Source organism: Natronorubrum halalkaliphilum (assembly GCF_009834785.1).
Lineage (GTDB): Archaea > Halobacteriota > Halobacteria > Halobacteriales > Natrialbaceae > Natronorubrum > Natronorubrum halalkaliphilum.
The window spans coordinates 137555-194901 of the sequence record NZ_WUYX01000027.1 but is presented as its reverse complement, the minus strand read 5'-3'; the positions used below and the strand labels follow the sequence as shown (position 1 = coordinate 194901).

Here is a 57347-nt window from a genome sequence, read left to right as displayed (position 1 = left end):
TCGTGAGCGGCGGGATGGCATCCACCCCCCTCGTCACCGGACTCGCACTTGTGACGGCCTCAGACCTGCTTACGTTCCTTACTAATCAGTGGGTGATGGCGACACTCGTCGTCATTCTCGCGTGGTACGGTTCGAAATTCGTCACTAACCGAATCCGTCCCCGACTCGAAGATCGGCTCAGAGCTTCGACGACGAACCTCGTGTTGGTCGCGTTCCGGGTCGCCGTCGTGTTTTATGCGTTCGTTCCGTTTGCCGGATTACTCGGCTTTCGCCCCCAGAACGTCCTCCTCTCGTTTACGGTTCTGTCACTGATTTTAGGGGCAGTTCTCGCTCCGGTGGGTCGGAGCTATATTAGCGGACTGTTCATCGTGTACAACCGACCGTACGAGGTGGGCGACATGATCGAACTCGTCGACCGCGATGAACGCGGCTACGTCGAGGATATCACGCTCGGCTATACAAAGGTCTCGACGCTCGAGAACGCATTTCTGGTCATCCCGAATGAGACCATGCGCGAACGTGACATCCGCAACCTCTCGGCGGGCGACGAGCGTATTCGAGCATCGATCTCCGTCGACGTGAAATACGAAGACGACCTCGACGAAGCGTGTTCACTCCTCGAAGACGCCGTTCGATCAGTCGAAGGGGTCATCAGTGACGGGAAACCGATACACGTCGGCCGATCACGGCTTCCCGCCGAACCCAGAGCCCTCGTCGATGAGTTCGCCGACCATGGCGTTCGCATTACGCTCAAGTACTGGGTGAAAGAACCGTATCTTCCAGCCGCGGCTCGCTCAGCCGTCCAGCGCACCGCATGGAGAGCCTTCAAAGATGCTGATGTCGAAATCGCGTACCCGCATACACACGTCGTGTTCGATGAGACGAGCGGCCAAGCGAGCATCGAACTCGACTCACGCGACGGCGAACAACCCGCTGATCGTGGCAAATCGGCGGAGATGGACTCTCGGTGGGAGTGAACTGGTCGGGGTCAAGTAGTTCGAGAGACCGGCGGCGTCTCGTCATCAAGCGAAACCATGGGTTTCGCGGACCTCGCGAAACGAAACTTCACTCAGTCACGGAAATCTTTGCTTTCCGGACGACCCCGAGGCACTCGGCCTCTTTTTCTGCCGATCAGAGTGAACCCCTATTCCGGTTGCCTGATGGAAGTATCCTCGTTACGTACGCAGGCGTAGTTCCAGTGGTTGCGATACCAAAACCGATTTCCAGTGACTACGATGCTGAACTGATCGGTTCAGTTACAGCTCTTCCCGAATAAGCAACCACTCCAGAGGAAGGACTACGGCCTCCCCCGTTCAGCGAGCGCTCGTCTCCGCTTCGTCCTCACACAGCCACTCGTGAATGATCGCCTCGAGTCCCGCCCGCGTCACCTCGGCGACATCGTCGCGCTCGAGTGTCACCTGATAGATTCGGGCGCCGTTGATGCTGACCAGAAGCAACATCGCGACCTGTTCGGGGTCGACATCGCGGAAGACGCCTGTTTCGATCCCATCCTCGACGATGGCGACGACCATCGCGACGACGGTTTCGTAGTTGCGGCTCCACTGGCGTCGAAACTCCGCGTTGTGCGGTGCCTCTGACCGAATCTCGAGCATGGCGGTCGTCAGCTCCCAGTGGTCGAAGGTGGTTCGCTCTGGCGGGCCGAACAGCAGCGTGTCGATCAGCGTCTCGAGGCGCTCGACGGGATCGTCACCCTCGACGGCGATGTGCTGTTCGAACGCATCCAGCAGGTACTCGAGAAACGCGACGAGGAGGGCCTCTTTGGTGTCGTAGTGGTAGTGGATAACGCCTTTCGTCTTATCGAACTCGTCGGCGATGGCCTGCATCGTCAGGTTCGCGTAGCCGTGAGTACACAGTGCCCGGTAGGTGGCCTGCATGATCGCCTCTTCGGTGTCGACTGGCCCGTCGCCGTTTGCCCCCATCTCACTTCTTCCGTCGCAAAATGATCAAAAAAGGGTTTGGGTATCGGCTGGATACCGGTAGTCGACAGCGGAACGACCGCTCGATACGGGTTTGGAAGAGTCGCTGGAGTACGGAGTCCGTGGTCCGTGGTCTGTGGTTCGTGGCCCGGGGTTCAGAGCCCGGAATCCCGAGTCTTCACCTTACAGTTCGGGGTGTTCGTCGTCGACGATCTCGAGCACCGCTTCGGGCGACTCGATCCGATAGGAGACCGCCGGCCCGTCTTCGGCGCCGAAGGCGACGCCCCGGAGGCCCACGTCGGCGGCTCCTTTCACGTCGTGGTCGTAACGATCGCCGATCATCAGGGATCGCTCGGGCGATGCGTCGGCCTTCTCGAGCGCCGTTTCGAACATCGCAGGGTCAGGTTTGGTTCGCCCGACCTCCTCGGAGGTCGTGATCGAGTCGAAGTGTTTGCGAACGCCGAAGCGCTCGAGCATCCGTTTTCCCGCCTCGTCGTCGACGTCGCTGAGGACGCCAACGTGGACGTCCCGCTGAGCGAGTACCTCGATCGTCTCGACGGCACCTAGAACGGGTTCGATCGACGACTCGACGTGGTCGTCGAAGGTGGGTTGCCACCGCTCGCGGGGCAGGTCTTCGCCGACGAGGACCTCGACGCCCGTCGCGTACGCCTCGCGGGCCGATTGGAACTCGGTCCCCTCGCGTTCGCGAAAGCGGTTTCCGACGGCCGTCCGCCACGTGTCGACGGCGTCTTCGACGTCCTGCTCGAGATCGTGCTCCTCGACGAGGTCCGCGACGAACGCGGCGTGGGCTCCCTGAACGGACTCGAGGTCGAGGATGACGCCGCCGATATCCCAGAAGACGGCGTCCCACGGTGTGCGTTTGGCGTCGTCGCCGCCGATATTCGCCTTCTTGTCGTCATTTCGACTGGCACCAGAGTCGCCATCGCCATCGCTTCCGTCCTCGCCCCCGCTCACCGGTCGGCCCTCCGAACGTTCGATCGATCGACCTCGTCGATACTCGCACAGCCCGAGAGGCCAACCGTCAGATCGACGTCGGCGAGCAGGTTCTCGAGGACGGACCGGACGCCGTCCTCGCCGCCGATGCCGAGTCCGAGCGCGTACGGCCGCCCGAGTAACACCGCGTCGGCCCCCAGCGCGACCGCTCGGAAGACGTCGCTCCCGCGGCGAATGCCGCTGTCGAAGAGGACTGGAACGTCATCGTCGCCGGCGTTATCGGTGGCGTCCTCGACCGCATCGACCACGTCCGGCAGCGCGTCGAGCGCCGGAATCGCGCCGTCGACCTGCCGGCCGCCGTGGTTCGAGACGATTACGCCGTCGACGCCACGGTTGATTGCCTCGCGAGCGTCGTCCGGATGCAAGACGCCCTTGACGAGGATCGGCAGGTCCGTCTGTTCGTCCAGCCACTCGAGATCGTCCCAGGTGAGCGACGCGTCGCCGAAGCACTCGCTCCAAGATTCGATCGATGCCTCGGGGTCAGCCCACGGGTCGTCGCCCTCGAGGCGGTCGCAGAAGGCAGGGTCCTCGAAGTAGTTTTTCAGACCCTGGCCCTGCAGGAACGGGAGGTAGCCCAGTTCGATGTCGCGCTCGCGCCAGCCCATCTTCGGCGTGTCCAGCGTGACGACGATGGCCTCGTAGCCCGCGGTCTCGGCCCGTTCGATGAAGCTGGCCGCAACGTCTCGATCAGCACTCCAGTACAGCTGGAACCAGCCGGGACTGTCGCCGAGTTCTGTCGCGACCTCCTCGAAGGTGTGCGAGGAGACGGAGCTCAGAATCATCGGAATCTCGAGGTCGCTCGCCGCGCGGGCGACGGCGAGCTCGGCGTCGTTGTGGAGAATCCCCTGGACGCCGATCGGCGCGAGCATGACTGGCGCGGGGTACTCGGTTCCGAAGAGTTCGATGGAGAGGTCGCGACTCGAGACGTTTCGCATCATTCGCGGGACGATCTGCCACGTATCGAACGCTCGGTCGTTGGCTTCGACCGTCGATTCCGAGCCCGCACCGCCTGCGACGTAGGCGAAGGCCTCGTCGCTGAGTTCCTCGCGAGCGCGTTCGACGAGATCCTCGTAGGCGACGGGAAACTCGGGCGGTTCGCCCTCGAGCATGCCGCTGCGGTAGACCTCCTGTTGCCGTTCCGGTCCGTACTGGGGGGTATCCTGTGGAGTATCGTCTGTCATAGCTGATCGATAGCGGCCTGCGGACTCCCGATATAAGCCCAGCCCGCTGCTGTCTGCGTATCTGTGTCACTAATTCGCACTCACTTAACGCTACGGTCTGTGGTGTCTATGCCCAACTTTATTAACAATCTCTGCATATTGGCGATTGGATCTAACAATGGTAACGAGCCAGCTTCCAGTCGTCGGTGATCGCCGATGAGTACCGAACAGTTCAGCGTCGACGGCGAGACCGCCATCATTACCGGCTCCTCGAGCGGAATCGGTCGCGGCATCGCGGAACGGTTCGCCGCCGACGGTGTCGACGTCGTCGTCTGTTCGCGCGAGCAGGAGAACGTCGACCCCGTCGCCGAGGAGATCAACGAAAGCGACAGTCCCGGCCGAGCGCTGGCGATCGAGTGCGACGTGACGGATCGAGACGCCGTCGACGCGCTCGTCGAGGCGACCGTCGAGGAGTTCGGCGGACTGGACGTCCTGGTCAACAACGCCGGCGCGTCGTTCATGGCCGGCTTCGATGACGTTTCGGAGAACGGCTGGAAGACCATCGTCGACATCAACGTCCACGGCACCTACCACTGCACGCACGCCGCCAGCGAGCACCTCAAGGACGGCGGCGGCTCCGTGATCAACTTCGCGAGCGTCGCCGGCCAGCGCGGATCGCCGCTGATGAGCCCCTACGGAGCGTCCAAGGCGGCCGTCATCAACCTCACGACGACGCTATCCTACGAGTGGGCCGAGGACGATGTCCGCGTCAACTGCATCGCCCCAGGCTTCGTCGCGACGCCGGGCGTCGAGAGCCAGATGGGCGTCTCGGCGGACAACATCGACCGCGAGGAGGTCGCCCGCCGGATCGGTACCGTCGAGGAAATCGCCGACGTCACACAGTTCCTCGCGAGTCCCGCGTCGTCCTACGTCGTCGGCGAGACGATCACCGCACAGGGCGTCCCGCAGATCAGCGAAGACCACGACGTGTAGGCTCGGATCGTTTCGAACCGCCGTCGTCAAGCCGTACCGTGTCGGTCCGTGCGTTTCAAGGACCGAAGTGAACGCGAGTAATCACGCCGCCGGTTCCCATACACCCAAAAGGATACGTTTCCTCTATGAACAACGATGACAGAGCGAGATGTCCACCTTCCCGTCGCCGCACAGCCGACGGTCGACTCGATCGTCGACTACACCCAGCGGGCAGAGGAGGGCGGCTACGACTGCGCCTGGCTCCCCGAAACGTGGGGCCGGGACGGCGTGACCGTGCTGACGACGATGGCCGAACGAACCGACTCGATCGACGTCGGCTCGAGTATCCTCAACACGTACTCGCGCTCGCCGGCCCTGTTAGGACAGACGGCGGCGACGCTGCAGGAGGTCTCCGACGGTCGGTTCCGACTCGGCCTCGGTCCGAGCGGCCCCGTCGTCATCGAAAACTGGCACGGAATGGAGTACGGAAACCCGCTCAAACGAACCCGCGAAACCGTCGATATCGTCCGGCAGGTGCTGGCGGGCGAGACCGTCGACTACGACGGCGACGAGTTCGATCTCAACGGATTCCGCCTTCGCTGTGAGGCTCCCGATCCGAGCCCACCTATCGAAGTTACGGGAATGGGGCCCAAAGCCGTCGAACTCGCCGGCCGGTTCGCCGACGGCTGGCACGGCATCATGCTCACCCCCGACGGGATGGAAGCCCGTCTCGAGGACATCGAACGCGGTGCCGAACTCGGTGATCGAGACCCCGACGACGTCCAGGTCACGACCGGCGTCACCTGCTGTGCGCTCGACGACGCCGACCGCGCCCGCGAACTCACCCGCCAACACATCGGCTTCTACATCGGCGGCATGGGCACGTTCTACCGCGACGCACTCGAGCGGCAGGGCTACGACGAAGCCTCGGAAATTCACGACGCCTGGCAGGACGGCGATCGCGAGCATGCACTCGAACTGGTCGACGAGAACATCCTCGACGACCTCTGTGCGTTCGGAACGCCCGACGAAACGCGCGCGCAACTCGAGCGCTACGAGGCCGTCGACGACCTCGACGCCATCGCCGTGAGTTTCCCCCGCGGAGCCGACGAGGATGAGGTTCGACAGACGATGGACGCGGTGGCACCCGAGAACGCGTAAGATTTGGGGGCGTGGCCGGCCCGCCGGCCTGCAAAGCTTTTCTGCGAGTCCTCGCTCCGGGTGCGACCGGTGCGTCGTCCGCTCGAGTCGACCCCGACAGCTACAAACCGCAGATCCTCCCAGTTCGTACCATGCCCGGCAAGGTGAGTCCGGACGAGTTGCTCGCACACGTGTTCGGCCGGACGGGAACGGCTGCCGACGACGAGACAGTTTTGCAAGGACCGGCAAACGGGGAGGACGCCGCCGCGATCGCCCCGTTCGGCGGCGACGAGACGTTTGTCGTCAGCTCCGATCCGATCTCGCTGGCGGCCGAGGGAGTCGGCAGGCTGGCCGTCCCCGTCGCCTGCAACGACGTCGCCGCCTCCGGCGCGGATCCGCGCTGGCTGACGGTCGTCATCATGCTCCCCGACAGGGACACGTCTCTAGAGAAAATTACCAGCGACCTCGATGCGGCCGCTCGCGACATCGGCGCATCGATCGTCGGCGGCCACTCGGAGTACGTCGATCAACTCGAGCGGCCGCTACTCTCGCTGACGGCGATGGGGACGGCCGAGGCGTTCGTTCCGACCAGCGGTGCCGAACCCGGCGACCGCGTCCTCATCACGAAGGCCGCCGGAATCGAAGGAACCGCGATCCTCGCCGCCGATTTCGGTGCCGAACTCGAGGTCGATGAGGACGTCTGCGAGCGCGCCGAAACGTTCATCGAAGAGATCAGCGTCGCTCCTGACGCCCGCGCGGTCCGGGACCACGCGACCGCCATGCACGACCCGACCGAAGGCGGCGTCGCGGCCGGACTATTCGAGATCGCCCGCGCCTCGGGCGTCCGTCTCGAAATCGATCGCGACGCCGTCCCGATCCGGGAGGAGACCGCGCAGTTGTGCGCGGCGGCCGACGTCGATCCTCTCCGGATCTTCGGCTCCGGGGCGCTGCTCGCAACCGTACCGGCTGACGCGGTCGAAGACTGTCTGGACGCGCTCACGGACGCGGACCTCGAGGCCGCCGAGATTGGGACGGTCCGTGCGGGTGAGCCCGAACTCGCGATCGGCGACGAATCGATCACCGATCCCATCGAGGACGATCTCTACCCGCTCTGGGAACACGCCGATAGCGAACGCTGACGACTCCGTCGCCCTCGAGACAGTTGCGGCGGTGCGCAATTGCGGAGTTTCGGATCCCGTTCGCGTGCCCGAATTCGCTTGCATGCGTCTTATTGACACGGGGGCGGTTCCTCTTCCATGGCAAGAGTTGCATACGAAGCGCCGGACGGGACTGCCGAGGAAGCGGTCGACGCCGAGAACATCACGGATTCCGGAAAGGTACAGGGACTCCGGATCAAACTCGAGGATCAGAGTTACGTCCACCTGCCTTACACCCGGGTGTACTGGGTTCGAATGAGCGAGAGCGAGGGGAAAGCCGACTACGCGTCGGCGTAGCTGCTCTAAATCGGATCTCGAGGAGTAACGACCGATCGTTTCGATGTCGCTCCGTCGCGCGATGCGGTGATTGCATCCGGTAACGGGGACACATCTCCGTGCACAGCCCTGTTGCTCACGAAGTAGTACGGAATGAGGGAATGGGGTCGGAGGGATTTGAACCCCCGATCGACTGATATCTCCGGTGCGCCTCGGAACTCCAGAGGGTCATCACACGAGCACTGATCAGGTGCTCGATCAGTATATCAGCTGGAGTGTCGTCCCGGGCGCCGTAGCCTCTGGAGTCAGTCGCCATCCCTGGCTTGGCCACGACCCCTCGTCATTCTGTTGGGGGATCCTGCCTAAAGTGGTTTCGATTCGCAGTGGCAAATCGACCTACAGCCACGGGGCCCGGCCTTCGGTATCCGTGGTGTCATCGCCGGGGTAGGTTCCCGGATCGTGGTCGGTCTCGGGCTCCTCGAGTTCGGTGCTGTCAGCGTCCGACTCGCCACCGCTGCCGTCTGCGATCGGACCCATGCCGACTGCAGCGGTTTCAGCGTGGTCGGTCGATTCCGCGTCCGAGTCGCGCTCGAGCGGGAAGTTGATCGCGAAGACGCCGGCGACGAGCAGTGCGGCGAGAGGTGCCTGGCCGAAGGCCATTCCGAGCATCGACAGCGGAAGCAAACCGAGCGCCACGGCGCTCCCGAAGCGGAAGCGATCGATATCCATATACTCGCGCAGATATGGGCCGCCGAGGGCGACTGCCAGCGCGAATCCGACGCCGATGACGGCGGCGAGGGTCGCGTTGGCGACGAGTGCGGGATCGTCCATCAACGTAAACCTCGCACCGTTCGGTTCGAAACTTGCGACGAGCCCCAGTCCGATGATGACGCCGGGGTTGGGAAGGTAGTCGCCGATCGTCGCGCTGGCGGTCTTGGCCGCGATGGCGAGGATGACCAGCGCTGCGAATCGCGTGATCGTTGCGTCGTTGAGGACGCTTCCGATTGCGGGTGCGAGTGCGGCCTGGATTGCGGCGAGCAGTATCAGCGGAACGCCGACTAACAGGACGATCGTCGCCTGCTCGCGGGGCGTCCCGGACATTTCGGCGAGGATCACTGCGACGGTGGCGCTCCCGCCGAAGATCAGCAATCCGATCTGCACCGCTCCGAGTGGATCGTCTAGCGCGCCCGCGAGAATCAGTGCGGGAAAGACGCCGTCGATAAGCGGCAGCATCATCACCAGTGCCAGCAATCGAACGTCACCGCCCCCTAACCGTTCGAGACTGAGTGCAACCGGGTGTTGTGAACTACTCATCGATTAGGGTCGATGGCCGTGACCCGAGGCCGATGGGTGATAGGGTGGACGGTCCCGGTCTTGCACGGAGGGACACCAATTCGTCCATTTTCGGCCCCGCGCTGTGAGTTTCGTTGTAAATTTCCCGAACTGGAACATGATAGCGTCAGCGGCGACGCTCGTCTGACCAGCCGTTCGGGATTCACTGAAGCTCACAGCGTACATACTGGGACGGAGGGTAGGTGCATCAATAAACGTTGTGTGGGACGGGATTACACAACTCGGCGTATTTTCGCCACTGGGCACCAGATACGCGACTGAATGTACAGAGCTGTATTTGAAGAACTCAGTTACGACTGCCGTTGAATAGACGATTGGTCTATTGTTGAGTCAGTACAGGTGTCATCGAGCAGACGCGAGGCGGTTTGGCCGTTTACGCGCAATGGATTATCCACGATCAACCCGAACAAAGGCCACTTTCGTTCCGCGCTGCCACAGCCCGATTCGGCCGGATCCGCCGTTGGCAGTCACGTCAACCGTTCTCACTCGAACATATCTCGCAACGCTTTTTGCTCACGGGTTCGGACGGTTTACATGGCGAACGACATTCCTGAGCACGAGCCCTATTCTTCGAAACTACAGGTACCGGAGGCACTAACGTTCGACGACGTCCTCCTTCGACCGAAGGAGAGTCGTGTCGAACCCGACGATGCAGATCTCACCTCCCATGTCTCGAAAAGCGTCGAGGTTTCGGTTCCGATCCTCTCGGCGGCGATGGACACCGTCACCGAGAGCGACATGGCCATCGCGATGGCCCGTCACGGCGGCCTCGGTGTGCTCCACCGAAATATGAACATCGACGAGATGGTCGAGGAGATCGACCGCGTCAAGAGCGCCGACGAACTCATCATCCCGCACGATTCGGTCGTTACCGCCGATCCCGAGATGAGCGTCCGCGAGGTCGACGAACTAATGGCCCGCGAAGGCGTCGGCGGCGCCCCCGTCGTCAACACGCGCGGCGAAGTGCTGGGTATCATCTCGAGTACCGACATCCGCCCCCACCTCGAGGTCAACGAGGACGATCCGGTCACGGCAGCAATGACCGACGAGGTCATCACGGCGCCCGACAACATCGACGCCCGCGACGCGTTCGATCTGATGTACGAGCACAAGATCGAGCGCGTGCCGGTCGTCGACGACGAGAACCTCCTCGTGGGCCTCGTAACGATGCAGGGCATTCTCCAGCGCCGTGAGTACCAGCAGGCCGTCCGCGACGAGGACGGACGACTCCGCTGTGGCGTCGCCGTCAGCCCGTTCGAGCAGGACCGCGCCGAGGCCGCCGACGAGGCCGACGCCGATATCCTGTTCATCGACACCGCCCACGCCCACAACATGAACGTCATCGACGGCGCTCGAGAGATCAAGGAGTCCGTCGAGGCCGACGTCGTCGTAGGGAACGTCGGCACGCGCGAGGCGGCCGAAGACCTCGTCGACTTCGCGGACGGGATCAAGGTCGGCATCGGACCGGGGTCGATCTGTACAACGCGCGTCGTTTCGGGCTCCGGGATGCCCCAGATCACCGCCGTCGCACAGGTCGCAGACGTGGCGAGCGAACACGACGTGCCGGTGATCGCCGACGGCGGCATCCGCTACTCCGGTGACGCGATCAAGGCGGTCGCCGCCGGCGCGGACGCCGTCATGCTCGGCTCGTACTTCGCCGGGACCGACGAGGCACCGGGCCGCGTCGTCACGATGAACGGCAAGAAGTACAAGCAGTATCGCGGCATGGGGAGCGTCGGGGCGATGAAATCCGGTGACAGCGATCGATACCTCAAGGAGGAACCCAACGAGGACGACGAGTACGTGCCGGAGGGTGTCGAAGCTGCGACGCCGTACAAGGGAACGCTCAAGTCCGAACTCCACCAGCTCGCGGGCGGCATGCAGTCCGGGATGGGCTACGTCGGCGCTGGAACGATCCCCGAATTCAAACAGCGCAGTGAGTTCGTCCGCGTCTCCTCGGCGGGCCAGGCCGAGAGCCACGCCCACGACGTCGTGATCACCGACGAAGCGCCGAACTACTCGCCGGACAGCGACTGAGCGACCGAGCGACTGACCGATCAAACGGCTGGCTACCCCAGCGGGTGGTACGGGGCACGCTATCGTCGTGTTTTCCGATCAGATCCACGGCCGCGTTGAAGCCGTCGGGAAGATCCCACGAGAACGACTCGAACGCGTTCTCGTTGGTCTCACCGTCGATCGCGACATGCTGCGACATACCGTGACATGCCAATGCGGATAACGAAAGCCTCGACGACGACGGCGCTTTTTCGACGGCTTGAGTACAGCTACGGCGACGGTAACGGTGACGACTACCGCTACAGCTCCACGGCCGACGTCGAGAACGCGCCTTCGTCGACTTCGGGCTCGTACGCCTCGAGTGCGGTGCGGACGAGTTCGAACACGCCCTGTTTGCTCCAGCGGGCGGTGTTGATGGTGAGGTCGTAGAACTCGCGTTCGTCGATGTCGATTTCGTAGTAGGATTTGTACCGGCCAGCTTCGCTGACCTCCCGGACGCGCATTTCGGCTTCGGTTTCGATACGGTCGCTGATCCGGTCGGCCCGGACGTTTTCGGGGGCGTCCAGCCAGATCCGGAGATCGGCGCGATTGCCGGCGAGCCAGCCCGCGAGCCGGGACTCGAGGATGAACGGTTTGTTGGCTGTGCCCCACTCCTCTGCGATCGACTGCAGCCGTTGGTCGAGCGCGCGGTCGATCTCGTCGGATTCGTCGGCCTTCGCCGTTAGCTGGTTGAGACTCATGTCTCGATCGTCCGCGATTTCACGGAAGATGTCGCCGCCGGAGACGTACGGACAGCCCATCGCTCTGGAGAGACGCTCACAGAGCGTCGTCGCGCCACAACCGGGTGGTCCGGAGACGGTGATGAAGAGTGTCGTGTCGATATCGACTGTCGGCGTCTCTTCCGTGGACATGCCTGAGAACTCTTCGTTCAGGGTGAAAAACGGTCCGACTGACGGCTCGCGTTTACCTTGTGGATCGACTCGAGGACGTCCGCCCGAATCTCCGATTGGACGACCCGAGCCTCGAGTCGCCGTTTCGCCGTTCAGTGAGCTATTCGACGGTCGTATCGCACAGCCCGCCACAGCAGAGACTATCACTCACAACGACATGTGAAAAAGCGCCGTAGACGTGATAACATGTATGCGTTAACATGACAACACGACCCGCGAGGAAAACGCGACGTACCCGCGTCACTCGAGGTGAGATTCCGTCCCGAGAGCGACGACCGGGCCGCTCCCTCGAGGGAACTCACCCGATGACGAACGAATTCCCACACTCGGTACAGGTCATCCGGAAGGCCCCTTCGTCAGTGAGTTCGAGCCCGTGGCCGAGTTCCTCCTCGCACTCCTGGCAGTAGATCAGCGACTCGATCTGCTCCCAGTCGTGTTGGGCGCCAGGAGCGCCGAACGCGAAGCCGACGACTGTCTCGTCGCCGTCGTCGTTGTCGTTGTACCCCTTCTGGAACTCGCCCGGCGCGAACCGAATCACCTCGCCGGCTTCGACGGTGACCTCGCTGTGCTCGTCGCTCGCGGGTGCGGATTCATCGTTCGTGTCGCCGTCCCCTTGCAATGCGTGCGTCTCGAACGTAGCCGTCCCCTGCTGGACGTAAAACACCTCTTCCTGATCGTGATGGGTGTGTAACCCGCCCGAGAAGGACTCGCCGGGCTCGAGTTCGAAGTAGTTCATCGCGAAGTCGGTGAAGCCGAGCGCCTTTGAAATCGGCCGTCGAATCGAGTGAACGCCCATCGGATTGGTTTCGATGTCGACGTCGTCGATTTGGACTTTGTCCATACACGGCCGTGTGTCTATTGTGGCATAAAACCGCACGCCATCCCCTTCCAAGCGTCACGAGACCGATGGCCACGACCTCGAGCAACGAAGAGTAACGCCTACGGTCGTCCGTTCCTGAGAATCGACTGTGAACCGCCGTACACTACTTCAGTCCGCCGCAGTAGGAGCCGCCGTCGGGCTTGCGGGCTGTATCGACGGTGTCCGAGAACACTTCGGGCTCCAGGGAGTCATTCCCCTCGAAATCCACAACGAATCCGACCGAACGCACAACGTCCAACTCGAGGCCTACGAACCGACCACCGATCGCCAGAGCTACGACCAGAGTTACTCCGTGACGCCCGGTGAGACGATCGGGGCTCCGAACCTCGACAAGACGAACCAGAGCTTCCGCGTCACTCGAATCGAGGACGAGGAGAAAGTAGACGTCACCGTCGAAACGGTCACCGAGGACACCACCCTCGTGTTGGTCTGGCTCTACAACGATGAGATCGTGATCGAGCCGCAAGACGGCGAGAACGCGGGGAACGAAACCACCTCGAGCGACGCGGACACCGACGGAAACCAGACGTCTGAGACGGACGGAAACGAAACTGACGACGCAGACGACTAGCGGTCTGCGGAACCGTTCCCGGCCCGCGTTCTACGTTGCTGTCAGACCATCGGCGAGCGATATCACCACCGACCGACGCTGACCGGGATCAGGGGTACGGATGGAACACCCGCTCGAGTCGCGGCTCGAAGCCGAGATCGTCGGGCACCGTCTGCGCTCGCTCGCCGAAGAACGGCTCCCCGGTGAACAACGGCTGAGCACCCGGGACGACGACGCGAACCGCCTCGAACCCAGCCTGCTCGACGTCGCGGGTCGTCAGCCGCGCCGCGCACGGCGTCAAGCCGACGTCTCGAGCCCGCGAGACGAGCGCCTCGAGTGCCGCTTCGCCCGACGGGATCGAGTCGGGACCGACGCTGGCGGCCGGAATCGTTCGATCGACGTCGACGAACTCCCGAGCGGCGTCGGGGAAGGAGCCGTAGTCGCCGATCGCACCGGAGGCGTCGGCGGCGTCTTCGGGACCGAGATTTCGCAGTTCCATCCAGTTCTGTAGCGCTTCCTCGAGCGCCGACCGCGCGGCCGCGGTTGCGTCGAGTCCCGCCGCGGAGCCGACGGCGAACGCCGGCCAGTCCTCGTCGCGCGGCCCCATGGAACCGTCCAGCGTGCTCGGATCGCGGTGGACGGCGACGGCGATCACAGGGACGTCGATATCCTGCGTCACGAGCAACGGCGTCACCGACAGCCCCTCGCTTCGGGCGCGGCGTTCGAGGACATCGAAGGCGGCGTCCTCGACCGCCAGTCCGAGCGGCTCGAACGTCGAATACCACGCGAGCATGGTCGCGTCGCGCTCGAGGACCTCCGTCAGTCCCGATACCAGGGCGTCGACGGTCGACGAGCCGAGTCCGAGGCCGGTCGTGATCGACGGGACAAGTCGCTCACCGGGCTGTGGGAACTGGACCGCCGCAGCGGGCAGGTGAACCGACTCGCCGGTCGCGAGGTTCTCCCCTGGAACCCATCGGTGCTCGTCGCTCGCGTCGTAGTCGGGGGCATCGTCGGGCCGGACCAGCGCCGTGGGAGCGACCGCGTTCTCGAGGGCATCTTCGCTCGCGTGCACGAAGTCGTCGTCCTGGTAGACGCCGGCGCAGTAGCGCTCGAGTCCCTCGCCGACGGCTTTCATCAGCGCGGCGTTCCAGTCGTCGGCGACGCCGGCGGCCTGGGTCGGTGCGCTGGCGTCGCTAAAGCCCGACGTGTCCGCCGTCGTCGCCAGGTAGTACGGCGCGGGGAACGACTCGACCTCGCCGATGCTGGTGACGACCCCGACCCGGTCGTCGATCGTCGCTTCGGCATGTTCGACGACCGCGTCGAGACCGAGCGTCTCGTCGTCGCGCTCGAGTGTCCGTTCCCGGCTCCCGTCCTGACAGCCACAGCCCGGAACGGGCAGGAACCGCCGCCTGTGGTGGGGCAGTTCGACCGTTGCGCCGATCACCGACCGCTCGTCGCCGGAGAAGACGCGAACGCACTCCCTGCCCGCGAGCGCGCCGGCCAGCCGCGCCGTACTGCGATCCGCCTGCGGTCCGTCGCTCAGCTGTCCCTCTTCGAGGTTCGAGGCGACGCGAGCGCGGAGACAATCGAAACAGCCCGTTCCGGGTGCGAACCCCGAGACGGCCGCATCTACCGCCGACAGTGGGTGGCCGCCGACGCCGCCGATCTCGACGGCGACCCAGGGGGTGGCGCCCGCTCGAGCCGCGTCGTTCGCCCGCCGGAACGTGGCCGAGCCGGCGACGTCGCTGACGACGGCAAACCGGGCGGTCTCGAGGTCGTCCGGACTGGCGTCCTCGACGGTAACGTCGACGTCTCCGAGGGCGGCGACGACGGCCGCACGGACCGGATCGTCGCCGACGACGTGAATGTGCATACGAATACGCTCACAGGCCGGCGTCAAAAGCGCCGCGCTCGCGGGTCGCGATTGCGGGTCGTCCTCAGAGTGACTCGAGTGTGCGATGTAGTGGCGAGCCTATGACAGCAGGGCGTAGGGCTGGGTGCGTACTGAACGTATCACTCCCGCTTCGTCTTCCAATCGGTTGGGCCGTTCCGTCGCCCCGTATCTCCGCCGCGTAGGCGGACCCGCAGAAAAGACAGGTAGCGACCGTTCTTTCGCACCCCATTAGGCGTCGCGGCACTTCCCGGGAGGCCGTGAGCATAGCTGTTGCGTGATAACGTGAGCGAACACGAGTCGCGTCTCGGCCGCTGAGCCGTCCGTGTCGAACTCGCGTCGAAGGCCCGACCCCCTCGGCGATCTCCTCGCGCTCGAATCCGCCGCGCGAGTCGCTCAGTCGACGAGGTCCTCGAGTTTGCCCTTCGTCTTGTCGACGGCCGTCTCGAATCGCTCCTCGATTTCCTCGACGGAGCGCTCGACGAGACGGACCCGCTCTCTTGGGACCCGACGAACGACATCGTTGCCGTCCGCGTCGGTCCCGTAGGCGAACAGCCAGTGTCCCTGAAAGTACGCGATTCGATCGTTGTCGACGGTGGCTCGCTCGAGGTCGCCCGTCGGGGTCTCGTAGACGATCGTGGCCTTGCCCAACTCGAGATCGGTTTCCGCGTCGGTGTCGATATCGACCATGCTCGAGGCGTCCACGCTCGGCGGGGTAGGGCTGGGCCCGGCAGGTGCAGCCAGTTTGAGGACGGCCGTCTCGAGCCGCACCGGTCACTGCTCGCCTCTGGGACTCGTGGACCCGGAAAGTCGGGACAATCGTCGCTCGAACAGCACCCGTCGGACGGTGGGACGGAGACGACGTTATTCTTCTTTGATCCGACTCCCGCCCGGCGGCATGAAGTGCTGAATCCGGTCCGGGCTGGCGATCTTGCGAACGAACGACTCGTCCGCGAACTCCTCGCGGAAGCGCCGGTAGAGCCGCTTTGCGGCGTCGGCCTGGGCGTAGCGTCCGGGCTCGAGTTCGATCGTCGTCTCGGCCTGTCCCTCGACGGCCGACGGCGGGCCGCCGATCACGCGGGTGTAGGGTTCACACTGGATGCCGACTGCGACGGCGACCGGCGTATCCCGATGGTAGGTTCGGTCGCCGCGGATCGCGAACCCGCCTTTCTCGAGGTACTCGCCGCTTTCGGGAGTCTTCGTGACCTGATCGGAGTCGACGGCGTAGACGTCGCCCGCGTAGCGGCCGTCCTTCCACACCGAAGAGTAGGTAACGGCGAACTGGGCGGCCTCCTCGATGCTCGAGTCGGGCAGTTCGATGTCCGACGAGGAGGCCTCGCTGGGATCGGTCGCCTTCAACACGGTGACGGGGCCGCCGTGGGCCTGCGTGTGAAAGACGGTGTCACCCGGCTCGAGATACTTCTTGACGAGTTCCTCGTTCTGGTCGGCGTTTCGGCCACCGATCACGAGATAGCCGTCGCTGGTGTGGAACCACCGGAATCGATCGAACCAGGGCTCGTTCTCGCGGATCGGTATCGACGGCGCGGCGAGCCAGTCCCGATCCTGTCCGTCGTCTTCCTCCTCGGCGTCGTCCGCCTCGTCCTGATCCGTTGCCTCCCACTCGTCGCGTCGGCGCTTTGCCTCCTCGAGGTCCGTTCGGGTGTTTTCGATAGCCGCCAGCGCGCCCTCTTTCTTCTCCTCGACGCGCTTTGCCTCGGTGTAGAGACGGTCGGCGTTCTGCTCGACGCCCTGCTGGGCCGCGAGGTCGATCCGCTCGCCGTCGATATCGACCGTCACCATCCCCTCGCTGTTATCGATGCCGACGACGGCCTCGGCGGCCTCGATGCCCTGATCAGCACCCTCCGCGAACCGTTCCTCGATCTCGTCCCACGGCCGATCCTGCTCGCGGGCGTTCTGGATCGTCGAGAGAATGTCGTCGACCAGCCCGTACTCGGCGTACAGCAACTCGGCCTGGTCTCGCAACTCGTCGGCCTGCTGTTCAAATCCCTCGATCGCGCCCTGCTGTTGTTCGATGATCCGCTCGTGTTTGGCGATCTCCTCCTCGAAATCGGGGCGCTGGTCGGTCGGATCCGGCTCCTCCTCGTCCTCGAGTTCAAGCCGGAAGAAGTAGTCGTCGAGCGCGGACAGAAACGAGTCGTAGGGATCGGCGGCCAGTTCGGCGTGTTCCTCGAGCGGGAAGGGTGTCGCGTCGACGACGCGGGCGTTCTCGGCGTTGCTGTCGGTGCCGTCGTCGCCACCGTCGCCACCGTCGTCGCCCTCAGCAGGCTCCTCGAGGTAGAGCCGCGGTTCGAAGTTCCCGTTTCGCAGGTCGAGCGCCAGCCGCTCGATGGCCTCGTATAGCCGATCGTAGACGGCCTCGTCGGCGTCGTCGATACCCATCCCCTTCTCGACGCCGGCGCGGGTACAGACCTCCTCGGCGTAGAGGCCGCCGAAGTTGAGCTGCGTTGCGAGGGTTCGGACGACGTCGGTGTCCGAGTCCTCCATCTCCCGGTCGAAGACCTCCCGGGAAACCGTCAGCGGATTGATTCGGCTATCCGGGAACTCGTAGCGCGAACCCGGCACGACCGTTCTGGACTTCAGCCGGACCGTCTCGAGGCTGTCGATCACCTCGTACTCGCCGTCGGTGACGGCGACGTTCCCCTGGCCGAACAGCTCGACGATGATCCGGGTGGTGCCGTCGTCGCGCTCGAAGACGAACTCGAGGATACGGTCGAACTCGTACTGCTCGACGCCGGCGAAGTCCGCACCGGAGAGTCGGTTCCGGAGCATCATCGCGAACTGCGGCGGCCGTCCGGGGGCGTCCGGGATTCGCTCCGGGGCGACCGTGTGGGCGCGCTTGATCTCGCCGACCTCGAGGACGAGTTCGAGGCGGCCCCGATCGAAGTCCCGCATCTTGAGTCGGACGAGGTCGTCGCCGTAGAGATAGGCCTTATCGACCTTCGCACCCTCGTAGGCTCCGAGTTCCCCGACGAGGGCGGCGAGGTCGACGCTCGTAAGCTCCCGCTTTGGATCCATACTCGTAACTGCCCGGCGCTGTCAAAAAGGCGTGTCGCTCCGCCGGCCTCAGCGTCGGTTCACGGCCCCGCAGTCGGTCCGGTCGGAAAAGCTAATCCGCTCCGGGATCGCATGTTGCGGTATGAACGACGGCGTCGACGTCAGACGCGTGTGGGGAGGGGGCCGAAATGTGTCGTCCAGCCGGCAGCACGCTCGGGATCGACACGGAGACCGGGCCGAGCGTCAGTCATCCAGCGGAGGTCACCAGCTATGAGCCAGCCCGACGCCCGCCCGTGGACGGACGTCTCCAAGTTTTCCACGTTCGTCGACCACCTCGAGGACGAGGGCGCGTTCTCCGTCCGGTCCATCGTCGACCAGCTCGACGAGGAGATCGACGTCGACGGGATCGTCTACCACGACCGAGGCATTCGCGCCCCCGGCTACGACGCCACGTTCGTCCACGAGCCGGCCGGCGCTCGAGGACGACCCGCCTTCAGCATCGAGGTCGACACCGTCGGTCCGCGAAACACCTGGGCCGTGTTCGACGCGACGCTCGGTTGGGATCTCTACCTCCTGCAAGCCGACGGCGTGGCGGCGCTCGCCTGGGTGAGCGACGAGGAGTACAAGACCGAGGAAGCCGCGATGTTCGAGTCCAAACACGAGGCACTCGCGGCGGGCCGGTTCTCGTTCGGAGTCTTCCTCTACGCAGGCGACGACTGGGACGAGCGCGTCGCTCGAATTCAGGGAACGGATGCTCCCGCGTATCTCAAGCGCGACGACGGGACGCCCGTGATCCCGCAGAGCCCTTCGGAGTTCTACGATTACATCGGCTCGACGGCCACCGAGTTGCGACAGACCGGCGGCGGCGCGCCCGAGTATCTGGGTATTCTGGAACTCGAAGTTACGGTCGACTAACGCGGCGACGGGAGCCGTCAGTTGGGCGTGATTCGGACGGGAGCTGTCAGTTAGGCGTCCCCCGCCGAGGCGAGCGCCGCGTCGAAAAACGCCACCTCGAGATCGACGGTCCGCCGGAACAGCGACTCGACTCGAGCCTGCCGTCGCGGCGACAGCGCTGGCCCGATAGCGTCGAGTTGGCTCCGAAGCCAGTCGACGAAGTCGCGGAAGCCGTCGGTCGCGTGGAGGTCGATCCACTCGACGTAGTAGAACGGAAGATCGGCACCCGCGCTGGGTGAGCCGTCGGCCCCGGACTCGGCGTACGCCTCGACGGCGGCGACGGCCCACCGCTCGTAGATCCACTCGGCCGGCACGAGCACGGCCAGCGTCTCGGCGTACCCGCCTTCGGCGGCCCCGCGGCCGAGCAGATCGACGAAGGCCGCGGTCGGTTCGACGAGTTCGGGATCGTTCCGACGTGATTCGGGCACCTCGAGCGCCTCGAACGATCGCTCGAAGTAGTCGTTCTCGTCGTCGGTGATCGTATCGAGAAACTCGACGAGCGATCGTTTGGCCGCCATATCGGGCGCCTGCCCGACCACGTGGCCGAAGGCGCCGACGAGGTCGTTCACGAAGGCGTAGTCTTGGACCAGGTACTCGACGAACGCGTCTTCGGAGAGCGTCCCGGCGCCGAGTTCGTCCGTAAACGAGTGTTCGATCGCGTCGGTCCACGCGGGTTCGGCCCGCTCGCGGAGCCAGTCGGTGAATCTGGGGTCGTCGGTTTCGTCGGTCCTAGTCGCGTACTCCGTGTACTCCGCGTACGTCTCGCCAGTCACAGCTCCCACCCCTCGAGCGTGTACGCCATCTCCCAGAAGCGGTACTCGAGTTTGGCGCTCGTGAGAAACGCCTCGCGCATGGCGTCGTGTTCGCCGGGGTACCGTTTGCCGCAGTGATCGACGAACTCCCGACACCAGGCCGTCGCGTCGCGGAACTCATCGCCGGTGTACATCTCGATGAACGGCGTGTATCGGTGGGTCTCCTCGGCGAGGTCGGCCATGTGTTCGGCTACGTCGAGATAGCCCTGCATGCACGGGTACAGCGCCGCCGCGATCTCGGCGATCGATCCCTCGTAGGCGGTTCGGACGAGGAAGTTCGTGTACGCGTGGCAGGTCGGCGCCTTCTCGACGGTCTCGAGTTCCTCGCGCGAGATTCCGTAGTCGGCGGCGAACTCCCGGTGGAGTTCCATCTCGTGGTCTAACACCTCGTGGGCGACGCCCAACAGGTGGGTCATCGTCTCCTCGTTGCGAGCCTTCGAGCCGGCAATCGAGAACAGTCGCGCGTAATCCAGCAGGTACCTGTAGTCCTGTTTCACCCAGTGCTGAAACGCCGCCTCGTCTACCGTTCCCGCCGCGAGTTCGCGAACGAACGGGTGTGCTTTCTGTGCCGTCCAAACGTGCTCGCCGTCCTCGAGAAGCTGATCACTGATACCCATCTCCTCTCGAAGTTCGATCTCCGCAGTATTATAATTAGATGGTATAATACAGTTATTACAGCGACGAGACGCGGACCGCTCTCCGGCGGGACAGCAGGTGGGTTGCAGACGACATCACGGTCGACGAGTTACCGGAGTGAACAGTTACCCTCGCTCACGAACCCATTCCGTATCCTGGGCAGTTACAACAGCTTCGAATTCGAACGGGTCGAACGAAACGGACACGCCGTGATGGGTCGCCCAGTGGGGAGCGAGCGAACCGGGGAGCACACGGCGTGCCGGGTGAGAGGCAATTCGGTGTACCGCTGTCGGTTTGGGGAGCAGACAACGGTGCCGACAAGCGTCGGCATGACGGAATCCATCGCGAGGCACCATAAATTTTCTGTACTAGAGGAAAGATTTTATGAGCGTGGTTCGCCGTTTTCGAGAGGTGTCAGTCCGAGACGCGAGGACATCGTCACCGTGCTCCACCCGAACTACTGCTCTCAGAGCCGGTTGCGGAGGGACCGTTCCGCGTTTATCGGCCTCGAAACGCCGCGACGCCCGATAGACCGAGTCCTTGAGCGGCCGAACCCAATACCGATCCGCCACCGGTGGCCTTTTCTCACGAATCGGCGAACACAGTGGCATGACGTTCCACTCTTCCCTCCGAAACCGAGAGCCGCTCGTCGGCACCTGGGTCGCGCTGAGCGATCCCGCGATCGCCGAACTCAGCGCCCGCCTCGAGTTCGACGCCGTCGTGATCGACGGCGAGCACTCGACGAACTCGATCGAGACGATCACCGAGATGGCGCGAGCGATCGACGCCGCAGACACCGACACCGACCCCGGAACGATCGTCCGCCTCTCGGAGAACGATCCGACGGAGATCAAACGCGTCCTCGACGCCGGCGTCGACGGCGTGATGGCACCGATGATCGACACGCCCGAGGACGCACGCGCGCTCGTCGAAGCCACTCGCTACCCGCCCGAGGGCATCCGTGGCGTCGGCTACGGCCGCGGGACCGAGTACGGCGAGGCGTTCCCAGAGTATCTCGAGCGTGCAAACGAGGACCTCATCACGATCGCCCAGATCGAAACCGAAGCCGGACTCGCGAACGTCGAAGAGATCGCCGCGGTCGACGGGCTCGACGGACTGTTCGTCGGTCCCGCGGACCTCTCCGCTGCGCTCGGCGTCTTCGGCGAGACCGACGGCGGCGAGTTTCTCGAGGCCGTCGATCGGATTCTCGAGGCAGGCCACGCCGTCGACAAGCCCGTCGCGACGCTCGCGTTCGAGGAGGACGAGATCGAGCGGTGGGTCGACCGCGGCTTCGACTTCGTGCTGGCCGGCGTCGATATCGACTACGTGAAGGCGGGCGGTCGACGGGCGAAGGCGATGTTCGAAGCGGCGATGGACACGCGAGACGAGTGAGTCACCTATCTCAGTTTTCGGTGCTTGAGAGAGTTCGATATAGGAACTCTCTGAGCGAACATCATGTCGAATTCGAACGAAGGAAGCGTCACAAGGCAATACGGTACCTCACCTGTTATGAATCGACAGCTACTCACTTCCGTGATCGGTGCTGAGCAAGCTGATTCTCGGACGGGTCCCTCAACCGTCTATAATATCAACTAGAACTGTCATTCGTCTTTAGTTAATATTCACAGTAATACTCAGTAACATCGTTTTTCGTCCAGATCCAACTCTCTCAAGTCGGCTATGAGGAGAAAACAGAGTTTGCGAGGTGCACTTATCGACCGATTTGGCAATACCAGAGTCCGAGTCATGACTTCTCTCGTCTCTAATAGTGTTATGCATAATATAGTCTATAATATTATTACTGGGCTTAACTAAAGATCAATGCTGGAACTGTTTACACACCGATCGAACCCGCTTACGGCGGCGTGTCGCCGTTCGCATGGTTCGCGGGATCGTTGATCCCGCGCTATTCGCGTCTCCGCGGTCCTCGCGTCCTTCTTCCGCGCTCGCCCCGTGCGACCGGGTGTGCACTGACTTCCAGTGGCTACTATAGTCGCCGACTCACTTCTGGTCTTGCAAGGTTTCATTCGAACTCTTCTCGCGTTTCGCCTCAATTTGTGTTTCCAAGGCAAACGGATCCGTGAGCCCAACCTCGAGTGCAGCGAGACAGTTTTCGACGGAATATGTCTGCTCACCATCGGAGCATGGGGCAACACAGCGCAGGTCATCACCTTCATACACGGCTACGCAGATGATCGGTATCTGGATTTCTGTGGCTGGTTGAGAACTGAGTAATGAACTGATTTCGCGTCGCTCAAACGCTGGGCGAAGGGTGTACCCCTCGCGGTCAGCCCATGATTGGAACGATTTGACCGTGAGTGAAACCGAGGGACCAGAATCACTGATCTCCTCGAGCGCAGGATTCACAGATCCCCACGTTTTGATTTCCACATCTGCAATCCCATCGTCTTCTATCTGCCGTACTCGGGCCACAGTCTGACGGAGTTGCTGCACAATCTCCGGGGACGTGCGTTGGCGAAGATACAGCACAGCGCGTTTTGTAGCCGCGTTCTCAGTTTGTTCTGTCATTGCTGATGGGAAAAGAGAGGTAGTTCATCTCTCTCGGATTTCTATCCAAGTTTGGACTTGTGAAATCAGAACTAGATGTCCCTCCAAAAATGCTCAAGGTTGTTCGCGGTGGGCTATTCATCCACTGGTTTGAAGTCCTCGGACCCGCAGTCACAGGAGCCGATACCTATTGGCTGAATCCGTCCATCCGAGAGGACTTTGGCCGCGTATGCTGCGCCACAGGAGCCACAGATAGCCATGAGCCGATCTTGACTTGAGGAATGTGCAATCATACATGCTAGTACGTGCCACACACGGAAGAGTGTCTGTTGCGTCCATAGTTACAGGCGCTGCGGATTAAACAGGTTATAGCCGAGAGCTGCGGGAAAGAACAGTATGCGGATGATCACAATCTCTCGACCCTATCCACTCACCCAACGCTCCTCCCGTGTCGCTGGGGTATAGTAGCCACTGGAAGCCAGTGCACACCCGGTCGCACGACGGGAGCCCAGTTCGGAGCCCGAAAGGTGAGAACCGCGGACAGTGCGATCGGTGTGTAAACAGTTAGTTGGTACTATCGTTGTTCTTCGATACGTACGTCTTCGAGCCTATCGCCGAGACATACTCGTGGCGTGTTCTGGCACGATACTCGGAGAAGATAGACGCCCCAACCAAAGGTGGCAGAATATATGCGCCGAGTGTTCAGTCCTCGAACAGATCCTGTCCGAAGTGATCGAACGGCTGAACGTGGTACTCCTTGATGACCTGACTGGAGACGATTTCGAGGCCGAGGTTCTCGATTCCCGTAAGGGTCTCATCTGCCATCTCGGAATCGACGGCCACCGACTCAATGTGGACGTTGTGGGTACCAGTTGTCATTTCACGAACGTTGATCACGCCGGGGAACTCGAGCGCTTCCTGGGCCAACTCGGCTCGTTTTACAACCGGCGCTCGACAAACGATGAACAGATGGAGTTCGAATCCCGCTTCTTCGTAGTCGATCTCGGGATGATAGCCCCGAATCACGCCCTGCTCAAGGTACTCGATGCGGTTTCGCACTGTGCTAGCCGAGGTTCCAACCATATCGGCCATATCTCCGGCTGTAGCTCCTCGCGCGTTCTCTTGGAGAAGGTGGAGAATCCCTCGGTCGACATCGTCGAGACTGTGAACCATGGATACGAATACGGGGACCATTTGAAAGAGATTTTTTCCAGTCATCTTGTACGATGGGCAGTTCCAGCGAGCGAGTGATTCGGCGCGGAATGAAAGGAACGGACGTAGAATGCTTACTGTATCCACCCATTACATTCACCACACCGTTCCTGACCGCTATCAGTGAAATCAAACCCCGTTCCGCTACCTGCCTCCCCTCTACTGAGAGCGAGTTTCACGGACTACCCGGTATAAAGAAATTACAGTACCAACTACTGGTAACGAGTCTACTGAAGTCAACACCCTTCAGACTCGAAAGATTCTCGATACCGAGGTCATCGAAGCGTCCACCTGTGAACTGAAGTCTGCTACAGAATTCGATCGTAACTGCAGAAGGCGATTTACCATCCAAACTTCATCACCGCCGCCTCAGAGGCGCTTGCTCACGTACGGGCCATCCTGATGGTAGCCCAGCTTGTTTCGGTAGTACTCCCGCGCACCGATTCCGGAAATGACGCTCAGTTTGTCGTAGCCGGCCCCCGCAGCGAGCGCTTCGGCCTGGTCCATCAGTCGGCGACCGTAGCCCTGGTGTTGGTGTTGGTCTCCGTCGCTCTCGCTCCCGACGGCGACTTCGGTCCCGTAGACGTGGAGTTCCCGAACGAGCGCCGCGTTCTCGAGTTCCGGTCGCACCGGATCGTTCGGGAATCGGAGTCGGCAGAACCCGATCAGGAGATCCTGTTCGAAGTCCTCGATGGAGATGAAATGTTCCGTGCCGCCACAGGCCTGATAGGTCATCACGTCGAGTTCGACCTCGTTGGGTTCCGCGTCGTTCATTCCGGCCTCCCGACAGCGGATACACTCGCAGGTCCAGTCGTGGTCGTCCATCCGTTTTCGAGCGAGCTGGCGGAGGTTGGACTTCCAGACGCCGGCGTCGATGTAGTCCGCGGGAATGTCCCGCTGGACGCGCTGTAGACGCGTATATCGCGGGATCATATCCTTGATCTCGGCGATCAACTCGGCCGCCTCCTCGTTGCCGAGCGGGTCGAACTCGCCTTTGTGCCACCAGTCGTAGGTCGCGGTACCCCGCACGATCAGCGTCGGGTAGATTTTCAGGTAATCCGGCTTCCACTGCTCTTGCTCGAAGATGCGACGGAAGTCCTCGAGGCACATCTCTTTGCTCATCCCCGGTTGGCCGGGCATCATGTGGAAGCCGACCTTGAACGCCGAATCTCGCAGGCGCTGGTTGGCCTCGATCGACGCCTGAACGCCGTGGCCGCGGTGCATTTCGCGGTTGATGCGCTCGTAGGTCGTCTGGACGCCGACCTCGACTTTCGTCCCGCCGAGATCGAGCATTCGGTCGATCTGCTCGGGATCACACCAGTCGGGTTTGGTCTCGAAGGTCGTCCCGATGTTGCGGATGTCCGCCGTCTCGTTTTCGGCGATGACGTCCTCGAGGTACTGCCACTCGTACTCCTCGGGGTCCTGTGCGAAGCTCTCGCCCTCGGCCGGTTCGGGCTCCTTGTCGACGTCGTAGTCGTTCATCGCCTCGAGCGCGCGCTTGACGAACCACTCCTGGTAGTCGTGGCTGCGGGCGGTCATCGTCCCGCCCATCAGGATCAGCTCGACCTTGTCGACGGGGTGACCGATCTCCCGTAGCTGCTCGAGACGCAGCGTCACCTGTCCGTAGGGGTCGTAATCGTTCTGGACGCCGCGGGCGGCGGCGGGCTCGTCGCCGGTATAGCTCTGGGAACTCGAGAACTCCGAGTCGGGGCCGCCGGGGCAGTAGAGACACTTGCCGTGGGGACACCGCTCGGGCGACGTCATGATCGCGACCGGCGAGACGCCCGACGCGGTGCGGACGGGTTTGCGCTGGAGCACCGTCTGGAGATCCTCGCGGTGCTCCTGGGGCGCGTAATCCAGCAGTTCGGAATTTTTGGGCACCTTGGGTGCCGAGTGTTCCGAACAGGCCTCGAGTTTGGCCTTCTCGACCTCGTCGCGTTCGATTTCGCCCGCGAGGATCCGCTCGACGAGCGTCTTACAGACCTGCTCGAACGCTTCGGTTTCGGTTGGATCGGAATCGGGCGTCTCGGTACTCACTACACGGATTTGGTCGCCCATCGCGAATAAGCGTGTCGGACTCGCGACTTTGCACGTTTCCCGCCGGTGTCACGACCGCCGGGACGACGTGCGTTTCGACCGCGACTCGATCGGAGACGACCGTCGACGGTTTCAAACCTCGGTGTACTCGAAGACGTCGCCCGACGCCTCGAAGGCGTAGACCGTCAGCGGCTCGTCACCCGGCGGTCCCATTCCCGGCGAATGACGGGGCATGCCCGGTGCTGTGAGCCCGTCGACGGCCGGTTGATCCGCGAACAGTTCCTCGATGGCCTCGAGCGGAACGTGGCCTTCGATCAGGTAGTCGCCGAACTCGATCGTATGACAGCTCGCGGCGTCTTCCGGAACGCCCAGATCGCGCTTGACTCCCTCGACGTCACCCGTCGTTTCGACCGTTACGTCCACGCCGTTGGTCTCGAGGTACGCGACGTACTCGCTGCAACAGCCACAGGAGGGGTCGTGGTGCTGGACGACCGACTCGACGGGGACCGAGCCGGACCACGCCCAGGTATCGGACCTGCTGCGTTCGGCAGTATCTGTTCCGTCGTCAGTTCCGTCGAGGCAGCCGGCTAACCCGATGAAAACGAGGGTCCCTCCGACGGAACAGAGTCGTCGGCGCGATATCGCCATACTCGAAGTCAGTGACTGAACGGGTATATAGCGTCCGATCTGGGGAGTACCGTTCCGGAACGTCCGACGGGAACGGAATCGATACGGGGAGGGAAGAAACGAATTCTGCTCGAGGGTGGCGAGTCAGTCTTCGCTTTCGTAAGACTCGCCGACGGACGACGGCATCCGCGTCTTCCCCCACGCCGAGAGCACAATGATCACGGCGACGTACGGAAGAAGGTTGACGAGCCGTGCGGAGACCTCGATTCCGACCGTCTGGAACTGGACGTTCAGCATGTCCAGGGCACCGAACAGCAACGCCGCACCGGCCGCGCCGATCGGGTTGTAGTTGCCGAACAGGTAGGCGACGATACCGATCCATCCCCGCCCCTCGACCATCGTATCGCCGATGCCGACGAAGTTGCCGGCGTGAGCGAGCAAGACGGCACCGCCGAGCCCTGCCATCGCCCCGGAGAAGATCACCGTAGCGTATCGGACGCGAGTGACGTCGACGCCCGCGGTATCCAGCGCCTCCGGATTCTCACCCGCTGCCTGTACCCAGTACCCGTATCGGGTCCGATAGAGGACCACCCAGGACGCCAGGACGATCAGTACGGTGAGGATGACGAACGGCGACTGGCCGAACGCGACCGAGTTGACGCTCGCGAGCCCCGGACTCGAGCGGCTTCCCCAGATGATGGCCGCGGTAAACGGCGCGAAGCCGAGTCCGATAAACCAGACCGCCAATCCCGCGACGATCTGGTCCGCCTCGTACCGAATCAACAGGACCGCGAACGCAACCGTGATCAGCGTCGAAATCACGGCGGAAACGGCGACCGCGAGCCAGACCTGTCCCTGGGTGGGTGACGTGCCGCCGAGAGCGTACATACTCGCCGCCGCGCTGAACGCGCCGAAGATCATGAATCCCTCGAGGCCGATGTTGAACACGCCGCTCTTTTCGGCGTACAGGCCGCCGATGGCCGCGAGCGCGATGGGGGTCGCCATCTCTACCGATCGCGTCGCGAAGCCGGCCGTAAAGAGCCGATCGAGTGCGATGCCCGACCGCACGGTCAGTCCCGCGCCGCCGACGATCAGGACGACCAGGGCGAGAGCGCCGATTCGGACTCGCTTTCGCCCGGTGTACTCGGTGAGACTCATTCGCGATCACCGCCCAACCCCGTCCGCTGGGCCATCATACGGAACAGTTCCGGGACGGCGACGAACAGGACGACGAGACCGACGATGCCGTCGATCAACTGGACCGGAACGTCGCTGTTGATCTGGATGTGCGACCCGGCGGACTCGAGGCCGCCGAACAGCAGCCCCGCCGGGACGACCCCGACGGGATTGTTCGCCGCGAGCAGGCTCACGGCGATGGCGTCGAACCCGTAGTTGCCGATGCCGGACGGATCGGTGAAGTACCCCTGGATCATGATGGCGAAAATCGCTCCGGTCAGGCCGGCGACCATGCCCGACAGGGTCATGGTCGAGACGATCATCCGTTTGGCGTCGACGCCCGAGTACGTCGCGGCGGATTCCTGGTGCCCGCTCGTCACCATGTCGTAGCCGAAACTGGTTCGGGTCATGATAACGGCGATGAGCGCGACGACGGCGATCGTCGCGCCGATACCGACGATCGAGAGGTTCGGGTCGTCGAATACGACCGACGGGAACCCGACGTTGTCCGGCAGGCGTTCCGTTCGCGTCGCCGTCGCCTCCGGATCGCTGAACCGGCCGGCGACGAGCCACCCGACGAAGCCGATGGCGATGAAGTTCAACATAATCGTCGTGATGATCTCGTTCGCGTCGCCGTACGCTTTGAGGACGCCCGGTAACGCCGCGTACAATCCGCCGGCAACGACGGCCGCGAGCGTTCCGACGAGCATCAGGACGATGCCGCCGACCGTACCGTCCGGCAGGTACGGCGCGAGCGAGACGATCGATGCGACGGTCGCGAACCCGCCGACGATGAACTGGCCCTGAACGCCGATATTGAACACGCCTGCCCGGAACGCGATGGCCACGGCAATGCCGGCCAGAACGAACAGCACCGAAAACGTCAACGTTCGCGCCACGGCCCGTTCGCTCCCGAACGAACCGATGACCAGTTGATTGGCGAACAGAAGCGGGTTGTGTCCCGCCGCCGCAACGATGAGCAGTCCGATACACAGCGCCAGCGCCGTCGACGCGATCGCGATCCCGATCCGCTCGAGTACCGTCGCGTCGAGCATGTACGCGGCCGCACGGTCGAGCGCTCCTCGGAGTCCGTCGTCGTCGCCGCTCACGCCTGGACACCTCTGTCCGATTCGCTCTCACCCGTTCCCTCTTCGTCCTCGAGGCGCTGTCCCGTCATCAACAGCCCGAGTTCCTCCTCGGTTACCGTTTCCGGATCGACGACGTCGATGAACTCGCCCTCGTACATGACCGCGATTCGGTCGGCGAGTTTCTGGATCTCCTCGAGTTTCGACGAGACGACGACGATCGCCAGCCCCTCCGCGCGGAGTTCGATCAGCCGATTGTGGATGAACTCGATGGAGCCGATATCGACGCCGCGAGTCGGGTGCGAGGCGACCATCACGTCCGGATCGTGGCCGATCTCTCGACCGACGATGAACTTCTGCTGATTGCCGCCGGACAGCGACGTCGCGCCGGCGTCGGCGTCGGGAGGGTGAACGTCGAACTCCTGAATGATTTCCTCGGCGTGGTCCCGGACCGCCGTCCAGTCGAGCATCCCGCCGTTGGCGTACGGTTCGATCGTCTGATTACCCAGCAGCGCATTCCGGACGAGGGAGTACTCCTGGACGAGCCCTTCGGTCTGGCGATCCTCCGGGATGTAGGCGATACCGTCCTCGATACGGTCACGACGACTCGTGCCGGTGATGTCCGATCCTCGGAATCGAACCGACCCCGACGCGACGGAGCGAAGCCCCGTGATCCCCTCGACGAGTTCACTCTGTCCGTTCCCCTGGACGCCCGCGATGCCGAGAATCTCGCCCTCTCGGACGGTGAAATCCACGCTGCTGACTTGCTCCTGGCCGCGGTCGCCGTGCATTCGAAGCCCGTCGACCTCGAGCGCCGGCTCCCCAGGAACCGTCTCGCGCTCGAGGCGGTCGAAGAGGACCTCTCGTCCGACCATCATCCGCGCCAGATCCTGCTCAGTCGTCTCTTCGGCACGGACGGTGTCGATGGCCTCACCGTCTCGGAGGACGGTGATCTCGTCGGCGATCGTCAGCGCCTCGTCTAACTTGTGGGAGATGAAGATGAGGGAGTGACCGTCCTCCCTGAGGTCGTTCATGACGTCCATCAACCGCTCGACTTCCTGCGGGGTGAGCACCGCCGTCGGTTCGTCGAGAATGAGGATCTCCGCGCCTCGGTAGAGGCTTTTGATGATCTCGACGCGCTGTTGAGCGCCGAGATCGAGTTCTTCGACCGGCGTGTCCAGATACTGATCGACGTCGAAATCGTATCGCGAACAGATCTCCTCGATCTCGGCTCTGGCGGCCGACTCGTCGACCAGCCCGTTGTCGGTCGGCTCGTGGCCCAAGACGATGTTCTGGAGTACCGTCATCGGTTTGACGAGCTGGAAGTGCTGGTGGATCATGCCGACGCCCGCCCGCATGGCGTCTCGAGGGGAGTCGAACGTCCGCGGTTTGCCGTCGACGGAAATCGTCCCTTCGTCCTGATCGTACAGCCCGTAGAGAACGCTCATCAGGGTCGTCTTCCCCGAGCCGTTCTCGCCGAGAAGCGCGTGGATCGATCCCCGTTCTAGCGTGAAGTCGACGTCATCGTTCGCGACCACGTCTCCGAACCGTTTGGTGATGCTCTCGAGTCGAACCGCGGGCGGTGTCTTACGTGCAGTCATGGTCCTCCGGTGGAAATGCCTTCATGCCTATAAACTGAAAATCGGCGAGTTCGTCAGCAGCTGGTCGGACCGCAGGTCAGATCGATTTCGTCGTTTTCGAACCCTTCTCTCGCCTCGTCGAGGTATTGATCGACGTCGTCGGGGAGTTCGCCTTCGAACGCCTGGCCGACGACGAAGTCGATACTGCCCTGCTCGACGCTGAGGTTCTGCTCGCCGACCTGGCTCTCGAAATCGTCCTCGACGACCGATTCCGCGACCTGATAGGTCGCCTCGTTGAGGGCCTTGACCGCGGAGCCGAGGATGACGTCCTGGTACTGGTCTTCGGTGACGGACTGATCGACGTCGACCCCGAGCGCGAAGCGATCGTTGTCCTGGGCCGCCGAAAAGGCACCCGCTCCCGCGGCCGAGGCGGCGTGCCAGACGATGTCCGCGCCGTCGTCGATCTGGGATTCGGCGACGTCGTTCGCCGCACCCGTATCGGAGAAGCTCCCGCCGTAGCCGGTCAGGACCTCCGCGTCGTCGTTGACCCACTCGACGCCCTCGATATACGATTGCTCGAACGCGTTGATCAGGGGGATATCTTCGCCGCCGACGAACCCGACGATGGACTCGTCCGGATCGGTTTCGCTATCATCGTGTTCGAATTCCTCGTCAGTCATTACGCCGGCCACGACGCCCGCCAGGAACGACATCTCGTTGTTCATCTCGATCCAGCCCGACACGTTGTCGGCGCCGTCGATGACGTTGTTGATCAGCATCCAGTTCTGGTCCGGATACTGTTCGGCGTTCGTCTCCAGCGGATCCGTGTGATTGTCCCCGACGCAGATGATAAGATCGTAGCCGCTCTCGGCGGTGTCCGCCTGTGTCGATTCGTACTGGGCCTCTTCCGTCTCCTCGACCGTCGTATACTCGAGGTCGAAATCGTTCGCGGCTTCCTCGAGTCCCTCGACGGCGTTGTCGTTGAACGCGTTGTCGTCGAACCCGGCGGGGCTCGAAATGATGGCGACGTTCGTTTCGCCGCCCCCGTTTCCGTCGTCGCCGATACAGCCGGCGAGTGCAGTACCGGCAACGAGCGCGCCACCGCCCGCAAGAACTGTTCGTCTTTGGATTGTCGTTGATTCCGTACCTGGCACACCGTCCCCTTCATAATCTACCATAACATAACCACCTCTAACTTCCATCTATAATAATTTTACTCGCATTCATATACTCGCTTCGTCGATCCCCCGTATTACTGGTGATCCCCCTCGAAGAATTGGACGAACATTCGATGATTTAAGCAGCGCTAGTCAGAAACTAGATCAACGAGAGTCCGACGGGACGGACGCTCCGAACTCGAGTTGGCTCCGGCAGTCGATGTACACTACACACCGTATACCGTACACGATCCTCTGGACACTGAAAACGCGGTCGCTCAGGACCTCGTGGCGGCGGGTAGCGGAGAAGAGCACGTGTTACGCGAGCGTTTCGCTGAGCGGGCCGTGATTGGTTTGGCTTCTCAACCTCGTTGCGTCCGATTTCGCCAGCGACGATCCGCTCGACGAACCTCCCACAGACCTGCTGGACGCTTCGGTTTCGGTCGGATCGGAATCGATCGCCTCGAACTTCCAGGGTCCGTGCCGGCGCGATTAGTTGCCCGTCAGGGTGTGAACTCGCTCTTCGATCTCGTGGGCGCGCGAAACCTGTTTCTCGTTCGCTTCCGCGACCGATTCGATCTCGTCGGCGATCGTTTCGGCTTCCTCGACGAGTTCGTCGACCATGCTCGCGACCTCCTCGGTGCTCGCGGCCTGATCGTCGGTCGCGTTCGAGACGTCCCTGATCCCTTCGGAGGCCTCCTGGACCGCGTCTGTAATCTCCTGGAGTCGTTCCATCGCGTCGGTCACCTGCTCGATTCCGCGGTCGACCTGTTCGGTGGTCTCCTCTAAGCTCTCGACGGTGTCCGCGGTGTCTTCCTTGATATCGGCGACCATTCGTTCGATCTCGCCGGCGTGAGACTGTGACTCCTCGGCCAGCGACTTGACTTCGTTGGCGACGACGGCGAACCCGTCTCCCTCGTTGCCGGCGTGTGCGGCCTCGATCGAGGCGTTCAGCGCGAGCAGGTTCGTCTGGTCGGCGATGTCGTTTATCACCTCGACGATCTCGTCGATCTCGTCGATCCGGGCCTCGAGTTGCTCGACATCGGTTACGACGTCCTGTGCGGAGTCATCGACCCGTTCGATGACGTCGATCGCTTCGGTCGCGGCCCCCTGGCCGTCCTCCGAGAGCGATCCGGCACGCTCGCTGGTCGCTGCGACCTCTTCGGCGGTCGAGGCAATCTCCTCGACGGATGCCGACATCTCCGCGACCTCGCTGGCGACCTCGTCCATCGACTCGACCTGCTCGGTCGCGAGGTCGGTGATCTGTCCCGTGCTCGTGGCGATCTCGTCGGAGGTTGTACGAACCTCCTGAACTGCGGACTGGACATCGTCCTCGACGGCCTGCCGGCGCTCGACGCGGTCGGCGTAGTTCGTGACGTAGGTGACGAGCGTGTCGATCAGTTCCTGCTCTTCGGTAAGCCACGGTCCGTCGTCTTCCTCCGGCCGGTCTTCCGTGTAGACGACCGTGATCGAGATCCGCGTTCCGCCGTCGGTTCGTTCCTCGGTCGTCAGCGGATGAGACGTCCGCCTGAATCCGTCGGACTCGGCGATGTGATCGCCGACGTCGATCCGCGCCTCGGTCACCGTCGGATACTGGAACCACTGTGGCAGTTCGCGTGCGTAGGTGTCGGCAAGGTCCGTGACCGGCCGGTCGATCTCGCCGAACAGTTCGTTGGCCCGTTTAATAGCGGTGAGTTCTTTGGTCCGCTCCTGGAGCATTACCCTGGCTTTTTGCTCGTCTAACTGCCTGAATTCGTCCTCGAGATCGAAGTGTTCCGATATCCGGTCGGGTTGGGACATGTGATTATCCGGGAATAGAGACTCACCACTGATTTGTTGTTCGGCCACCTGACAATCGGTCGACCTGAGTCAGGTTTACTATAGTAGCCACTGGAAGTCAGTGCACACCCGATCACACGACGGCTATGTGATTGATGTGTGAACAGTTCCAATTGTTACTATCGGTACTGGGAGACATTTCCGGCCGTCGGTCGCCCTCGTCCCATGTATGACGGATAAAATATATAACGTCCGCCAACGAGAGCAATGCCTCTCGAGAGTCGAGGACAGTAGGATGATACGACGGTCGGCCTTACGCGAACGTTTCGCCGAGGGCTTCGAGTGCGGCCTCGAGAACGGCGTCGCGTTCGCCCGGCAGGAACTCCACGTGGCCGTCCTGACCGCCGACGACGCTGACGCCGGCGTTGGGCGCTGCGTCGGCGATCGCGTCACCGAGGTCGCGGACGTTCAGCGACTCGGTCGTGCGGACGTGTAGTTCGTCGTCGCCGACGCCGAGGGTCACGAACGGCCCCTCGTCGCGCTGGCGGCGGTGCAGCGCGTCCAGCAGCAGGGTCGTCGTCGGGAAGTTGTACCGGTGGGTAAACGCGTCGGTGTCCAGTACAGCAACGGTGATATCGTCGACCGTCTCGGTTTCTAGGTTCTCGCGTGCCGTCTTGAGTTCGGTCTCGAGTTTCGCGCGGAACTGCTCGGAGACGTGGGCGGCGAGGTCGCCGTCTCGAGGCGTTCCCGACGCCTCATCGCCGAACAGCAGGTCGATCACGAGTTCGCGCTTGTCCTTGTAGGACTGGTAGTAGGCCTCGAGCGCGATGGCTTCGCGACGTTCCGAAATCGCGGTCTCGTCGTAGCCGGCCTCGCTCGCGAGGTCGACGTAGGCTTCGGGGGTGTTCTCCCAATAGCTGACTGCGGGGAGGTGTTCGAGATCGTCGCGGACGTCGTCATTGACGTGGGCGGCGACGTTCGCGGCGAGTGCCGTCGTGGTGAGATTGGAAACGTCGGCGCCGGCGAGCGACGGTGCGACCGCCAACGAGACGGCGTCGGTGATCTCCTCGTCCGCCCGGCTGTCGTCGATAACGACCGTCTCCGCCTCGTACAGCGAGAGGAGGTCGTAGCCGTCGGCGGACTCTTCGGTCGAGCCGGCATCGACGAGGACGACCAGCGGCAGCTGCTCGCCGTGGCGGTCGCGGGCTTCGAGCATCGAGGTGACGTCGTTCGTGGCGGCGTCCATATCGTAGACGCGACCGTCGAGCGGACGGCGTTCGAAGTAGTGATACTCCGCGTCCTCGCGGGTGTGTTTCTCGCGGATCAGCGGAAGCACGGCGCGCTCGATGGCGGCGCCAGCGACGTAGCCATCGGCGGTCGCGCCGTGGCGGACGACGACCGGGCGTGCTTCCATGACGGCGCGACGAATCGCGGTCGCGGCGTCGACGAGTCCGTCCTCGACGGCCGTGACGGCGTCGTGGTCGGCCAGCAGGGAAACGTCAGCAGGCCGAGCCTCGGATTTGATCGCGTCTTCGAGGCGCTCGCGGACGGTTTCGCGCTCCTCGCCTTCGAGGATGTCGAGGGTCTCGGTTTCGACTTGCAGGTCGCCGTGGTGGCGTTCGACTTCTCCCTCGAGTGCGACGGTATCGTCGATTTCGACGTCGGGATAGGCACGGACGCCGGCTTCTTCGAACGCGGCGCACTCGACGGTGCCGGTCTCGTCGCGCAGTTCGAAGACGGTCGGACCGCTGGTCTGGCGGACGCCGGTGATTTCGCCCTCGAGGCGGACGACGGTTCCGACCTGGTTGTCGATCGCGTCGATCGTGGTTCGGTTCAGTGCCGGTTCGGCATCGGCTTCCGGTGTGGCGTCGGCCGCGTCGTCGGTTTCCGGCGCCGATGCGGCGGCGCTCTCGGTCGCGACGGAGCCGCTGCCGGTGGTGACGGTCTCGCTCGCGTTCGGCGCGGCGCTGCCGTCGTCGGTAGCGGTGTCGTCGGCGGCTGCCTGCAGTTCGCCGGCGCTTACGTCGTCCGCGTCGGCCTCGGCGTCGGCGTCAGTAACGTTGGCCGCAGTTTCGGGTTCGGGCTCGGGCTCGGATCCAGTATCACTACTGGAAGGCGCCTCTGAGCCGCCGTCGTCCTCGTCGTCGAACTCCTCTGGACGACGCTCCTCGTCGCCCGTGTCGATCAGTTTGCCGCGGAACTCGCGTTCGCGCTGGCGGATCGACCAGCCGAGGTCGACGTTTCCGTTGTCTCGGACGTCGAGAACCTGGACGAAGACTTCGTCGCCGGGCTCCCAGTCGAGACTTTCGAGTCGTTGATCGAGTTCGCTTCTGTGCAACAGGCCGGTGACGTGATCTCCGACGTCGATGAAGACGCCGAAGTCGGCGTAGCCGTCGACGGTACCCCGATAGTAGCGATCTGGGGTGAGCTGCGAGGCAGCGCTGCCGCGAAATTCGAAGACAGCATCTTCCTCGTGGCTCTCGCAGATCTCGCCGTCAACGGGTGTGCCGCAGATGATACAGTTACCCATCTACTCGAACCAAGCGGTTTCGCCCTAAAACGGTTGTCGAAATGCGCTCGTCGCTCACCCGTCACTTGTGAGCGGGCTGATCTGTCGGTGAAACGCGTGACGAGACGGTGGTCTGCCGCGATGAACCTCGATTTCGTCCCCTGTCGGCCCGAACGGAGTCCCCGAGACCGCTAGTCGAACACTGGAGACTCCGCTTCGAGCGTCTCGATGTCGTCCGCGATTTTCTTGACGTCCTCGGGGAACAGCGACACCTGAACCTCGCTGCCGTCCTTGTCCTCGAAGACGAGTTTGACGCGCTTGTCGCCGAACTCCCGCGCCTCGGCGGATTCGACGTCGAACATCTTGACGGTCGCCGACTTGTTCGTCGGCCCGACGTTCTTGATCGACCCCTCGTTTAACTCTACCATGAAGTCCTCGAGCGTCAGTGCGAGCATACCCGTCGTACGAACCGGGGGTAGAAAACGACACGGCATTGTCCCCATCCCAACGGTCGTCGATTCGACACGCCGATGATTCCGTCCACAACGGTCGTCGATCGGCGTGGCTGGTCATCGTTCACCGGTCGCCGGTCACGCACTACGGTCCACTCGAACCCGTCTGCGCTTACTTTTAAGTTGAATTCGTCCCAACGGTTGGCATGCTATGCAAGTCACCTGGCACGGCCACTCGACGTGGCACGTCACCGTAGGGGAGACGGAGCTGCTAATCGATCCGTTTTTCGACAACCCGAAGACGGACCTCGAGCCGTCGGACGTCGACGCGCCCGATTACGTGTTGTTGACACACGGCCACGCCGATCACATTGCCGATGCCGGGGCGTTCTCGGACGCGACGCTGGTCGCCACGCCCGAACTCGTCTCCTACTGCGAGGCGGAGTTCGGCTTCGAGGACGCCGTCGGCGGGATGGGGATGAACCTCGGCGGCACCGTCGAGTGTGGCGACGCCTACGTCACCATGGTCCGAGCCGACCACACGAACGGCATCATGACCGAGAACGACGCCAGCGGCGGGATGCCCGCCGGTTTCGTCGTCTCAAACACGAAGCCGACCCAAGTGAGCGACGAGGAGTCGACGACGTTCTACCACGCCGGCGACACCAGCCTCATGACCGAGATGCGCGATGTCGTCGGCCCGTACCTCGAGCCCGACGCCGCCGCCGTCCCGATCGGCGACCACTTCACCATGGGCCCCTGGCAGGCCGCCGTTGCCGTCGACTGGCTCGACGTCGACTACGCGTTCCCCCAACACTACGATACGTTCCCGCCGATCGAACAGGATCCCGAATCGTTCGCCAGTGAGGTAACGGGTACGGGCAGCGACGCCGAGGTAGTGGCGCTCGAGGCCGGCGAGCCGTTCGACATCAAACCCTAAGGTCTCGAATCCAGGGGGTCTCGAGGCCTGAGGTTACAAATCTGGTGCCTCGGTCCCTGAAACATCGCTTCCGGAAGCGGCTCGAGGCAGACCGGCAGAACTCTGATTTTTTCGAGGGCGGTTTCTCGAGAGACGACACCTGATACGGTCTGCTATACCGGTTACGGCGTACCCGCAATAGGGCAGCGGTTCCACCGGCACTGACTGGCAGCAGTCCGTACGAGACTTTCTGGGTCCCCGCCGTTTCCTCTCAATTGCACGGACGGTATCGACCGCGAGAACAACGTTTACACCACAGGCTGTGGACGTCTCGAGTGCTATGGCGAAGCAAGTCACCACCGTTTCCGAGGAGGGGTACAGCGCCACGAACGAGATCCGGGACTTCGAGACGGCGATCGACGCCAACGGCGAGGACGCGCCGGACACGCTCGAGGCGCTGCTCGCGGCCTACGCCTCCTGTTACGTCCCCGCGCTTCGGGTCGGCGGCCAGCAGCGCGACGCCGGAGAGCTCGGCCAGATCGAAATCGAGACGACGGGCGAACTCAACGACGACGACAAGCTCGAGTCGGTCCAGTTCGATATTCGCGTCGAAGCTGACGTCGACGACGACACCGGCGAGAAAATCATCGAACGCGCGTTCGAACTCTGTAAGGTCCACGACGCGCTGAAATCGGACTTGCACGCCGAAACGAGTTTCGAGGGCGACGCGTTCTAACGGCGACGACCGGCCCGTCGTCGATTCAGTTATTCGATCCGCCGGCCAATAATCGAATCCGTGACATCGACGAGAGCCGTTGCGATCGGCGGACCGTCGGGTAGTTTGAAAGTCAATGTGGTTGAAAAGTCCCAACGCACATATTCGATGGACACATCGAGACGGGTATGCGACGGCGACGCGGCCTGTTGGTCGTGACAGTAGCCGGACTACTCATCATGGGAGGGTGTCTCGACGAGCTCGGTCTGGACGACGAGCAGGAGGCTGTCGACGGCGACAGCGATGTCGACGGCGACCTCGAAATCCATCACATCGACGTCGGGCAAGCCGACGCGACGCTGCTGGTGACCCCTACGGGCGAGACGATTCTGATCGATACGGGCGACTGGCGACAGGACGGACAGGAGGTTATCGACTACCTCGAGGCCGAAGGCATCGAGCGGATCGATCACCTCGTGGCGACCCACGCCCACGCCGACCACATCGGCGGCCACGCAGCCGTTATCGAGCACTTCGAAGAAAACGGAGCGGGTGTCGGGGCGGCCTACGACTCCGGCGTGACCCATACGAGCCAGACCTACGAGAACTATCTCGACGCCGTCGAGGAACACGAGGTGAGACTCTTCCAAGTGGTTGACGGCGATACGCTCCCCCTCGAAGACGAGACCGTCGAGGCGACCGTATTGAATCCGCCGGACGACGACTCGAGCGTCGACCTGCACTACAACAGTGTTACACTCGCCGTCGAGTTCGGCGAGTTCAGCTATCTGACGACCGGCGACGCCGAACAACAGGCCGAGGAACGACTCGTCGAGGAACACGGCGAGACCCTCGGGGCCGACGCGTATCAGGCCGGTCACCACGGCTCTTCGACTTCGTCGACGCCGCCGTTCCTCGATGCCGTCGAGCCCGATATCGCCGTCATCTCGAGCGCGCTCGAGTCCCAGTACGGCCATCCACACGACGAGGTGCTCGAGTCATTCGCCGAACGTGGCGTCGAAACGTACTGGACCGCCGTCCACGGGGATATCGTCCTCACGACCGATGGGACCGACGTTTCGGTGACGACGGAACACGAGGCCACGACCGATCCGGCGGCCCTGCTCGAGCGGAAACACGAGGCGCAGTCGACGGCGGAGTCGCTGGCGCTGTCATCAGGGCCGGACCGGTCGTCCTCGGCGCTGGACCGCTCGCGAGGAGAGATGGGAGAAGTGGGACAGATAGGGCAGACGGGAGTATCGACACCGGAACTGGAAGCGAACTCGGGACCGGAACCGGGACCAGCAGTTGATGATCCAACCGAACCAATGACGGGATAATGACCGAAACCTACACCGCAGTCCTCGACCGAATCGTCGACGGCGAAACGGCCGTACTCTTGCTCGAGGCCGACGAAACCGTAGTCGACGAACGGATCCTCGAGGTCGAACGCCTCCCCGAAGACGGCCAGCACGAGGGGGCCGTTTTCGACGCCGAACTCGAAGCGGACACGGTACGCGAACTGACCTACCGACCGTCGGTAGAGCAGGAGCGACGAGAAACGGCGCAGGAACGGTTCGATCGACTCTCCGAGCGACTCTCCGACGAGTGATACGGATTACTGTAACTAGTTACCGCCGATCGCCAGACGGTTGTCGGTGATCGGCGGTAAATGACTACAGTACACCGTACGAGTCGCCCGAGCGACAGAGAGAACGAAGGAAGGGGGATGGCCCCCAACTGGTGGTTCGGGGTGCGTGGGATGACACAGCGGCGAGCTCCCGTCGTCGCGAACGGGCGGCCGCCGCTACGTATAGCTTGTGACGAATCACGCAAAAGCAGTAGCGCCAAAACATATTGGTATGAGTGTGAAAGTGTAGATAAACGAACATTGGCACCGTCTCGGAGCCGTTATAGCAGCCACTGAAAGTCAGAGCACACCCAACCGCACGATGACTGTGTGATCGGTGTATGAAGGATTTTACTTGTTACGAGTACAATTCTGACCACCCCCTGCCGATCCGATGGCCACGTTCAAGGCAATCCTCGGGCCACCAGTAGCTATGATACGTTCGTTCGACGGGGCGGAACCGGAGATTGCAGACTCGGCGTACGTCGACGAGGCGGCCGTCGTGATCGGGAACGTCGTCATCGGGGCGGACGCGAGCGTCTGGCCGAACACGACGCTCCGAGGCGATCACGGCCGGATCGTCGTGAGCGAAGGCGCGAACGTTCAGGACAACGCCGTCCTCCACGAGGACGCCGAACTCGGCCCGTACTCGACGGTCGGCCACAGCGCGATCGTCCACGGCGCGACCGTCGCCGAGCGCGCGTTGGTCGGAATGAACGCAGTCGTCCTCGACGGTGCCCACGTCGGTGAAGGAGCCGTCGTCGCGGCCGGGAGCGTCGTCACCGGGGGAACCGAGGTCCCCCCTTCGACGCTCGTTGCCGGGACCCCTGCCGAACCGAAAACCGAAATCGACGATCCGCAACTCGAGGCGACGGCTGATCGGTACGCGGAACTCGCGACGCGGTACGACGAGACGTCCGATCGACTCGACTGACGTCGCCGCGGCGGGATGCACAGCGTGATCCCTCTCGGCCTGCTCCGCCAGTAGACGATGGAAACCCTGATACTACCACCACCCTAATCGGAAGCCATGAGCGACAACCCGTGGACGGACCGGATCGTCGGCGCACGAATGACCGTCGATCAGGAGTTCTCCTCACGGATCGCGAACTCGGAGTTTTCCAGCCAGCAGTGGAGTCTGATCATGACCGCGACGGAGTTCGAGATCGAACATCCCGACGATCCCGACCGTGCGCGGATCGTCGCGAATACCGACAAAGTCGAACAGATCATCCCCGAACTCGACAACATTCAGACGGGGATGGGTGCCATGGGCGGCCAGGGCGGCGGACAGCAGACCGGCTCCTCGGGCGGTGGCTTCCTCGGCTCGATCAAGGGCGCACTCGGACTCGGCAGTGGTTCCGGCGACTCCCACGCCGAGCAACAGGAAGCCGCCGAACGGCTCGCACAGGAGTACGCCGACGAACTGCAGTCCCACCTCGAGTCGAACGGACGCTGGGAGTCCGTTCGAGAGGCCGCAGCGGACGAGTAGCCCACTCCCATACCCACTCCGACTCCGGACCGAGATTCGGCGGCGCGACGTGTTCGGCGCTGCAGCGTCCCCGCTGCACTCGAGGACGATCCGTTTCGAGCCGGTCGCAAGTCACAGCACCTTTAGGTACGGTTCACCTCCGTAGACGTATGACCGACGAAGTCGACACGACGACCTTCGAAATCGACGCTGACGACGGCACGACCGACGAAGTAACGATCCCGAGCGGACTGGTCGATCTCGTCGCCGAAGGCGACCAGACCGACGCCGAAACGGTCGGTGACGTTACCCTGCTCTCGTTCGCCAGCCGCGCCCACCACATCGTCCACCACGGCGAGGGCGCAGACGAGGACCTCGAGGCGCAGGAAGCCCGGATCATGGACCTGTTCGAGGAACGGTTCGGCGTGACCTACGGTGAAGCAACTGGTCACCAGCACTGAGAACTGAGCACTTTCCACTGAGAACTGAGCACTGAGCACTGAGCGCTGCTCGCGGTTCGGGCTGCTCTACCGACCGGTAATCTGAATTGGCAAACTGCACCTTTTCGACGGGGGCTACGTGCTGAGTGACGGGGTCGGACGATGGCGATCGGCCGTCGCTGAACCGGCTACTCGGTAACTGGTTCCGAATCCGGCTCCGCATCCGAACCCGGACCGTCGGGTTCGTCTGGTGATTGCGTCTCCGCCGGGTCATCACCATCGTCCGCGGGTTCCTCAGCCGGCTCAGCTGGTTCCTGTTCCTCTTCGGTCGGCGGTTCTTCCTCAGCCGGTGGCTCCTCCGCTGGAGACTCGTCTTCAGTTGTCGGTCCCTCCTCGGTTTCCGGTTCGTCTTCCGGTGACTCCTCAGCTGGCGGCTCCTCGTCCGGTTCATCGAACGGATCCGCTTCTTCCTCTTCCTCCGCCGGTTCATCGAACGGATCCGCTTCTTCCTCTTCCTCCTCCGGCGTCTCCGTCACATCCGGCTCGTCCGCTTCGATCGTCACCGTCGTCTCGGCGGTTTCGTTCTCGCTCGAGACTGCAGCAGTGTACACACCGGGCTCGAGATCGTCGGTATCGGCGGTTAGCGACACGACCTCAGTGGCTCCGGGAGCGAGCGAGACCGGAACGTCGTCGACGGACGCGCCGCCGATCGACAGCTCGATATCCTGCGTACCCTCCTGATCGCCGACGTTTTCGATATCGGCGTCGACCTCGAGCGGCTCGCCCTGTTCGACCGGGTCGTTCGTACCCGTGATCGAAACGCCGAACTCGGGCTCGCCGGGCTCCTCGATCGTCACCGTCGTCTCGGCGGTTTCGTTCTCACTCGAGACTTCGACAGGGTGTTCGCCGGGTTCGAGATTGTCGGTCTCGGCCGTCAACGTCACGGCCTCGGTGGACCCTGCTTCGAGTGAAATCGGCGCTTCGTCGACGGACACGCCGTCGATCGACAGCTCGATGTCCTGCGTTCCCTCCTGGCCGCCGACGTTCTCGATATCGGCGTCGACCTCGAGCAGTTCGCCCTGTTCGACCGGGTCGTTCGTACCCGTGATCGAAACGCCGAACTCGGCGGGATCGGTCGGATCGATCTCGCCGGCGGTGGCCGTCTCGGCGGTGAGCACCTCCTCGTAATCGTAGTGGCTCAGGCCGACTTCCCAGACGAGTCGTTCGTCGTCGGTCTCCGGCGTCCACTCGACGGTGAACGACTCCGTTCCGGGCTCGAATTCGTCGACCGGTTCGTCGTCGGTCGTTCCCTCGACGAAGTCGCTGTCGACGAACAGCGCGGCGTCGTTCGGATTCTCGTAGCCGAACGTGACCTCGATGGCGTCGGTATCGGTCGGTTCCGTCTCCTCAACGGATATCTCGGGGAGTTCGGGGCGGATCTCCTCGACGCACTCGCTCCCGTCGGGGTTCGGATGGTCGATTTCACCCGGCGTCGCGTCGGGTGAGGCAACGCCGGTGATCGCGGCTCCGAAGTCTCCCTCGGGAACCGTCACGGTCGCCTCGTCATCCGTCTCGTCGACGGTGAACTCGTCGCCGACCTCGTACGTGATCGTGCCCTCGAACGGCGCGTCGACGTCGTCGCCGACCGTGACCGCATACTCGCCCATCGTGTTCCCGATGCCGGCCGACTCGTAGAACGTGGTCGCCACGATGATCATGTCGCCGTCCTCGAACGAGCCCGTTACCTCCGCCTGCTGGCAGTCGACGAACTCGACGTCGAACGTCTCGGGATCGCCGTCGACCGTGTACTCGATGGTCTCGCTCTCGAGGACGCCGTCAACATCGGCGTTGTCGGCGTCGGCGTCAGCGTCGGCAGCGCTAGTACCGGCTGCAGCGTCGATCGCGTCCGTGTCGCCGTCAGCCGCGGCACCATCTTCAGCCGCCACGACGGCCACCTCGAGCGTCGCGTTCTCCTCGAGCGGCGGCTCGAGGTCGAGCGTCTCGAGGTCCGCGCTTTCGTTCGCCTCGAACGTCTCGCTTTCCGCGAGCTGTTCGTCGTCCTCGTCAGTTACGGTGAGCGCGTAGTCGACCGAGGCGTTCGCTTCGTCGACGGTCAGCGTTTCACCGTCGCCCGTCTGGTCGCTCACGTTGAGCGTCGCCTCCTCCTCGTCCGGGTCGTCGAGCGCGTCGTCCTCGACCGTGTACTCGATCGACTCGGTCTCGAGTGCGTCTTCCGTCGCTTCTTCCTGCTCGGCAAGCGACACGACGGCTACCTCGAGCGTCGCGTTCTCCTCGAGCGGCGGCTCGAGATCGAGTTCCACGCCCGACGTCGTTTCGTTCGCCTCGAACGCCTCGCTTTCCGCGAGTTGCTCATCGTCCTCGTCGGTTACGGTGAGCGCATAGTCGACCGAGGCGCTCGCCTCGTCGACGGTTACCGTTCCGCCGTCACCCTCCTGATCGGTCACGTCGAGCGTCGCTTCGGGCTCGGGGTCGTCGGGGTCGTCGACCGTCACGATCGCCGAGTCGACGATCGGCGAGCCGCCGAGCGTCGTGTAAGGATCGTCGGCTTCGCCGTCGGTCTCCGCGTACTGGAACGTCTCGTCACCGGTCGTATCGTGGTGGGCGACGGCGACAAGCGGCTGCTCGTCCTCGATCGGTTCCTCGAGGTCGATCTCGACGTCGTCGTGTGCACCCGCCTCGAGGTAGTTCGAGACGCCGATCACGCCGGCCGGATCGGCGGCGGCCGTATCGCCGTCGTAGATCGCCACGAAGCCACCCTCCGAGAGATCGACGCTGTCGACGACGACGCTCTCACCCTCGCTGTCCTGATCGGCGAACGCGATCGCCGCCTCGCCCTCGAGTTCCTCGATCTCCTCGAGTTGCTGGCTGACCTCGACCTCGAGGAACTGGCTGAGTTCGGCCTCGTCGTCGATGTCGTCGAGTCCTTCCTGAATCGCGTAGGCGGTGGCGTCGGACGCGGCGTTCTGAGTGAGCACCTGCAACTGCGTCACGCTGATCCGCTGGTACTGCACGGCTCGGGCCGTCTCCTGACAGGCCCCGCGGGCCGCGAACTGGATCTGCTCGACGGTCGCCTCCTGGTACTGGATCAGTGCGCCGCTCGCGCCACCGGTCGCGAGCTTCTGAACCTGCGTGACGTCGACGACCTGCTTCTGGATCACCGCGCCTTCGCCGGCACCGAACGCGGCGGCCTGAATCTGTTCGACCTCGACGACCTGCCGCTGGACCGCCGACTGGATCGACCCCTGCGACGCGCCGACTGCGGCGTGTTGGATCTGCGTGATCGAAACCTCCTGTTGCTGGACGAGCACGCCGCCCGCGGCCCCGTCAGCCGCAGCCTGAATCTGCTCGACCGTGGCCTCCTGACTCTGGTAGATCGAGCCCTTGGCCGCACCGAAGGAGGCCTCCTGAATCTGTGTGATCGTGATCCGTTGGACCTGCTCGACGCTGACCGTCTGGACCTGCTTCAACGAGCCCTTACCCGCGCCGCGTGCTGCGGACTGGGTCTGTTCGACCGTCACGGCCTGTTTCTGGACGAGCGCGCCCTTTGCCGCGCCCGTCGCCGCCTTCTGAATCTGCTTGACGGTCACCCGCTGGTGCTGTTCGACCTCGACGCGCTGTTCCTGCTCGAGGACGGCCTCGGTGCTCCCCTCGAGCGCACCGGCGGACGCGCCGGCCGCGGAGTGCTGAACGTGCTCTAAAGTGATCTGTTGGCGCTGTTCGACCGTGATCTTCTGGTACTGTTCGAGGACGCCGTAGGCCGCGCCCTGTGCGGCCTCCTGGATCTTCGGCGCTCGGGTGACGTCCTTGTCACCGGCCTCGCTCGCGGCGCCGGCGGCGGCCCCGCGGGTCGCGACCTGGATCTGCTCGACGGTCGCGCGTTGTTCCTGGGCGACGGCGCCGTGGGTCGCGCCCCACGTCGCGCTCTGCATCTGGCTCGCGGAGACCGTCTGATACTGGGAGAGCGCGCCGCCGGTCGCTCCGCTGACGGCGTACTGCACCTGCTCGATCTCGACTTCCTGTTCCTGCATCAGCGAGCCGTGGACCGCACCTTTCGTCGCTTCCTGGATCTGCTCGACCTCGGCCTCCTGGTGCTGGACGACCGACTCGCTCGCGCCCTCGATGGCCGCCGCTCGCTGTTCTTGTGTCACTTCGACGCCCTGAGATTGGGCCAGTTCGATCCCTTCGTCGACTCCGGCCTCGACGGCGTCTTGCTGTTGGGCTGAGAGCGACGCCTGGACATCGACATCCGCCTCAGCGTCCGCGTCCGTGTTCGTATTCGTGTCAGTCTCAACATCCGTTTCCGTCTCCGTCGTCGGCCCCATCGAAATCAACTCGAGTCCCTCACCTCCGTCTACATCTGCACCTGTGTCGCTAACATCGGTTTCACTCTCCGACCCGTCCGCAGAACCAAGATCCGACGACTCTGCGGCGGCCACCGTCTCGTCCTCGAGACTCTCGTCCGGCTCCTCACTGCCGTCGGACGGGACGATACTGCCCCCCAGCAGCGGCAGCGCCATCACGCTCGTGACCATCACGAACGCGACGGCAACCGTCGCGACTGCACCCCGTCCCCAGTTCATGGTTCGACTCCGCCGCGGATAGACGCGCTCGAGACCGACCGTCGACCGGTATCCGCCTCAATCACCGCCCACCTGTTGTTCCCACCGCCGTTCCCCTCGCAGTCCGACCGCGGCTCCCGAGTCACCCGTCGGTAGCCGCCCACTCCATCCCGTTCCGTTCCGAACCTCGTGTTCGTAGATCGCATCGGTTCTCAACCACGGGTCCGGACGGTCGCATAAGCCCCCCGTCCGTTTCAGTTAGCGATCGGACACAATCCATCATTACGCCTCCCGAGACCAGCGGCGTTGCGAATTTCGACGCGTGAAGCCATCGCTATCACTGCCCCGGTGTTTCGAACGGGTCGCCGACTCGATCACCCGGAAAATGACAGGTATCGATTTATTTCGGCGTGTTCCTGCTCCGTTGGCACTCGTCCCACGCAGTTCGATATGACGGCGTGCTGTCCGATTTCTCGGAAACCGAAGTGTTGAACAGGGTTTACGAGAGTGACGGTTCTATGGCAACGGAACGCAATTCGGTGGATCTCGTCGATGGGGACGTCGTCCGGCAGTTCGCTCGGGCGGCGATGCTCGCCGCACTGATCGGCGCGTCGGTGTTCGTTACGATCCCGAACCCGTTTTCGCCGGCACCGATCACGCTGCAGGTACTGTTCGTCTTCCTCGCCGGACTCGTTCTGGGTCCGGTCTGGGGTCCCATCTCGCTTCTGCTCTATCTGACCGCCGGCGCGGTCGGAATTCCCGTCTTCTCCGGCTTTGAGGCCGGGATTGGACCGCTATTCGGCGCGACGGGCGGCTACCTCTGGTCGTACCCGATCGCCGCTGCGGTGATCGGACTCGTGGTCCATCGCGGCACCGACCTGCGCGATCCCGCCGCCGTCGCCCTTCCGATCGTCGTCGGCGCCCTCGTCGCGGGGACGATCATCATCTACGGGATGGGGACGGCCTACGCCGCCTGGCTGCTCGAACTCGCGGCCTGGGAGGCGATCGCCGGCTTCGCCCTGCCGTTTATTCCCGGCGAGATACTGAAGATGGTCGCGGCGATCGTCATCGTCCGGAGCGGCCGGATCGAGCCGGTGCAGTCGTAATCACCACCCTCATGATCGAATTCCAGTCGGTCTCCTACGCCTTCGATGAGGTCCCCGTCCTCAGGGACGTCTCGCTCACCATCGACGACGGCGCGTTCGTCGTCCTCGCCGGCGCTAACGGGAGCGGCAAGACGACGCTGTTGCGCCACTGCAACGGCCTCCTGACGGCCGATTCCGGCGAAGTGCTGGTCGACGACACGCCCGTCGCGGAAAACCTGCTCGCCGCCCGCTCCACCGTCGGCATGGTCTTTCAACACCCTCGCGACCAGTTCGTCGCCGCGACGATCGGTGCCGACGTCGCTTTCGGCCCCGAGAACCTCGGCCTCGAGCGAGCGGACATCGATCGCCGGGTCGACGCCGCTCTCGAGGCGGTCAACATGGCCGGTCGCGAAACCGAGCGTATCGAGACGCTTTCGGGCGGCGAACAGTCTCGCGTGGCCATCGCGGGCGCACTCGCGATGGAACCCGCCCACGTCGTCCTCGACGAACCCTTTACCGGGCTCGACGATCCCGCGCGACGGTCCGTCCTCTCGCGACTCGAGTCCCTCGCGGCAGACGGGACCGGCGTTCTGCTCGCGACACACGACCTGCGGGACGTTCTCGGACTCGCCGATCGCGTCGTCGCCATGCAGGACGGCCGCGTCGTCGTCGACGAGCCACCCGAACGCGCACTCGAGCAACTCACAGGGCTCGAGGTTCGCGTGCCGACCGAATGCTGACGACCGACCTCGAACGCAATGCTCACTTACAACCCCGACGACACACTCGCCCACCGGCTCGACCCCCGCTCGAAGCTCGCGGTCCAGCTCGGGTTCGCCGCGACGGCACTGGCACACACCAGCGTCCGGGCGCTGCTCGCACTCTCCGTCGTGACCGCGTTCGTCCTGCTGATCGCCCGAGTCCCGCCCCTCGAGACGCTCTACGCCTATCGGTTCGCACTGGTCTTTCTCGCGCTCGCGCCGCTGCTCGCCGGACTCACGCTCGGCTCGCCGTGGTTCGATCTCGCGGACGCCGGCGCGTCGGGCCGCGCGAGCTACCGGGTTCTGCTCATCTTGCTCGTCAGCGCGGCGTACGTCCGCTCGACGCCGGTTCGCGCGTCTCGAGCCGCGATTCAACGCACCATCCCCGGCAAACCCGGACAGTTACTCGGGATCGGCGTCGCGCTTATCTTCCGGTTCCTGCCCGTGTTGCAGGCGGACCTCCGAACGATTCGCGACGCGATGGCCGCCCGCCTCGGGGACGAGCGCGGCGTCCTCGACCGCGCCAGCACGCTCGGGCTGCTCGGTCTCACGCGCGCGTTCGATCGCGCCGACCGACTCGCGCTCGCCATGCAGGCGCGGTGTTTCGCCTGGAACCCGACGCTGCCCGCGCTGGCGTTCTCGCGGACCGATTACCCGGTTCTCGTGGCGGCCGTCGTGCTCGCGCTCACGGCGTTCGTCTGAGTCGTCTTCTGGCCCGCTGCTCGGTCCGAGCCATCGGTATCGGTACGGGTCCGACAGCTCTCGACGCTACCGACACTCTACGCGATCGAACTGTCCTCGTCCCCCGCGGCCGTCAGATGGGTTTTCCCCCAGTCGGCCATCGCCTGAATCACCGGCTCGAGGGATTCCCCGAGTTCGGTCAGCGAGTACTCGACGCGAACCGGCTTCTCGTTGACGATCTCCCGGTTCACCAGCTGTTTCTCCTCCAGGTCCGCTAAGACGTCAGAGAGAACTTTGCTCGAGATGCCGCCGATCTCATCCTGGAGCGCGTTGAATCCGAGCGGGCCCTTGGCAAGCAGTCGGTGGAGGACCACGGTGTGCCACTTCTTGCCGATCAGCGTCGCAGTAGACGTGATCGGACACCAGTCTTCCCCCGTACACCACACTTCCAGTTGCTGTGACGTGTCACTCATAGCCGTTCGTTCGTACCGGACCGGCATATCGGTACCCCTGCGACCCGATTTCACCGGTTGCTATCCCACGGTCGGAGTCTCACCGCCGCCCCGTTACTGGTCGGTAACCCGGTAACTCACGGGTTGGCTGACGCTTATCACTAACTGGTGGTAAGTAGGTTACAGAAGGTAACCAACACATAATGTCATCCACAGCCACTTCGGACGAGGATCGGTACGAAGTCGCCGTCGTCGGCGGGGGCCCGGCCGGCTTGACGGCGGCCCTCTACGCGACGCGACTCGGACACAAGACGGCGGTCTTCGACCGCGGCGGCGGCCGCGCCGCGATGATGCAGGACACCCACAACGTCATCGGCGTCCCCGAGTCCGTCTCCGGGAACGAACTCCTCGAGACGGCCGTCGAACAGCTTCGATCGTACGGCGCGGACTACCGCCGAGAATTCGTGACCGACATCGATCGAGCGGGCGACTCGTTCGCCCTCGAGACGACCGACGGAGCCGCCGTCGCCGACCGCGTCGTGCTCGCGACCGGATTTTCGGACGGGAGACCGGAGCCGCCGCTACCTCGAACCGGTCGCGGACTGCACTACTGCCTCCACTGTGACGCCTACATGTTCGTCGACGAACCGGTGTACGTGATGGGCCACGGCGACAGCGCCGCCTCCGTCGCCATGATCATGCTCAACTTCACCGACGACGTCGACCTCCTGCTCCGCGGTAACGAGCCGGAGTGGAGCGACGAAACCGGGAGGTTGCTCGAGCACCATCCCGTCGATATCGTCCGCGAGGACATTATCGGCGTTCACAACGGCGAAGACGGCTGGCTCGAGGCCCTCGAGTTCGAGGACAGCGCGGGACCACGTGCCGCTGACACGGAGTCCGGCGACGGAACCGTCCGGAAGTACACCGGCGGCTTCGCGATGTACGGCGCCGAGTACAACAACGAGTTGGCGACGTCCCTCGGCGCGACGCTCGAGGACGACGGGACGGTCACCGTCGACGATCACGGTCGGACGTCCGTCGACGGCCTGTTCGCCGTCGGCGATCTGACCCCCGGCCACAACCAGATTCCCGTCGCAATGGGACAGGGCGCGAAGGCGGGCATCGCAATCCACACGGAACTCCGCGAGTTCCCGAAGTCGCTCGCCGAACTCGAGGCCGAGGGAGCGGTCGAGCCACGGGACGTCCCCGCTATTGGGGACGAACTACGCCGGCGGGCGAACGCTCACGCGTCGGCCCGCGGCGACTGAGCGGAGCGCTCGAGGACGACGGGAACCCTCGTGTCGAACTGGCCGGTAAACGCGAGAGGAAGGGGCAGACTCGAAAGGAGACGACGTAACGAGCCCGCGACGCCGTCAATCCGGCGCTCGCTCGGCCGATTACCGCAACGTTCCGCCGAGTACCTTCGCGGCCACGAGCACGGGATCCCACGTCGTGTTAAAGGGTGGCGCGTACGCGAGGTCGTAGTTCTCGAGTTCGAAGACCGTCGTCTCCTCCTCGAGGGCGCCGACGATCGCGTGGCTGCGGTGGACGGCGCCCTCACCGTACTCGCTGACGAGGCTCGCACCGAGGACGCGCCCGGAGTCGCGATCGGCGGTCAGCGTGACGGTGACGGTGCCGCCGCCGGGATAGTAGCCCGCCCGCGAGTTGGCGTCGATCGTCTCGGAAACGGGCTCGTACCCGGCCGCCCGCGCCTCCTCGTGATCGATGATCCCGGTTCGAGCCGCCTCGAGATCGAACGCCTTGACGGCCGCCGTCCCGGCGATATCGCCGCCCTCGGTCGGCGTTCCGGCAACGGTCTGTCCGACCGCGCGGCCGTGGCGGTTGGCGGTCAGGGCCAACGGGACGTACGCCGGCTCACCCGTAACGGTGTGGACCGCCTCCGCGCAGTCACCCGCAGCGTAGACGTCGGGCAGATTCGTCTCGCGATAGGCGTCGGTCGCGACCGCTCCCGTCGGACCCAGTTCGATTCCGGCGTCCTCGGCCAGCCCCGTTCGCGGTCGAACGCCGGTTCCGAGCAACACCATCTCGACCGTGATCCGATCGTCGTCGGTGACGACGGCCTCGACGGACTCCTCGCCGGTCAGTTCCCAGACCTCGGCCCCGAGTCGCAGCGTCACGTCCTCCTCGCGGAGGTGGTCGGCGACCGCCTCGCTCGTCGCCTCGCTGAACCCCTTTAGTACGCGGTCGCCGCGCTGGAACAGCGTCACCTCGAACCCGTTCGCCGCCAGCGCTTCGGCCATCTCGATACCGATGTAGCCGCCGCCGACAATCCCGACGGGGCCGGTACAGTCCTCGAGGTACCGACAGGCCGGCCCGCGATCCGGCTGCTGGAGCGACTCGCCGCTGCGCGTTCGAGCGACGTACTCGCGGAGCTCCTTCCCGTCGCTCATCGAGCCGAGCGTGTAGACACCCTCGCGGTCGGTGCCGTCGATCGGCGGCACCACCGCCTCGGCTCCGACCGCCAACAGCAGGTGGTCGTACGGCTGGACGACCGTGCCGGAATCGGAATCGGACTCCGACTTCGACTCGGCGGTAACCGTCTGCTCGTCCGGATCGATCGCGACCACGTCGTGGCCCGTCCGCAGATCGATGTCGCGTTCGTCCCGAAACTCCTCGGGCGTCACCGAAACGAGCGTTTCGAGGGACTGAATTTCCCCTTTTACGTAGTAGGGGAGCCCGCAGGCACCGTAGGACACCCACTCTCCCTTCTCGAAGACGACGACCTCGAGGTCGGGGTCGTCGCGTTTGGCCTTGCTCGCGGCCGACATTCCCGCTGCATCGCCACCGACGACGACGAACGTGTCGGTCATCGGCTTAGATCCTCACGGACGCGATTTTGATCGCCATCACAATTACCATCACGATGATACCGACTCCCGAACTTGCTCGCCGGCTTCGGTAAGCGAGTACACCGATTGACGGGCATCCCTGAACGACACCTGTCCTTCGACTAACTCCGCCGTTTCCAACCGAGTGAGGGCGAATCGGACGGTGCGTTTCGGTAACATCGTCTCTTCGGCGAGTTCCTGTTGGGTGAGCGACCCGTTGTAGTCGAGCACTTTGTACACGAGTTTGGCACTCGGCGGCGAGTCGGATAATGTCTCTGTCGGTGGTGCCATCGAACGTTGCTTCGATTCGGTTCGTTGTAAATCGTTGCGCGCATGTGCACCGTGTACCGGTGAACGACGGTGATTCGACGGCGACTCGTGTCTCCGCGTTCTCCGTTCACTGGAGGCAGAAACGCCGATGCCTCCAAGCGAATCTCAGTCGAGCCGGATTACCAGACTGCTCGTCCGAGCCAGCCCGGAATCTCCGTCTCGAGGACGAAACGAGTACGGAAGTGTGTCGCCGTTCGGCACGATCATACCACACCGAGACCGTGATCGGTCGTGCACGGAGCGAGCGGCGGAGAGATACCGATCTGCTCGACGGCCACACCAACAGCGCACCCACGATCGGTGGAACAGTTCTCGGTAAGTTTAACAGGTAATTGACCCACTAACTGATATATGACCACACGGGACGTCTTCTGGTCGATTTATCGCGAAGCGCTCCCTATCCTGCTGATCGCACTCGGCGGCGGGCTCTTTGCCGGGCTCGTCCTCGAGGGGATCCTGGAAAGCGTCGAGCGATTCCCCGGGCTTCTGGTAATGGTACCCGTCTTTCTGGCGACGCGGGGCAACGTCTACGGCGCGCTGGGCGGACGCATCTCGAGCGGACTCCACCAGGGGCTGATTCCGCCGCGATTCGAGCGGAACGAGCGACTGATCAACGCGGTGGTGGCCTCCTTTATCAACGGCATCGGGATCTCGATCGTTATCGGCGTGATTACCTGGATCGCGTTGCTGGTGATCGGCTGGGAAGTCGCCGCCGTCTACGAACTCGTCGGGATCATGCTGATCGCCGGCGTGTTAACCTCGGTCGTCTTGATTCTGGGTTTGTTGGCGCTGATCTTCACCGGCTACAAGTACGGCTACGATCCCGACAACCTCGTCGGCCCCATCGTAACGACGCTCGGTGATATTTTCGGCATGCTCTTCTTACTGTTCGCGATCGGCCTCGTCGAGGTGATCGTCTGATGGTCGCCCCCAGCGGTGGCTCGCTCGGATCGTGGGACACGAAGACCATCGTCACCAACATGTTCCCCCTGCTGATCGTCCTCTCGATCATCGTCCTCGCCGCCGGCATCACCCTCGAAGACGCCGAGGAGATGCTCAACGAGTACGGACTGCTGGCGGTGATGGTGCCGACGATGGTCGACATGGGCGGCAATCTCGGCGCGATCCTGAGTTCGCGGCTTTCGACCCGGTTTCACCTCGGAACGACGGAACTCGATCCGCGGGATCGAGTGCTCTGGGGGAACGTCGCCGCGATTCTGGCGCTGGCGGCGACGATCTTCACCGCCCTGGCGCTCGGCGCGTACGCGCTGGGCGTGCTCTTCGGGTTTGCGCTCCCGCTCTCGACGCTGCTGGTCATCTCGCTGGTCAGCGGCATGTCGGTCGCGGTTATCGCCATCGTGTTCAGTTTCGCCGCCACCTACGCCTCCTACCGACTGGGGATCGACCCCGACGACACGACGATTCCGATCGTCACCAACGTCGTCGACGTCTGCGGGATGGTCATCTTCATCGGCGTCTCGGCGCTCGTCCTCGGCTTCTAATACCGGCCGAGTTGGCGGGATACGACCGATACGGACTGCCGTACCGATGTATGGCCCCAACCACGGCCACCGTAGTTGCACCGGTACTGGCGTACGGTAGACTGTCTGAACCACGACTCGAGACCGACCGATCTCGTGACGTCTTCGATGTGATTCGCACGGATCATTTTTGTCGTTGTACGAACAATAGGAGACTATGACACAGCAGGTTCTCGTTCCCGTCGATGGCTCCGACCCCGCCCGGAGTGCAGCGGCTCACGCCGTCGAACAGTTTCCGAACGCCGAGATCACGCTCTTGTACGTCATCGATCCGAAGAGCGAGTACAGCAGGACTCGTTCGTATCCCGGCTACACGGGCGACGACGAGTTCACGAACGAACGGGAAAAGGCCGAACACATCCTCGAGTCGGTCCGTAACGAGCTTCCATCCGGCATCGATGTCCGTTCCGAAATCGAGGGCGGAAACCCCGCTCGAACGATCGTCGCCTACAGCGACGACAACGATGTGAGTCACGTCGTCATCGGAAGCCACGGCAGACAGGGGCCTGCCCGCTACTTGCTCGGGAGCGTTGCGGAGACGGTGGTTCGGCGATCTGCCGTGCCAGTGACCGTTATCCGTTCCGAGTAGCGAGCGGACGACACGAAGCTTAGGCTACTGCTAGTTCTTCGAAAGCGGTGGCGGCCGTCCGCGTCCCCTTCGAGATGAGGATATCTCCGCCCCGAACCTCGGCGTCGGCGTCCCCGACCAGAACCCATCCCTCCTCGGGTCGGCGAATCGCGATCACCGACATCGTCGACTCCGTGTCCGGAACGCCGGCCGTGATCGCCGTCCCGTCGAGGTCGCTATTTGATTCGACCTCGACGCGGGTGATGATCTCGTCGCTCTCCTCGACGGCCATCTGGACGACCGGGTGAACGTCGATATTCCGGAGCACGCCCTCGCTGATGTCGACTGCAGCGTCACTGATGACCTCCGTCGCACTGCCGAGGTGGATCAGCCCGCGAAGGGAGACCGGATCCGATGCGTCCGCGGCCGCCCGCAGCGTCCACGCCTCGAACCGCGATTCCAGCGCGTCGACTTCCACCTCGAGGTTCCGAACTTCTTCGGCGAGTGCGTCGCTGTCGAAGAGCACGGCGCTGTAGGCCAGATCGACCGCCAGCTCCGAGAGGTTCTTCATGTGAACGATCGTGTCCACCGCCCGCTCGAGGTCGTCGATGTCGGGTGATTCTGCGACCGGTGGCTCGTAAGCCGTTCCGGTCAACGACTCGTAGACATCACCGATCACGACGTCGGGGCCGCGCAAGAGCGCGACGTCGTCGGCCTCGATCCGAGTCGTCGGACCGGGGTTGAGCAGCCAGTCGTCGCCACGGCGAAGCGCGATCACGCGTACGCCCGTCTCCGACTCGAGATCGATCTCCTCGAGCGTTTGACCTGCGTACTCGGAGTTCGTATTGACGACCCCGCGAACGAGCGTTTCGACGGCCTCGGGCAGCGCCGCACGCATGGCCTCCGGCAGACCAATATCCTCGAGGACGACCTTCGCGATGTCGCCCGCAGCGTCGCTGATGTCGTCGGCGGCGGTGACGATGCCCAGCACCGGCGCGAGCTGTTCGGCGTCTTCGGGGCTTCTAACGGCCATCATCAGTCCCATCCGGGCTCGCATCTCGAGGACGTCCATCCGTTCCTCGAGCCGGAGGACTTCTTCGGCGATTTCCTCGCTCGAAAGGAGGACGGCGGAGTAGGAGAGATCGATCAGCAGTTCCGCGGTGTCTTTCATCTCGACAAGTACGTCTTTGACGTTGACGGGTTCGTACTCGATCGGGGCTGATGATGCTTCGCCCTCGAACTGGTTCATGAACTGAGATACCCACTCCCGTGAGAAAAGGGTTTCCCGCGTCCGGACCGCTAGTCGACGCCGTTACGCTGGATCGATCGCCGGCAGCGTCACCGTGAACGTCGCCCCCTTGCCGGGTTCGCTTTCGATCCAGATCTCGCCGACGTGGCGTTCGACAATCCGCTGAGAGAGTGCCAACCCGATCCCAATTCCCTCGTCCTCCTCGCGACTGGCGATCCTCCCGCGATCGCTCCAGCAGCTACCGTCGATGTTGATAAGGCGGTCCAAATTGTAATGATTCGACACACTCGGTCACCGATCGGGTATCATCTGAGGAAAGTTGTCCGTATAATTCGCCTTGAGGGAAAGAGGTATGAAACGAAATTAAGATGTGGCTGAATCTAGAAACGCGGAACATGGAACGGCGGGGATTCCTGGGCTTCATCGGTTTTTCAGCGAGTGGTTTCGGACCGGTACTGATTGCTGGATGCGTATCAGATGAGTCGGAACCCGTTGGTATCGGGGAGATCGCGATTAACAATAGGCGGAAAACTGCTGTGGAAGTAGCTCTTACGATTACGAAAAACGGGACGCCCATGCTCGAAAAACGGTATCCGATTGCGCCACTCGAAGACAACATCGCTGGTGGGGTTACGATCCAGGAAGAGTGGATGGGCGAGCGCGCCGAGTACGAAATTACGGTAACTGTGGACGGACTCGAGACTGAGACGTTCAACTCGCAGGAATTCGCCGATGAACAGGAATATCCATACGACTGTACGCCACTCCTGATCAATATCGATGGGAGCGGGTTTGGACGGGAGAGTATCAGTGTCTGGCACACCAGATCCGGTGACGGTTGCTAACATGAGAACGCCGTCACCCACCTCGAGGGCCATCCAAGGGATCGTTGCGACTTAGCGAAAGGATAGCACCGACTTTTCGTCGGAGTACGACAGCGAGGAACGCTCCGAACGCAAACGAGAGCCGATATCTGACTACAGTAGCAACTGCAACTAGTTACACTCTGATTCACTTCGTTCCAAACCGCGCTCGTTCCGAACCGTACCCCATCGTGCGCTCAGGTGTGCATTAGCTTGCAGCGGCTACTATAGCAAGCGTACAGAGTCTAACGGGTAGCGGTTATGAACAACAAACAAGGTGGTCGAGGGATTTGAACCGCGGTCGCAGCGAGGCTGCTCCCTGATTCAAATCCCTCCAGTTGCTCTTTCGCTCCTCACATCCGTTCGTCGCAGAAA

The 57347-nt window shown here is 63.2% G+C and carries 52 protein-coding genes, 1 tRNA gene and 1 pseudogene (1 of these 54 cut by a window edge); 24 read left to right on the top strand and 30 right to left on the bottom strand.

Going from position 1 to position 57347, the window contains the following annotated elements; all coding sequences use genetic code 11:
* Nucleotides 1–977, top strand: partial view of a mechanosensitive ion channel family protein gene (locus tag GS429_RS08805; RefSeq protein WP_235920777.1) — the 3' portion only. It extends 19 nt beyond the left edge of the window; only the last 977 of its 996 coding nucleotides appear in the window; its start codon lies off the left edge, out of view; its stop codon occupies nt 975–977.
* 336 nt (nt 978–1313) lie between these two features.
* On the opposite strand, the gene GS429_RS08800 is transcribed toward GS429_RS08805, so the two are convergent.
* The 3 genes from GS429_RS08800 to GS429_RS08790 all read right to left on the bottom strand — a co-directional run bounded on the left by GS429_RS08800 (nt 1314) and on the right by GS429_RS08790 (nt 4132).
* Complete coding sequence (locus tag GS429_RS08800) at nt 1314–1940, bottom strand: TetR/AcrR family transcriptional regulator (RefSeq protein ID WP_160064655.1); 627 nt, start codon at nt 1938–1940, stop codon at nt 1314–1316.
* A gap of 180 nt (nt 1941–2120) precedes the next feature.
* Entirely contained in the window at nt 2121–2837 is a 717-nt protein-coding gene (locus GS429_RS08795; RefSeq protein ID WP_328821310.1) for an HAD family hydrolase, read from the bottom strand.
* A gap of 71 nt (nt 2838–2908) precedes the next feature.
* On the bottom strand, nt 2909–4132 hold the full coding sequence (locus GS429_RS08790; protein WP_160064653.1) for a lactate 2-monooxygenase: 1224 nt from the start codon (nt 4130–4132) through the stop codon (nt 2909–2911).
* 195 nt (nt 4133–4327) lie between these two features.
* On the opposite strand from GS429_RS08790, the gene GS429_RS08785 reads away from it, so the two are divergent.
* From GS429_RS08785 to GS429_RS08770, 4 genes are all read left to right on the top strand, one after another.
* Nucleotides 4328–5104, top strand: a complete 777-nt coding sequence (locus GS429_RS08785) for an SDR family NAD(P)-dependent oxidoreductase (RefSeq protein WP_160064651.1) — start codon at nt 4328–4330, stop codon at nt 5102–5104.
* Nucleotides 5105–5239: 135 nt separating this feature from the next.
* Nucleotides 5240–6244 (top strand): TIGR04024 family LLM class F420-dependent oxidoreductase, encoded by a 1005-nt coding sequence (locus GS429_RS08780; RefSeq protein ID WP_160064649.1) that lies wholly within the window; start codon nt 5240–5242, stop codon nt 6242–6244.
* Between the two features lie 131 nt (nt 6245–6375).
* The gene (locus tag GS429_RS08775) at nt 6376–7362 is read left to right on the top strand and encodes an AIR synthase family protein (protein WP_160064647.1); all 987 of its coding nucleotides are present in this window, start codon (nt 6376–6378) and stop codon (nt 7360–7362) included.
* Between the two features lie 117 nt (nt 7363–7479).
* Nucleotides 7480–7677 carry a hypothetical protein gene (locus tag GS429_RS08770; RefSeq protein ID WP_160064645.1) on the top strand — a complete coding sequence of 66 codons (198 nt, stop codon included), beginning with the start codon at nt 7480–7482 and terminating at the stop codon, nt 7675–7677.
* Between the two features lie 141 nt (nt 7678–7818).
* On the opposite strand, the gene GS429_RS08765 is transcribed toward GS429_RS08770, so the two are convergent.
* Together GS429_RS08765 and GS429_RS08760 are read right to left on the bottom strand one after the other, a co-directional pair.
* A tRNA-Trp gene (locus GS429_RS08765) sits at nt 7819–7993 on the bottom strand.
* A gap of 59 nt (nt 7994–8052) precedes the next feature.
* Entirely contained in the window at nt 8053–8970 is a 918-nt protein-coding gene (locus GS429_RS08760; RefSeq protein ID WP_160064643.1) for a DUF5794 domain-containing protein, read from the bottom strand.
* Between the two features lie 573 nt (nt 8971–9543).
* On the opposite strand from GS429_RS08760, the gene guaB reads away from it, so the two are divergent.
* Complete coding sequence (guaB, locus tag GS429_RS08755) at nt 9544–11046, top strand: IMP dehydrogenase (protein ID WP_160064641.1); 1503 nt, start codon at nt 9544–9546, stop codon at nt 11044–11046.
* Here guaB and GS429_RS08750 read toward each other — a convergent pair.
* From GS429_RS08750 to GS429_RS08740, 3 genes are all read right to left on the bottom strand, one after another.
* Nucleotides 11006–11224: a hypothetical protein gene (locus GS429_RS08750; protein WP_160064639.1), complete on the bottom strand. Its 219-nt coding sequence runs from the start codon at nt 11222–11224 to the stop codon at nt 11006–11008. The genes guaB and GS429_RS08750 overlap by 41 nt on opposite strands.
* A 100-nt stretch (nt 11225–11324) precedes the next feature.
* Complete coding sequence (gene cmk / locus GS429_RS08745; protein WP_160064637.1) at nt 11325–11936, bottom strand: (d)CMP kinase; 612 nt, start codon at nt 11934–11936, stop codon at nt 11325–11327.
* Between the two features lie 337 nt (nt 11937–12273).
* Complete coding sequence (locus GS429_RS08740; protein ID WP_160064635.1) at nt 12274–12816, bottom strand: cupin domain-containing protein; 543 nt, start codon at nt 12814–12816, stop codon at nt 12274–12276.
* A gap of 127 nt (nt 12817–12943) precedes the next feature.
* On the opposite strand from GS429_RS08740, the gene GS429_RS08735 reads away from it, so the two are divergent.
* Complete coding sequence (locus GS429_RS08735) at nt 12944–13426, top strand: hypothetical protein (protein WP_235920776.1); 483 nt, start codon at nt 12944–12946, stop codon at nt 13424–13426.
* A gap of 88 nt (nt 13427–13514) precedes the next feature.
* Here the strand turns inward: GS429_RS08735 and GS429_RS08730 are convergent, their stop codons facing one another.
* The 3 genes from GS429_RS08730 to rqcH all read right to left on the bottom strand — a co-directional run bounded on the left by GS429_RS08730 (nt 13515) and on the right by rqcH (nt 18332).
* Nucleotides 13515–15278 (bottom strand): YcaO-like family protein, encoded by a 1764-nt coding sequence (locus GS429_RS08730; protein WP_160064633.1) that lies wholly within the window; start codon nt 15276–15278, stop codon nt 13515–13517.
* Nucleotides 15279–15692: 414 nt separating this feature from the next.
* The gene (locus tag GS429_RS08725) at nt 15693–15986 is read right to left on the bottom strand and encodes a hypothetical protein (RefSeq protein ID WP_160064685.1); all 294 of its coding nucleotides are present in this window, start codon (nt 15984–15986) and stop codon (nt 15693–15695) included.
* A 174-nt stretch (nt 15987–16160) separates the two neighbouring features.
* Nucleotides 16161–18332, bottom strand: coding sequence for a ribosome rescue protein RqcH (gene rqcH / locus GS429_RS08720; RefSeq protein ID WP_160064631.1), 2172 nt, complete (start codon nt 18330–18332; stop codon nt 16161–16163).
* A 249-nt stretch (nt 18333–18581) separates the two neighbouring features.
* On the opposite strand from rqcH, the gene GS429_RS08715 reads away from it, so the two are divergent.
* Nucleotides 18582–19226 (top strand): hypothetical protein, encoded by a 645-nt coding sequence (locus GS429_RS08715; protein WP_160064629.1) that lies wholly within the window; start codon nt 18582–18584, stop codon nt 19224–19226.
* A 50-nt stretch (nt 19227–19276) separates the two neighbouring features.
* Here the strand turns inward: GS429_RS08715 and GS429_RS08710 are convergent, their stop codons facing one another.
* Both GS429_RS08710 and tenA read right to left on the bottom strand, forming a co-directional pair.
* Nucleotides 19277–20038 (bottom strand): TenA family protein, encoded by a 762-nt coding sequence (locus GS429_RS08710; RefSeq protein ID WP_328821306.1) that lies wholly within the window; start codon nt 20036–20038, stop codon nt 19277–19279.
* The gene (gene tenA, locus GS429_RS08705) at nt 20035–20694 is read right to left on the bottom strand and encodes a thiaminase II (RefSeq protein WP_160064627.1); all 660 of its coding nucleotides are present in this window, start codon (nt 20692–20694) and stop codon (nt 20035–20037) included. The genes GS429_RS08710 and tenA overlap by 4 nt, the downstream gene beginning before the upstream one ends.
* A gap of 628 nt (nt 20695–21322) precedes the next feature.
* On the opposite strand from tenA, the gene GS429_RS08700 reads away from it, so the two are divergent.
* Complete coding sequence (locus tag GS429_RS08700) at nt 21323–22105, top strand: HpcH/HpaI aldolase family protein (protein ID WP_160064625.1); 783 nt, start codon at nt 21323–21325, stop codon at nt 22103–22105.
* A gap of 609 nt (nt 22106–22714) precedes the next feature.
* Here the strand turns inward: GS429_RS08700 and GS429_RS08695 are convergent.
* From GS429_RS08695 to GS429_RS08645, 11 genes are all read right to left on the bottom strand, one after another.
* A complete protein-coding gene (locus tag GS429_RS08695; RefSeq protein ID WP_201293990.1) occupies nt 22715–23242 on the bottom strand; it encodes an HTH domain-containing protein in 528 nt (175 codons plus the stop codon).
* Nucleotides 23243–23923: 681 nt separating this feature from the next.
* A complete protein-coding gene (locus tag GS429_RS08690; protein WP_160064623.1) occupies nt 23924–24394 on the bottom strand; it encodes an Lrp/AsnC family transcriptional regulator in 471 nt (156 codons plus the stop codon).
* 408 nt (nt 24395–24802) lie between these two features.
* The gene (locus tag GS429_RS08685; RefSeq protein WP_328821304.1) at nt 24803–26470 is read right to left on the bottom strand and encodes a tRNA uridine(34) 5-carboxymethylaminomethyl modification radical SAM/GNAT enzyme Elp3; all 1668 of its coding nucleotides are present in this window, start codon (nt 26468–26470) and stop codon (nt 24803–24805) included.
* A gap of 132 nt (nt 26471–26602) precedes the next feature.
* Nucleotides 26603–27118 carry a DUF411 domain-containing protein gene (locus GS429_RS08680; protein WP_160064619.1) on the bottom strand — a complete coding sequence of 172 codons (516 nt, stop codon included), beginning with the start codon at nt 27116–27118 and terminating at the stop codon, nt 26603–26605.
* A gap of 123 nt (nt 27119–27241) precedes the next feature.
* The gene (locus tag GS429_RS08675; protein ID WP_160064617.1) at nt 27242–28255 is read right to left on the bottom strand and encodes an ABC transporter permease; all 1014 of its coding nucleotides are present in this window, start codon (nt 28253–28255) and stop codon (nt 27242–27244) included.
* Complete coding sequence (locus GS429_RS08670) at nt 28252–29328, bottom strand: ABC transporter permease (protein WP_160064681.1); 1077 nt, start codon at nt 29326–29328, stop codon at nt 28252–28254. Before GS429_RS08670 ends, GS429_RS08675 begins: the two co-directional genes overlap by 4 nt.
* A gap of 50 nt (nt 29329–29378) precedes the next feature.
* The gene (locus GS429_RS08665; RefSeq protein WP_160064615.1) at nt 29379–30959 is read right to left on the bottom strand and encodes an ABC transporter ATP-binding protein; all 1581 of its coding nucleotides are present in this window, start codon (nt 30957–30959) and stop codon (nt 29379–29381) included.
* Nucleotides 30960–31012: 53 nt separating this feature from the next.
* Nucleotides 31013–32116 carry a substrate-binding domain-containing protein gene (locus GS429_RS08660; protein ID WP_235920775.1) on the bottom strand — a complete coding sequence of 368 codons (1104 nt, stop codon included), beginning with the start codon at nt 32114–32116 and terminating at the stop codon, nt 31013–31015.
* 471 nt (nt 32117–32587) lie between these two features.
* Nucleotides 32588–33895, bottom strand: coding sequence for a methyl-accepting chemotaxis protein (locus GS429_RS08655; protein ID WP_160064611.1), 1308 nt, complete (start codon nt 33893–33895; stop codon nt 32588–32590).
* Nucleotides 33896–34187: 292 nt separating this feature from the next.
* A complete protein-coding gene (locus GS429_RS08650) occupies nt 34188–36404 on the bottom strand; it encodes a DHH family phosphoesterase (RefSeq protein ID WP_160064609.1) in 2217 nt (738 codons plus the stop codon).
* A gap of 170 nt (nt 36405–36574) precedes the next feature.
* Complete coding sequence (locus GS429_RS08645; protein ID WP_160064607.1) at nt 36575–36838, bottom strand: hypothetical protein; 264 nt, start codon at nt 36836–36838, stop codon at nt 36575–36577.
* A 208-nt stretch (nt 36839–37046) separates the two neighbouring features.
* Here GS429_RS08645 and GS429_RS08640 point away from each other — a divergent pair, with 208 nt between their 5' ends.
* From GS429_RS08640 to GS429_RS08610, 7 genes are all read left to right on the top strand, one after another.
* Entirely contained in the window at nt 37047–37775 is a 729-nt protein-coding gene (locus GS429_RS08640; protein WP_160064605.1) for a metal-dependent hydrolase, read from the top strand.
* Nucleotides 37776–38094: 319 nt separating this feature from the next.
* Nucleotides 38095–38490 (top strand): OsmC family protein, encoded by a 396-nt coding sequence (locus GS429_RS08635; protein ID WP_160064603.1) that lies wholly within the window; start codon nt 38095–38097, stop codon nt 38488–38490.
* Between the two features lie 167 nt (nt 38491–38657).
* Complete coding sequence (locus GS429_RS08630; protein WP_160064601.1) at nt 38658–39809, top strand: ComEC/Rec2 family competence protein; 1152 nt, start codon at nt 38658–38660, stop codon at nt 39807–39809.
* The gene (locus GS429_RS08625) at nt 39809–40081 is read left to right on the top strand and encodes a DUF3006 family protein (protein WP_160064599.1); all 273 of its coding nucleotides are present in this window, start codon (nt 39809–39811) and stop codon (nt 40079–40081) included. Before GS429_RS08630 ends, GS429_RS08625 begins: the two co-directional genes overlap by 1 nt.
* 451 nt (nt 40082–40532) lie before the next feature.
* Complete coding sequence (locus GS429_RS08620) at nt 40533–41033, top strand: gamma carbonic anhydrase family protein (RefSeq protein ID WP_160064597.1); 501 nt, start codon at nt 40533–40535, stop codon at nt 41031–41033.
* A gap of 96 nt (nt 41034–41129) precedes the next feature.
* Nucleotides 41130–41591 carry a DUF5799 family protein gene (locus GS429_RS08615; RefSeq protein ID WP_160064595.1) on the top strand — a complete coding sequence of 154 codons (462 nt, stop codon included), beginning with the start codon at nt 41130–41132 and terminating at the stop codon, nt 41589–41591.
* A 149-nt stretch (nt 41592–41740) separates the two neighbouring features.
* Nucleotides 41741–42031 carry a DUF7545 family protein gene (locus GS429_RS08610; protein WP_160064593.1) on the top strand — a complete coding sequence of 97 codons (291 nt, stop codon included), beginning with the start codon at nt 41741–41743 and terminating at the stop codon, nt 42029–42031.
* A gap of 167 nt (nt 42032–42198) precedes the next feature.
* Here GS429_RS08610 and GS429_RS08605 read toward each other — a convergent pair whose 3' ends face one another.
* Nucleotides 42199–46611, bottom strand: a complete 4413-nt coding sequence (locus GS429_RS08605; RefSeq protein WP_160064591.1) for a DUF7282 domain-containing protein — start codon at nt 46609–46611, stop codon at nt 42199–42201.
* A 497-nt stretch (nt 46612–47108) separates the two neighbouring features.
* Between GS429_RS08605 and GS429_RS08600 the strand changes: the two genes are divergently transcribed.
* From GS429_RS08600 to GS429_RS08590, 3 genes are read left to right on the top strand one after another with little or no spacing between them, the layout of a single operon-like run.
* Nucleotides 47109–47696, top strand: a complete 588-nt coding sequence (locus GS429_RS08600) for a biotin transporter BioY (RefSeq protein WP_160064589.1) — start codon at nt 47109–47111, stop codon at nt 47694–47696.
* A gap of 11 nt (nt 47697–47707) precedes the next feature.
* A complete protein-coding gene (locus GS429_RS08595) occupies nt 47708–48415 on the top strand; it encodes an energy-coupling factor ABC transporter ATP-binding protein (protein ID WP_160064587.1) in 708 nt (235 codons plus the stop codon).
* A gap of 18 nt (nt 48416–48433) precedes the next feature.
* Nucleotides 48434–49138, top strand: a complete 705-nt coding sequence (locus GS429_RS08590; protein ID WP_160064585.1) for an energy-coupling factor transporter transmembrane component T family protein — start codon at nt 48434–48436, stop codon at nt 49136–49138.
* 77 nt (nt 49139–49215) lie between these two features.
* Here GS429_RS08590 and GS429_RS08585 read toward each other — a convergent pair whose 3' ends face one another.
* Nucleotides 49216–49590: a winged helix-turn-helix transcriptional regulator gene (locus GS429_RS08585; protein WP_160064583.1), complete on the bottom strand. Its 375-nt coding sequence runs from the start codon at nt 49588–49590 to the stop codon at nt 49216–49218.
* Between the two features lie 182 nt (nt 49591–49772).
* Here GS429_RS08585 and GS429_RS08580 point away from each other — a divergent pair, with 182 nt between their 5' ends.
* Nucleotides 49773–50840 (top strand): NAD(P)/FAD-dependent oxidoreductase, encoded by a 1068-nt coding sequence (locus tag GS429_RS08580; protein WP_160064581.1) that lies wholly within the window; start codon nt 49773–49775, stop codon nt 50838–50840.
* Between the two features lie 129 nt (nt 50841–50969).
* Here GS429_RS08580 and GS429_RS08575 read toward each other — a convergent pair whose 3' ends face one another.
* Both GS429_RS08575 and GS429_RS08570 read right to left on the bottom strand, forming a co-directional pair.
* Nucleotides 50970–52403: an FAD-dependent oxidoreductase gene (locus tag GS429_RS08575; RefSeq protein WP_160064579.1), complete on the bottom strand. Its 1434-nt coding sequence runs from the start codon at nt 52401–52403 to the stop codon at nt 50970–50972.
* Nucleotides 52404–52451: 48 nt separating this feature from the next.
* Nucleotides 52452–52712 (bottom strand): MarR family winged helix-turn-helix transcriptional regulator, encoded by a 261-nt coding sequence (locus GS429_RS08570; protein WP_160064577.1) that lies wholly within the window; start codon nt 52710–52712, stop codon nt 52452–52454.
* Between the two features lie 390 nt (nt 52713–53102).
* Here GS429_RS08570 and GS429_RS08565 point away from each other — a divergent pair, with 390 nt between their 5' ends.
* The 3 genes from GS429_RS08565 to GS429_RS08555 all read left to right on the top strand — a co-directional run bounded on the left by GS429_RS08565 (nt 53103) and on the right by GS429_RS08555 (nt 54881).
* Entirely contained in the window at nt 53103–53672 is a 570-nt protein-coding gene (locus GS429_RS08565) for a magnesium transporter (protein ID WP_160064575.1), read from the top strand.
* Nucleotides 53672–54253 carry a magnesium transporter gene (locus tag GS429_RS08560; RefSeq protein ID WP_160064573.1) on the top strand — a complete coding sequence of 194 codons (582 nt, stop codon included), beginning with the start codon at nt 53672–53674 and terminating at the stop codon, nt 54251–54253. The genes GS429_RS08565 and GS429_RS08560 overlap by 1 nt, the downstream gene beginning before the upstream one ends.
* A 196-nt stretch (nt 54254–54449) precedes the next feature.
* On the top strand, nt 54450–54881 hold the full coding sequence (locus GS429_RS08555) for a universal stress protein (protein ID WP_160064571.1): 432 nt from the start codon (nt 54450–54452) through the stop codon (nt 54879–54881).
* Nucleotides 54882–54900: 19 nt separating this feature from the next.
* Here the strand turns inward: GS429_RS08555 and GS429_RS08550 are convergent, their stop codons facing one another.
* Together GS429_RS08550 and GS429_RS08545 are read right to left on the bottom strand one after the other, a co-directional pair.
* The gene (locus GS429_RS08550) at nt 54901–56109 is read right to left on the bottom strand and encodes a potassium channel family protein (protein WP_160064569.1); all 1209 of its coding nucleotides are present in this window, start codon (nt 56107–56109) and stop codon (nt 54901–54903) included.
* A gap of 63 nt (nt 56110–56172) precedes the next feature.
* Nucleotides 56173–56328: pseudogene (locus GS429_RS08545) on the bottom strand (ATP-binding protein); the annotation flags it as partial.
* Nucleotides 56329–56504: 176 nt separating this feature from the next.
* Here GS429_RS08545 and GS429_RS08540 point away from each other — a divergent pair.
* Nucleotides 56505–56954 carry a hypothetical protein gene (locus GS429_RS08540; protein ID WP_160064565.1) on the top strand — a complete coding sequence of 150 codons (450 nt, stop codon included), beginning with the start codon at nt 56505–56507 and terminating at the stop codon, nt 56952–56954.
* The last annotated feature ends 393 nt before the right edge of the window (nt 56955–57347 follow it).

Excerpts from the sequence above, each read along its gene's own strand:
- GS429_RS08590 (WP_160064585.1), top strand. The coding sequence starts at position 48,434 with ATGCTCACTTACAACCCCGACGACACACTCGCCCACCGGCTCGACCCC.
- GS429_RS08600 (WP_160064589.1), top strand. The coding sequence starts at position 47,109 with ATGGCAACGGAACGCAATTCGGTGGATCTCGTCGATGGGGACGTCGTC.
- GS429_RS08605 (WP_160064591.1), bottom strand. The coding sequence starts at position 46,611 with ATGAACTGGGGACGGGGTGCAGTCGCGACGGTTGCCGTCGCGTTCGTG.
- GS429_RS08680 (WP_160064619.1), bottom strand. The coding sequence starts at position 27,118 with ATGGCGATATCGCGCCGACGACTCTGTTCCGTCGGAGGGACCCTCGTT.
- GS429_RS08790 (WP_160064653.1), bottom strand. The coding sequence starts at position 4,132 with ATGACAGACGATACTCCACAGGATACCCCCCAGTACGGACCGGAACGG.
- GS429_RS08785 (WP_160064651.1), top strand. The coding sequence starts at position 4,328 with ATGAGTACCGAACAGTTCAGCGTCGACGGCGAGACCGCCATCATTACC.
- GS429_RS08625 (WP_160064599.1), top strand. The coding sequence starts at position 39,809 with ATGACCGAAACCTACACCGCAGTCCTCGACCGAATCGTCGACGGCGAA.
- GS429_RS08555 (WP_160064571.1), top strand. The coding sequence starts at position 54,450 with ATGACACAGCAGGTTCTCGTTCCCGTCGATGGCTCCGACCCCGCCCGG.
- GS429_RS08620 (WP_160064597.1), top strand. The coding sequence starts at position 40,533 with ATGATACGTTCGTTCGACGGGGCGGAACCGGAGATTGCAGACTCGGCG.
- cmk (WP_160064637.1), bottom strand. The coding sequence starts at position 11,936 with ATGTCCACGGAAGAGACGCCGACAGTCGATATCGACACGACACTCTTC.
- GS429_RS08675 (WP_160064617.1), bottom strand. The coding sequence starts at position 28,255 with ATGAGTCTCACCGAGTACACCGGGCGAAAGCGAGTCCGAATCGGCGCT.
- GS429_RS08650 (WP_160064609.1), bottom strand. The coding sequence starts at position 36,404 with ATGGGTAACTGTATCATCTGCGGCACACCCGTTGACGGCGAGATCTGC.
- GS429_RS08665 (WP_160064615.1), bottom strand. The coding sequence starts at position 30,959 with ATGACTGCACGTAAGACACCGCCCGCGGTTCGACTCGAGAGCATCACC.
- rqcH (WP_160064631.1), bottom strand. The coding sequence starts at position 18,332 with ATGGATCCAAAGCGGGAGCTTACGAGCGTCGACCTCGCCGCCCTCGTC.
- GS429_RS08800 (WP_160064655.1), bottom strand. The coding sequence starts at position 1,940 with ATGGGGGCAAACGGCGACGGGCCAGTCGACACCGAAGAGGCGATCATG.
- GS429_RS08750 (WP_160064639.1), bottom strand. The coding sequence starts at position 11,224 with ATGTCGCAGCATGTCGCGATCGACGGTGAGACCAACGAGAACGCGTTC.
- GS429_RS08700 (WP_160064625.1), top strand. The coding sequence starts at position 21,323 with ATGACGTTCCACTCTTCCCTCCGAAACCGAGAGCCGCTCGTCGGCACC.
- guaB (WP_160064641.1), top strand. The coding sequence starts at position 9,544 with ATGGCGAACGACATTCCTGAGCACGAGCCCTATTCTTCGAAACTACAG.
- GS429_RS08610 (WP_160064593.1), top strand. The coding sequence starts at position 41,741 with ATGACCGACGAAGTCGACACGACGACCTTCGAAATCGACGCTGACGAC.
- GS429_RS08540 (WP_160064565.1), top strand. The coding sequence starts at position 56,505 with ATGGAACGGCGGGGATTCCTGGGCTTCATCGGTTTTTCAGCGAGTGGT.
- GS429_RS08725 (WP_160064685.1), bottom strand. The coding sequence starts at position 15,986 with ATGGTCGATATCGACACCGACGCGGAAACCGATCTCGAGTTGGGCAAG.
- GS429_RS08740 (WP_160064635.1), bottom strand. The coding sequence starts at position 12,816 with ATGGACAAAGTCCAAATCGACGACGTCGACATCGAAACCAATCCGATG.
- GS429_RS08775 (WP_160064647.1), top strand. The coding sequence starts at position 6,376 with ATGCCCGGCAAGGTGAGTCCGGACGAGTTGCTCGCACACGTGTTCGGC.
- GS429_RS08670 (WP_160064681.1), bottom strand. The coding sequence starts at position 29,328 with ATGCTCGACGCGACGGTACTCGAGCGGATCGGGATCGCGATCGCGTCG.
- GS429_RS08655 (WP_160064611.1), bottom strand. The coding sequence starts at position 33,895 with ATGTCCCAACCCGACCGGATATCGGAACACTTCGATCTCGAGGACGAA.
- tenA (WP_160064627.1), bottom strand. The coding sequence starts at position 20,694 with ATGGGTATCAGTGATCAGCTTCTCGAGGACGGCGAGCACGTTTGGACG.
- GS429_RS08760 (WP_160064643.1), bottom strand. The coding sequence starts at position 8,970 with ATGAGTAGTTCACAACACCCGGTTGCACTCAGTCTCGAACGGTTAGGG.
- GS429_RS08550 (WP_160064569.1), bottom strand. The coding sequence starts at position 56,109 with ATGAACCAGTTCGAGGGCGAAGCATCATCAGCCCCGATCGAGTACGAA.
- GS429_RS08585 (WP_160064583.1), bottom strand. The coding sequence starts at position 49,590 with ATGAGTGACACGTCACAGCAACTGGAAGTGTGGTGTACGGGGGAAGAC.
- GS429_RS08565 (WP_160064575.1), top strand. The coding sequence starts at position 53,103 with ATGACCACACGGGACGTCTTCTGGTCGATTTATCGCGAAGCGCTCCCT.
- GS429_RS08575 (WP_160064579.1), bottom strand. The coding sequence starts at position 52,403 with ATGACCGACACGTTCGTCGTCGTCGGTGGCGATGCAGCGGGAATGTCG.
- GS429_RS08645 (WP_160064607.1), bottom strand. The coding sequence starts at position 36,838 with ATGCTCGCACTGACGCTCGAGGACTTCATGGTAGAGTTAAACGAGGGG.
- GS429_RS08630 (WP_160064601.1), top strand. The coding sequence starts at position 38,658 with ATGCGACGGCGACGCGGCCTGTTGGTCGTGACAGTAGCCGGACTACTC.
- GS429_RS08570 (WP_160064577.1), bottom strand. The coding sequence starts at position 52,712 with ATGGCACCACCGACAGAGACATTATCCGACTCGCCGCCGAGTGCCAAA.
- GS429_RS08635 (WP_160064603.1), top strand. The coding sequence starts at position 38,095 with ATGGCGAAGCAAGTCACCACCGTTTCCGAGGAGGGGTACAGCGCCACG.
- GS429_RS08560 (WP_160064573.1), top strand. The coding sequence starts at position 53,672 with ATGGTCGCCCCCAGCGGTGGCTCGCTCGGATCGTGGGACACGAAGACC.
- GS429_RS08715 (WP_160064629.1), top strand. The coding sequence starts at position 18,582 with ATGAGCCAGCCCGACGCCCGCCCGTGGACGGACGTCTCCAAGTTTTCC.
- GS429_RS08580 (WP_160064581.1), top strand. The coding sequence starts at position 49,773 with ATGTCATCCACAGCCACTTCGGACGAGGATCGGTACGAAGTCGCCGTC.
- GS429_RS08690 (WP_160064623.1), bottom strand. The coding sequence starts at position 24,394 with ATGGTTCACAGTCTCGACGATGTCGACCGAGGGATTCTCCACCTTCTC.
- GS429_RS08660 (WP_235920775.1), bottom strand. The coding sequence starts at position 32,116 with ATGGTAGATTATGAAGGGGACGGTGTGCCAGGTACGGAATCAACGACA.
- GS429_RS08640 (WP_160064605.1), top strand. The coding sequence starts at position 37,047 with ATGCAAGTCACCTGGCACGGCCACTCGACGTGGCACGTCACCGTAGGG.
- GS429_RS08595 (WP_160064587.1), top strand. The coding sequence starts at position 47,708 with ATGATCGAATTCCAGTCGGTCTCCTACGCCTTCGATGAGGTCCCCGTC.
- GS429_RS08780 (WP_160064649.1), top strand. The coding sequence starts at position 5,240 with ATGACAGAGCGAGATGTCCACCTTCCCGTCGCCGCACAGCCGACGGTC.
- GS429_RS08770 (WP_160064645.1), top strand. The coding sequence starts at position 7,480 with ATGGCAAGAGTTGCATACGAAGCGCCGGACGGGACTGCCGAGGAAGCG.
- GS429_RS08615 (WP_160064595.1), top strand. The coding sequence starts at position 41,130 with ATGAGCGACAACCCGTGGACGGACCGGATCGTCGGCGCACGAATGACC.
- GS429_RS08695 (WP_201293990.1), bottom strand. The coding sequence starts at position 23,242 with ATGACAGAACAAACTGAGAACGCGGCTACAAAACGCGCTGTGCTGTAT.
- GS429_RS08730 (WP_160064633.1), bottom strand. The coding sequence starts at position 15,278 with ATGCACATTCACGTCGTCGGCGACGATCCGGTCCGTGCGGCCGTCGTC.